At 39.6% G+C, this 57,671-nt stretch carries 62 protein-coding genes and 1 other annotated feature (2 of these 63 only partly in view); of the genes, 55 read left to right on the top strand and 7 right to left on the bottom strand.

The features are described from left to right. Window positions 1–271: the 5' portion of a YugN family protein gene (locus tag EV282_RS10645; RefSeq protein WP_077361520.1), read on the bottom strand. 80 nt of this gene lie to the left of the window's left edge; only the first 271 of its 351 coding nucleotides appear in the window; its start codon is at window positions 269–271; its stop codon lies beyond the left edge, outside the window. Between the two features lie 159 nt (window positions 272–430). Between EV282_RS10645 and EV282_RS10640 the strand changes: the two genes are divergently transcribed. Both EV282_RS10640 and EV282_RS10635 read left to right on the top strand, forming a co-directional pair. Beyond that, window positions 431–859 (top strand): CBS domain-containing protein, encoded by a 429-nt coding sequence (locus tag EV282_RS10640; RefSeq protein ID WP_130295796.1) that lies wholly within the window; start codon window positions 431–433, stop codon window positions 857–859. Window positions 860–967: 108 nt separating this feature from the next. Then, window positions 968–1,999: a CAP domain-containing protein gene (locus EV282_RS10635; RefSeq protein ID WP_130295795.1), complete on the top strand. Its 1,032-nt coding sequence runs from the start codon at window positions 968–970 to the stop codon at window positions 1,997–1,999. Between the two features lie 46 nt (window positions 2,000–2,045). Here EV282_RS10635 and EV282_RS10630 read toward each other — a convergent pair whose 3' ends face one another. Next, the gene (locus EV282_RS10630; RefSeq protein WP_130295794.1) at window positions 2,046–2,525 is read right to left on the bottom strand and encodes a PaaI family thioesterase; all 480 of its coding nucleotides are present in this window, start codon (window positions 2,523–2,525) and stop codon (window positions 2,046–2,048) included. Window positions 2,526–2,972: 447 nt separating this feature from the next. Between EV282_RS10630 and ylbD the strand changes: the two genes are divergently transcribed. From ylbD to EV282_RS10610, 4 genes are all read left to right on the top strand, one after another. Next, window positions 2,973–3,374 (top strand): spore coat protein YlbD, encoded by a 402-nt coding sequence (gene ylbD, locus EV282_RS10625; RefSeq protein WP_165389417.1) that lies wholly within the window; start codon window positions 2,973–2,975, stop codon window positions 3,372–3,374. Between the two features lie 14 nt (window positions 3,375–3,388). Then, entirely contained in the window at window positions 3,389–3,676 is a 288-nt protein-coding gene (locus EV282_RS10620; protein ID WP_130295792.1) for a YlbE-like family protein, read from the top strand. A 66-nt stretch (window positions 3,677–3,742) separates the two neighbouring features. After that, window positions 3,743–4,174, top strand: a complete 432-nt coding sequence (locus tag EV282_RS10615; protein WP_130295791.1) for a hypothetical protein — start codon at window positions 3,743–3,745, stop codon at window positions 4,172–4,174. A gap of 409 nt (window positions 4,175–4,583) precedes the next feature. Then, window positions 4,584–5,018 carry a YlbF family regulator gene (locus tag EV282_RS10610; protein ID WP_207224291.1) on the top strand — a complete coding sequence of 145 codons (435 nt, stop codon included), beginning with the start codon at window positions 4,584–4,586 and terminating at the stop codon, window positions 5,016–5,018. 3 nt (window positions 5,019–5,021) lie between these two features. Here EV282_RS10610 and EV282_RS10605 read toward each other — a convergent pair whose 3' ends face one another. Continuing rightward, window positions 5,022–5,345, bottom strand: a complete 324-nt coding sequence (locus EV282_RS10605) for a hypothetical protein (protein WP_130295789.1) — start codon at window positions 5,343–5,345, stop codon at window positions 5,022–5,024. A gap of 110 nt (window positions 5,346–5,455) precedes the next feature. On the opposite strand from EV282_RS10605, the gene EV282_RS10600 reads away from it, so the two are divergent. Beyond that, a complete protein-coding gene (locus EV282_RS10600) occupies window positions 5,456–5,731 on the top strand; it encodes a YlbG family protein (protein ID WP_066289093.1) in 276 nt (91 codons plus the stop codon). A gap of 40 nt (window positions 5,732–5,771) precedes the next feature. Here EV282_RS10600 and EV282_RS10595 read toward each other — a convergent pair whose 3' ends face one another. Next, a complete protein-coding gene (locus EV282_RS10595) occupies window positions 5,772–6,149 on the bottom strand; it encodes a DUF7147 family protein (RefSeq protein WP_130295788.1) in 378 nt (125 codons plus the stop codon). Between the two features lie 342 nt (window positions 6,150–6,491). Between EV282_RS10595 and rsmD the strand changes: the two genes are divergently transcribed. After that, the gene (gene rsmD, locus EV282_RS10590; RefSeq protein WP_130295787.1) at window positions 6,492–7,046 is read left to right on the top strand and encodes a 16S rRNA (guanine(966)-N(2))-methyltransferase RsmD; all 555 of its coding nucleotides are present in this window, start codon (window positions 6,492–6,494) and stop codon (window positions 7,044–7,046) included. A gap of 20 nt (window positions 7,047–7,066) precedes the next feature. Further along, window positions 7,067–7,555: a pantetheine-phosphate adenylyltransferase gene (coaD, locus tag EV282_RS10585; RefSeq protein ID WP_066289099.1), complete on the top strand. Its 489-nt coding sequence runs from the start codon at window positions 7,067–7,069 to the stop codon at window positions 7,553–7,555. On the opposite strand, the gene ylbJ is transcribed toward coaD, so the two are convergent. Beyond that, the gene (ylbJ, locus tag EV282_RS10580; RefSeq protein WP_130295786.1) at window positions 7,552–8,769 is read right to left on the bottom strand and encodes a sporulation integral membrane protein YlbJ; all 1,218 of its coding nucleotides are present in this window, start codon (window positions 8,767–8,769) and stop codon (window positions 7,552–7,554) included. The two genes, coaD and ylbJ, sit on opposite strands and share 4 nt — an antisense overlap. A 127-nt stretch (window positions 8,770–8,896) precedes the next feature. On the opposite strand from ylbJ, the gene EV282_RS10575 reads away from it, so the two are divergent. Both EV282_RS10575 and EV282_RS10570 read left to right on the top strand, forming a co-directional pair. After that, window positions 8,897–9,694, top strand: coding sequence for a patatin-like phospholipase family protein (locus tag EV282_RS10575; RefSeq protein ID WP_130295785.1), 798 nt, complete (start codon window positions 8,897–8,899; stop codon window positions 9,692–9,694). After that, complete coding sequence (locus EV282_RS10570; RefSeq protein ID WP_130295784.1) at window positions 9,681–10,724, top strand: SepM family pheromone-processing serine protease; 1,044 nt, start codon at window positions 9,681–9,683, stop codon at window positions 10,722–10,724. The genes EV282_RS10575 and EV282_RS10570 overlap by 14 nt, the downstream gene beginning before the upstream one ends. A 123-nt stretch (window positions 10,725–10,847) precedes the next feature. Here EV282_RS10570 and EV282_RS10565 read toward each other — a convergent pair whose 3' ends face one another. Further along, on the bottom strand, window positions 10,848–12,062 hold the full coding sequence (locus EV282_RS10565; protein ID WP_242611850.1) for a nucleotidyltransferase: 1,215 nt from the start codon (window positions 12,060–12,062) through the stop codon (window positions 10,848–10,850). 141 nt (window positions 12,063–12,203) lie between these two features. Between EV282_RS10565 and EV282_RS10560 the strand changes: the two genes are divergently transcribed. From EV282_RS10560 to EV282_RS20575, 4 genes are all read left to right on the top strand, one after another. Further along, complete coding sequence (locus EV282_RS10560; protein ID WP_130295782.1) at window positions 12,204–12,722, top strand: YceD family protein; 519 nt, start codon at window positions 12,204–12,206, stop codon at window positions 12,720–12,722. Between the two features lie 51 nt (window positions 12,723–12,773). Next, complete coding sequence (rpmF, locus tag EV282_RS10555) at window positions 12,774–12,947, top strand: 50S ribosomal protein L32 (protein ID WP_066240492.1); 174 nt, start codon at window positions 12,774–12,776, stop codon at window positions 12,945–12,947. Window positions 12,948–13,025: 78 nt separating this feature from the next. Beyond that, a complete protein-coding gene (locus tag EV282_RS10550) occupies window positions 13,026–13,793 on the top strand; it encodes an enoyl-CoA hydratase/isomerase family protein (protein WP_130295781.1) in 768 nt (255 codons plus the stop codon). A gap of 312 nt (window positions 13,794–14,105) precedes the next feature. Next, window positions 14,106–14,675: an RsfA family transcriptional regulator gene (locus EV282_RS20575; protein WP_130295780.1), complete on the top strand. Its 570-nt coding sequence runs from the start codon at window positions 14,106–14,108 to the stop codon at window positions 14,673–14,675. 32 nt (window positions 14,676–14,707) lie between these two features. Here EV282_RS20575 and EV282_RS10540 read toward each other — a convergent pair whose 3' ends face one another. Then, on the bottom strand, window positions 14,708–15,187 hold the full coding sequence (locus EV282_RS10540) for an N-acetyltransferase (protein ID WP_130295779.1): 480 nt from the start codon (window positions 15,185–15,187) through the stop codon (window positions 14,708–14,710). Between the two features lie 166 nt (window positions 15,188–15,353). Between EV282_RS10540 and EV282_RS10535 the strand changes: the two genes are divergently transcribed. From EV282_RS10535 to EV282_RS10335, 40 genes are all read left to right on the top strand, one after another. Continuing rightward, window positions 15,354–16,697 (top strand): acetyl-CoA carboxylase biotin carboxylase subunit, encoded by a 1,344-nt coding sequence (locus tag EV282_RS10535; protein WP_130295778.1) that lies wholly within the window; start codon window positions 15,354–15,356, stop codon window positions 16,695–16,697. 20 nt (window positions 16,698–16,717) lie between these two features. Then, window positions 16,718–16,930, top strand: coding sequence for an acetyl-CoA carboxylase biotin carboxyl carrier protein subunit (locus tag EV282_RS10530; protein WP_130295777.1), 213 nt, complete (start codon window positions 16,718–16,720; stop codon window positions 16,928–16,930). 50 nt (window positions 16,931–16,980) lie between these two features. Then, on the top strand, window positions 16,981–18,522 hold the full coding sequence (locus EV282_RS10525) for an acyl-CoA carboxylase subunit beta (RefSeq protein WP_130295776.1): 1,542 nt from the start codon (window positions 16,981–16,983) through the stop codon (window positions 18,520–18,522). A 247-nt stretch (window positions 18,523–18,769) separates the two neighbouring features. Next, window positions 18,770–19,663 (top strand): ketopantoate reductase family protein, encoded by an 894-nt coding sequence (locus EV282_RS10520; RefSeq protein ID WP_165389416.1) that lies wholly within the window; start codon window positions 18,770–18,772, stop codon window positions 19,661–19,663. Window positions 19,664–19,667: 4 nt separating this feature from the next. Further along, complete coding sequence (locus tag EV282_RS10515) at window positions 19,668–20,051, top strand: DUF3397 domain-containing protein (protein WP_130295774.1); 384 nt, start codon at window positions 19,668–19,670, stop codon at window positions 20,049–20,051. Window positions 20,052–20,131: 80 nt separating this feature from the next. Continuing rightward, window positions 20,132–21,754, top strand: coding sequence for a bacillithiol biosynthesis cysteine-adding enzyme BshC (bshC, locus tag EV282_RS10510; RefSeq protein WP_130295773.1), 1,623 nt, complete (start codon window positions 20,132–20,134; stop codon window positions 21,752–21,754). 128 nt (window positions 21,755–21,882) lie between these two features. Beyond that, the gene (mraZ, locus tag EV282_RS10505) at window positions 21,883–22,314 is read left to right on the top strand and encodes a division/cell wall cluster transcriptional repressor MraZ (protein ID WP_130295772.1); all 432 of its coding nucleotides are present in this window, start codon (window positions 21,883–21,885) and stop codon (window positions 22,312–22,314) included. Between the two features lie 33 nt (window positions 22,315–22,347). After that, a complete protein-coding gene (gene rsmH / locus EV282_RS10500; RefSeq protein ID WP_130295771.1) occupies window positions 22,348–23,280 on the top strand; it encodes a 16S rRNA (cytosine(1402)-N(4))-methyltransferase RsmH in 933 nt (310 codons plus the stop codon). A 15-nt stretch (window positions 23,281–23,295) separates the two neighbouring features. After that, a complete protein-coding gene (gene ftsL / locus EV282_RS10495) occupies window positions 23,296–23,661 on the top strand; it encodes a cell division protein FtsL (protein WP_130295770.1) in 366 nt (121 codons plus the stop codon). Window positions 23,662–23,676: 15 nt separating this feature from the next. Next, entirely contained in the window at window positions 23,677–25,893 is a 2,217-nt protein-coding gene (locus EV282_RS10490; RefSeq protein WP_130295769.1) for a penicillin-binding protein, read from the top strand. A 71-nt stretch (window positions 25,894–25,964) separates the two neighbouring features. Next, complete coding sequence (locus EV282_RS10485) at window positions 25,965–27,899, top strand: stage V sporulation protein D (RefSeq protein ID WP_130295768.1); 1,935 nt, start codon at window positions 25,965–25,967, stop codon at window positions 27,897–27,899. Window positions 27,900–27,999: 100 nt separating this feature from the next. Beyond that, window positions 28,000–29,466 (top strand): UDP-N-acetylmuramoyl-L-alanyl-D-glutamate--2,6-diaminopimelate ligase, encoded by a 1,467-nt coding sequence (locus EV282_RS10480; protein WP_130295767.1) that lies wholly within the window; start codon window positions 28,000–28,002, stop codon window positions 29,464–29,466. Continuing rightward, complete coding sequence (locus tag EV282_RS10475; RefSeq protein ID WP_130295766.1) at window positions 29,463–30,845, top strand: UDP-N-acetylmuramoyl-tripeptide--D-alanyl-D-alanine ligase; 1,383 nt, start codon at window positions 29,463–29,465, stop codon at window positions 30,843–30,845. Before EV282_RS10480 ends, EV282_RS10475 begins: the two co-directional genes overlap by 4 nt. After that, on the top strand, window positions 30,842–31,816 hold the full coding sequence (gene mraY / locus EV282_RS10470) for a phospho-N-acetylmuramoyl-pentapeptide-transferase (protein WP_130295765.1): 975 nt from the start codon (window positions 30,842–30,844) through the stop codon (window positions 31,814–31,816). Before EV282_RS10475 ends, mraY begins: the two co-directional genes overlap by 4 nt. Next, entirely contained in the window at window positions 31,817–33,169 is a 1,353-nt protein-coding gene (gene murD, locus EV282_RS10465) for a UDP-N-acetylmuramoyl-L-alanine--D-glutamate ligase (RefSeq protein WP_130295764.1), read from the top strand. It begins immediately after the preceding gene. Between the two features lie 63 nt (window positions 33,170–33,232). Further along, the gene (gene spoVE, locus EV282_RS10460) at window positions 33,233–34,306 is read left to right on the top strand and encodes a stage V sporulation protein E (protein ID WP_413466113.1); all 1,074 of its coding nucleotides are present in this window, start codon (window positions 33,233–33,235) and stop codon (window positions 34,304–34,306) included. A 435-nt stretch (window positions 34,307–34,741) separates the two neighbouring features. Further along, complete coding sequence (murB, locus tag EV282_RS10455; RefSeq protein WP_130295762.1) at window positions 34,742–35,653, top strand: UDP-N-acetylmuramate dehydrogenase; 912 nt, start codon at window positions 34,742–34,744, stop codon at window positions 35,651–35,653. Between the two features lie 240 nt (window positions 35,654–35,893). Next, window positions 35,894–36,673 (top strand): cell division protein FtsQ/DivIB, encoded by a 780-nt coding sequence (locus EV282_RS10450; protein ID WP_165389415.1) that lies wholly within the window; start codon window positions 35,894–35,896, stop codon window positions 36,671–36,673. Further along, window positions 36,660–37,355: a DUF881 domain-containing protein gene (locus EV282_RS10445; RefSeq protein ID WP_130295760.1), complete on the top strand. Its 696-nt coding sequence runs from the start codon at window positions 36,660–36,662 to the stop codon at window positions 37,353–37,355. Before EV282_RS10450 ends, EV282_RS10445 begins: the two co-directional genes overlap by 14 nt. 5 nt (window positions 37,356–37,360) lie before the next feature. Then, window positions 37,361–38,068, top strand: coding sequence for a DUF881 domain-containing protein (locus EV282_RS10440; RefSeq protein WP_165389414.1), 708 nt, complete (start codon window positions 37,361–37,363; stop codon window positions 38,066–38,068). 1 nt (window position 38,069) lies between these two features. Next, on the top strand, window positions 38,070–38,423 hold the full coding sequence (locus EV282_RS10435) for a small basic family protein (RefSeq protein ID WP_066289181.1): 354 nt from the start codon (window positions 38,070–38,072) through the stop codon (window positions 38,421–38,423). A gap of 142 nt (window positions 38,424–38,565) precedes the next feature. Then, window positions 38,566–39,846, top strand: coding sequence for a cell division protein FtsA (gene ftsA, locus EV282_RS10430; RefSeq protein ID WP_077361438.1), 1,281 nt, complete (start codon window positions 38,566–38,568; stop codon window positions 39,844–39,846). A 31-nt stretch (window positions 39,847–39,877) separates the two neighbouring features. Beyond that, on the top strand, window positions 39,878–41,071 hold the full coding sequence (gene ftsZ / locus EV282_RS10425) for a cell division protein FtsZ (protein WP_130295758.1): 1,194 nt from the start codon (window positions 39,878–39,880) through the stop codon (window positions 41,069–41,071). Window positions 41,072–41,702: 631 nt separating this feature from the next. Next, entirely contained in the window at window positions 41,703–42,614 is a 912-nt protein-coding gene (gene spoIIGA, locus EV282_RS10420; protein WP_130295757.1) for a sigma-E processing peptidase SpoIIGA, read from the top strand. 29 nt (window positions 42,615–42,643) lie between these two features. Next, window positions 42,644–43,366, top strand: a complete 723-nt coding sequence (gene sigE, locus EV282_RS10415) for an RNA polymerase sporulation sigma factor SigE (RefSeq protein WP_130295756.1) — start codon at window positions 42,644–42,646, stop codon at window positions 43,364–43,366. A 121-nt stretch (window positions 43,367–43,487) separates the two neighbouring features. After that, window positions 43,488–44,270 (top strand): RNA polymerase sporulation sigma factor SigG, encoded by a 783-nt coding sequence (sigG, locus tag EV282_RS10410; protein ID WP_066240567.1) that lies wholly within the window; start codon window positions 43,488–43,490, stop codon window positions 44,268–44,270. Window positions 44,271–44,359: 89 nt separating this feature from the next. Beyond that, window positions 44,360–44,644, top strand: a complete 285-nt coding sequence (locus EV282_RS10405) for a YlmC/YmxH family sporulation protein (RefSeq protein ID WP_066289211.1) — start codon at window positions 44,360–44,362, stop codon at window positions 44,642–44,644. 72 nt (window positions 44,645–44,716) lie between these two features. Next, window positions 44,717–45,541: a peptidoglycan editing factor PgeF gene (pgeF, locus tag EV282_RS10400; protein ID WP_130295755.1), complete on the top strand. Its 825-nt coding sequence runs from the start codon at window positions 44,717–44,719 to the stop codon at window positions 45,539–45,541. Window positions 45,542–45,545: 4 nt separating this feature from the next. Then, window positions 45,546–46,232, top strand: coding sequence for a YggS family pyridoxal phosphate-dependent enzyme (locus EV282_RS10395; protein WP_130295754.1), 687 nt, complete (start codon window positions 45,546–45,548; stop codon window positions 46,230–46,232). Window positions 46,233–46,244: 12 nt separating this feature from the next. Further along, window positions 46,245–46,667 carry a cell division protein SepF gene (locus tag EV282_RS10390; protein ID WP_077361428.1) on the top strand — a complete coding sequence of 141 codons (423 nt, stop codon included), beginning with the start codon at window positions 46,245–46,247 and terminating at the stop codon, window positions 46,665–46,667. Between the two features lie 19 nt (window positions 46,668–46,686). Beyond that, a complete protein-coding gene (locus tag EV282_RS10385; RefSeq protein ID WP_066289215.1) occupies window positions 46,687–46,962 on the top strand; it encodes a YggT family protein in 276 nt (91 codons plus the stop codon). Between the two features lie 9 nt (window positions 46,963–46,971). Continuing rightward, complete coding sequence (locus EV282_RS10380) at window positions 46,972–47,745, top strand: RNA-binding protein (protein ID WP_130295753.1); 774 nt, start codon at window positions 46,972–46,974, stop codon at window positions 47,743–47,745. A 76-nt stretch (window positions 47,746–47,821) separates the two neighbouring features. Next, window positions 47,822–48,331, top strand: a complete 510-nt coding sequence (locus tag EV282_RS10375) for a DivIVA domain-containing protein (RefSeq protein ID WP_130295752.1) — start codon at window positions 47,822–47,824, stop codon at window positions 48,329–48,331. Between the two features lie 39 nt (window positions 48,332–48,370). Next, window positions 48,371–48,595 (top strand) — a binding site (T-box leader). A 290-nt stretch (window positions 48,596–48,885) separates the two neighbouring features. Further along, on the top strand, window positions 48,886–51,648 hold the full coding sequence (ileS, locus tag EV282_RS10365) for an isoleucine--tRNA ligase (protein WP_130295750.1): 2,763 nt from the start codon (window positions 48,886–48,888) through the stop codon (window positions 51,646–51,648). A 148-nt stretch (window positions 51,649–51,796) separates the two neighbouring features. Further along, window positions 51,797–52,261 carry a signal peptidase II gene (lspA, locus tag EV282_RS10360; protein ID WP_130295749.1) on the top strand — a complete coding sequence of 155 codons (465 nt, stop codon included), beginning with the start codon at window positions 51,797–51,799 and terminating at the stop codon, window positions 52,259–52,261. Continuing rightward, complete coding sequence (locus tag EV282_RS10355) at window positions 52,254–53,168, top strand: RluA family pseudouridine synthase (RefSeq protein WP_130295748.1); 915 nt, start codon at window positions 52,254–52,256, stop codon at window positions 53,166–53,168. The genes lspA and EV282_RS10355 overlap by 8 nt, the downstream gene beginning before the upstream one ends. A gap of 394 nt (window positions 53,169–53,562) precedes the next feature. Further along, window positions 53,563–54,105, top strand: coding sequence for a bifunctional pyr operon transcriptional regulator/uracil phosphoribosyltransferase PyrR (pyrR, locus tag EV282_RS10350; protein WP_066289231.1), 543 nt, complete (start codon window positions 53,563–53,565; stop codon window positions 54,103–54,105). 160 nt (window positions 54,106–54,265) lie between these two features. Beyond that, window positions 54,266–55,585, top strand: coding sequence for a solute carrier family 23 protein (locus EV282_RS10345; protein ID WP_130295746.1), 1,320 nt, complete (start codon window positions 54,266–54,268; stop codon window positions 55,583–55,585). Window positions 55,586–55,711: 126 nt separating this feature from the next. Then, window positions 55,712–56,632 (top strand): aspartate carbamoyltransferase catalytic subunit, encoded by a 921-nt coding sequence (locus EV282_RS10340; RefSeq protein WP_130295745.1) that lies wholly within the window; start codon window positions 55,712–55,714, stop codon window positions 56,630–56,632. Continuing rightward, window positions 56,607–57,671, top strand: partial view of a dihydroorotase gene (locus tag EV282_RS10335; protein ID WP_130295744.1) — the 5' portion only. 228 nt of this gene lie beyond the right edge of the window; the window shows 1,065 of its 1,293 coding nt (coding positions 1–1,065); it begins with the start codon at window positions 56,607–56,609; its stop codon lies off the right edge, out of view. The genes EV282_RS10340 and EV282_RS10335 overlap by 26 nt, the downstream gene beginning before the upstream one ends.

The following is a 57,671-nucleotide window of genomic DNA, read 5'->3' as shown; positions in this document are numbered from 1 at the left end:
ATTCCACACCGTGAGGATAATAGTGTTTGCCTAAGTATGGAGTGCCAAGTTCAATTTTAGCGTGTGGTGTTTCAGTTTCGCCTTCAACCACATGACAAGGGAAACGGAAATAATAAACATCGCCATTTGTCATGTCTTCAAATTTGTAATCGTATGTAATACGGTCATAGTCCCATTGTCCTGCGCGGATCATTCCGTGGCTGTCCATGACATGTTCTAAAAGTGAGAATTCAATTACCTTCCCGTTTAAGCCGCTTTCTTCAAATTTCATTGTGAAACCTCCTAGGAAAATTCAATAAAAAATAACAATCACTTCTTAATGATATTATGAAAGCGCTAAAGATGCAATCATTGTCAAAAACATGAATATTTGTTCTTATAATGCAAAAGATAAAAGGTATCACTATTAATATAAATGGAGGCCATTTTCATGAAAAAAATAAGCGATATTATGACTAGAGATGTAGACTTTGTAACGCCTTTGGATAATGTTTATGAAGTAGCTGTAAAAATGAAGCAAGATAATGTGGGTGTTATCCCAGTTTGTGAGAATGATCAGGTTATCGGTGTGATAACAGATCGTGATATCGTAGTAAGAGGCGTCGCGGAAAAACGTCCAGGCTCTACTCAAGTTTCAGACATTATGAGTGAAGATTTGTATACGGGGTCACCTGATATGAGTGTGCAAGAAGCTGCTGAACTTATGGCAGACAAACAAATCAGAAGACTTCCTATTGTAGAGAACAATAAAATGGTTGGAATCATTTCTTTAGGTGATCTCTCAGTTAACAAAGAAAGTGATCATTCTGCAGGACACACGCTAAGTGAAGTTTCGGAACAGAGAGATCAACTGCAATAAAAATAAAGACAGTATCATCCATTATTGATGATGCTGTTTTTTTATTAACCCTGTAAATCGCTCTATATGCTAAACTATAAGGAGATGAAAGATACAGGGGGAACCATTATGCGTGGATTGGTTACTTTTTTTCTATCTATAGTGATCTTGATCGGTTTGTTTTTTTATGATGTATTGCCAGACCTTTCACTGGAAAAAGAGCCATCTGAAACAAAATTACAATACATAGAAGAACCATTAAAAATTCCTGAAGGTGCTTTATCAAATTGGCTGGGTAAAGATATAGAAGCTTTTAAAAAGCAATGGGGAGAACCCGATAGGATTGACCCATCTGCTTATGATTATGAATGGCTGATTTATGGCAGCAGAAGTCCCAAAGGATATATGCAGGCTGGAGTTCAAGATGGGAAAGTTGTTACCATTTTTGCTATTGGTTCTGAGTTGAATACAAAACCTTTTACGATTGGTGACTCTTCTAACACCATTATTCAGCAATATCCTATTGAAAGTGATATTACGATAAACGATGGCGCAGATTTTTTCAGATTTGAACTTTCCGAACAGGAAGTAATGCTTAGACCGCTTATTAATGTTGGAAAAGATATGTGGGTACAATTGTACTTTGATAAATTTACAAATAAACTTTCGAGTGTCAGGTACACTACTTCCGATATTTTATTAAAACAAAGACCTTATTCTATCGTTTACAGGGGAGACCTTCCGGTAACTGGTGAAATATCGGAAGAGGAACAAGATAAAATTGATCAATCAGAAGAGCAGCAAATTTTTGAACTGACGAATATTATCCGATTAAAATACAGCATGAACCCGCTGCAATGGGATGAAAGTGCATCAGATGTTTCCTTCTTACATTCTAAGGACATGTTGGACCAGCAATATTTCTCACATCAGAGTAAAGACGGACGTACGCTTTCCGACCGGCTGCAGGAAGGAAATGTAGAGTTTAAGCAAGCGGGGGAAAACATTGCTGCAAACTACACAGATGGTATCGCAGCAGTAGAGGGTTGGATGAATAGTGAGGGGCATCGAAATACAATGCTCAACGATGAATACACCCATTTAGGGGTAGGAGCTTATAAGAAGTACTATACACAAAACTTCCTTGTTCCTGCTAAATAAAAAAGAAGAGCTGACTTGATGAGTCAACTCTTCTTTTTTTAAGGCATTATTCAGGAAGCTTAAAGAATGTTCCCGTAGCAGAAGCGATCAGGTTCCCTTTTTCGTTTCGTACTTTGCCTTCCATTCGCACTAATTGACGGCCATTGTGAACCACTTCAGCTCTGCAGATGAATTTCTCCCCAACACCCGGTGTTAAAAAATCTACTTTAAGCTCTACGGTCACAGCTCCCTTTCTATTTCCAGGAACATGGCTTGCCAAAGTGCCTAACGCGGTATCAAGCAGTGTTGCAGTAAGTCCGCCGTGAACAATTCCAATAGAGTTATCGAGCAGAGGTGAATTTGGCATTTCCATTTCTAAAGTGTCCTCATCTACAAGAGTAGTTTTGAATTGCAATAAAGAAGCGATATGAGTAAGGTTTGTATTTTCTCGTTTTGCTTTCAAGCTATTTAAAAATATTTTCATAGCCGCAATTTCTTGATCGCAGCTTTCATCAATAAAACGGTTTAATTCGTCTTTAATATCCACAGATGCATTCCCTCATTCTTTTTTTTGGCTTTTTTTTAAAAGAAGGTTGCTTTTCTTTTTGCAATTCTTTGATAAGTTGATTGGAGCGCAAGGTGCGAGACTCCTCGAAAATTGAACTTCAAATTTTCTTCGTGCGATGTGTCGCTGCTGCAGCCTTCCTTGTCCTGCGGGATCAGCCGGACAGGTGAGTCTCCTGATGGCGCATTTAGCAAGCTCACCTTACCCCTCGCGGAAAGCGAGCACCTGGAGCGGAAATCAACCTCTTCTAATTGCAACAGAGTTTACAAAAACAGCCTTTTCTTTTTATTGTACCTTTTTAGGCGCTCTAGAATAAAGTAAACAGAATCAACTTAAAAATATTTCAAAAATTGGGCGCACCATTTACTGGGCATTTATGTATCATGTAGTAAACCATGATTCGTCAGTGGACGGCTGGGGGTGGATTCTGTGGTAAAGACTGATATCGAAAGCTTTAAGGAATTTGTGCACAAACATCCTGAATTAATAAAAGAAGTGCAAAAGAATAAACGGCCTTGGAAAGAAGTTTACCAGGATTGGATTGTGTTAGGAGAAGAGCATGAGAGTTGGAATCAATATTCTAAGGAGAAGAAAAAACAGCAAGATAAACGGTCTTCATCTGCACAAAATATGAAAGCAGAGCTGACGATCGGAGACATTATCGCTGGACTGAGCAAACTTCAGATTAACGATGTTCAGAAATACTTATCCCAATTTGGCAGTTTAATGGACGCGGTTCAAGAACTTTTACAGCAATTTAATAATCAGTCTGACAGACCAAGCCAGCTGCCGGATAAAAAGATGAATGATTATCCTTCTTATAAAGATTAAAGGATGTGTGTGGCGTGCGGAGAGAAATCCAGGATTACTTGAATACAAGACCTGACCTTAAATACTATATTAGAGAAAAGCCTGAATGGTATAGAAAGTTAACTCGCAATCCTTTTTCAGTGGCAGAACTAGAAGAAAGCGCAAAAGTATTTTACGGTCGTACATTTGGTCAGAGAGTAGACCGGTTCCACCAGCAGCTTCAAAACTTTGGATTGTTAATGGAATTAATCTCTGTTATGGGGGAGACGTCAAATGATTCAATGCCACCTGAGGGATTTAATCCTTCGATGCCTGAAGCGTAAATAATCATCAGGCGGATAAATTAATAAATTTTGGAAAAAACTATTCCTATAAGGAGTGGTTTTTTTATGAATAAAAGGAAGGCAATGATACTAGCCGCCAGTTTCATATTTATTGTTTCTATAATTATTTTAGGGTTTAACTCTAGAGATTCTATAAAACAAAATGAGTTTGATCATAATCAAGCAGTAGAGGCATCAAGTGTATATCCATTGATGGAAAAAGACTGGGCCATAAACTACCGTGTAAAAAAACAGCATATCTATGTAGAAAATATTATCCCGAGATTTACTTTCCAAGAGAATACTTCAGAAGGTATGAATCGAATGAATGGATATATGGCTGTTTTTGTAGATGGGAAATGGGCGATGAATGCAAATAAATCCATCTTTATCTTGAAAAATATGAGTGTAGGAAAACATAAGATTACCCTTCAATTAAAGAAAAAAGACGGATCAGATTACGGGATTAAAAAAAATATATATGTTCATATTCGCTGACTCTTCAATACGAAGAGTTTTTTTTGCTCTTTTCTAAAAGGTTGTTACTTTTGATTGTCTTCAATGACAAGTTGATTGGAACGTAAGGTGCGTGTCTGCCACATGAGAAACTTCTCGCTAGGCATTCGACGAGGAAGCTTACAGCGTTAGCATTTACTTGTAGACGCAGGAGCAAGAAGACTCCATGAAGCGGGGCAGGTGAGACCACTCGATGTAAGCAGTACGGAGGGGGCTCACCGCACGCCCTGCGGAAAGCGAGCACCTGGAGCGGAAATCAACCACTTCCAAGATCAGTACAGATCTAGAAAACAGTCTTTTATTTACTTCAAATAGACGGCTGTGCTTTTAACTAGAATCATTATCCGCTATAATATAAAAGAAACCTCATACCTAAAGGGAGGTGTGTCGTATGAGTTTAGATCAAGTTGTATTGCTGGAAGAGTCTTTAACATTAGCTGAAATGGTTTCGAGTTCTAGCATTGCATTAGAATATAAAAAATCCAAATACATTTTGGAACAAGATATACTGGCTCAGGAGATGATCTCACGCTTTGCAGACATGAAAGAGAAATATGAAGAAGTGCAAAGGTTTGGTAAATATCATCCTGAATTTCATACAGTTTCTGCACAAGTACGAACGCTTAAAAGGGAACTTGATTTTCATGAGAACATAGCAAACTTTAAGAAGGCTGAGAAAGAGCTTGAAAAGCTTCTTATTGAGTGCAGCAGAATCATTGCCCACAGTGTTTCGGAGCAGATAAAAGTACCGACAGGCAATCCGTTTTTTGATGAGAGTTCTTGCAGCGGTGGCTGTGGATCTGGGGGATCTTGCGGGTGTGCTTAGTTTTTAAGGGTTTCTTAGCCTGATACAATCAAAACATAAGTTGCCGCAGCAGAACATTTTTTCTTGCGGAACCAGGAAACGCATACGGAAAATATATAAGTTTTCTTCTGACCTGACAAAGTTCAGTTCCAATGTTAGACGTTTCCCTTTCATTGATTTTACTGCATGTTTTTTCAAAATGTCTGTTGCGGCTTCAAGTGATGTGTTTGGAACAACTGATACATATACAAAAGGGATACCTGCCATAATTTTTTTTTCAATATTAATAACTTCAGGATCTGGTTTGGTACGCTTTAAAAAATCTTCCCATATGATATTTAAGTCCATACATCATCACATCCTTATCTAGTATTATGGATAAAATATAGTATCTCAGTTTCAACAATGTGTGTGTATTTATAGAGGGTATGAAATTATTAATAAAAGGGGCTTATGTTATGATTGGTAACCGTCGTGGACTCTCTGTCTTTCTCCATTCATTAAAATTCTCTAAACAGCTGCGGCGCTATGGAAATGTTCATTACGTTTCCAGACGACTTAAATACGCTGTGTTATATTGTGATGGAAACAAAGCAGATGAGATTGCAGCTAAGCTGGAATCACTGCACTTCGTGAAAGAAGTTAAAAAATCGCACAAACAAGAAATTAAAACCGAATATGAAAGCAAAATCGCTGATAAAGCAAAAGAATATGATTATAAAATGGGTATTTAAAAAACAGGCAAGCAAAGCTGAATAGCTGCTGCCTGTTTTTTTACGTTAATGGCGGAATTAAATAGTTAAGTCTCAAAATACCGGTCAGATAATGGAAATAGAGCTCAGTCTCAGCAAAATCTGTTGATGGTTTAACGTCAAAAGATATTATTTCCTTATTGATCTCTGCCGCTTTTGCTTCAAACAGGGTATAGCGTTTTGAAGGTACAGGTATTCCTTCTCGGCATATGTATAAAGGCTGAAATTTGCCCTCTGATGCTGGGTTAAGAACAGCAACAACTGAAGCGTATTCTTTGTCTTCTTTTTTTACCTTCAAACATAGAAGCTGTGAAACTCTATCTTGATTTGTTTCCATAATTTCAAAAAGCTCATATAAATCAGAATACCCTTCCCCAAGCTCGATAAATCGTTGAATCATATTAGAATGCTCCTTTCTCCTTCCTCAATGTAGCATATCAAAAAGCTGTTATAAAGGGGTAAATGAATGAAAAAAAACCTGCAGCTTCTGCTGCAGGTTGCCTTTAAAACAAAATCACTTCTGTTCAAAGGCGATGGGAGAGGAGAAACCGGATGAAGAACTTATGGGGAGTAAGTCTTCTCCGCGGTTGGCAACAACATCGTTCGTGATGTTGTTATATGTAGTATGACCTCTTTTATTTTGCTCTATACTTATTAGTAAAAGATTTGATTGTTTGATTACGTGTTTACTTGTGATAGGATAGGTAATGGAAAAAAGGATAAAAGAATCAGGTGAAAAAACGTGAGAGTAATAGCTGGAGAATGCAAAGGAAGACCACTTAAGGCTGTCCCAGGAACAAATACGAGGCCAACTACTGATAAGATTAAGGAATCCATTTTTAATATGATTGGTCCTTTTTTTGAGGGGGGAGCAGGGCTTGATCTCTATGGCGGAAGCGGAGGTCTTGGACTGGAAGCATTAAGTCGAGGTATGAACCATTTTATCTTCATTGATAAAGACCAAAAAGCTATACATACGATTAAAGAAAATATTAAACAATGCAACTATGAAGAAAAAACGGAAGTATTTAGAAATGATTCAAAACGAGCGTTGAAAGCGCTTCATAAAAGAGAAGTTCAATTTGATATGATATTTCTTGACCCTCCTTATGCTAAACAGATGCTTATGAAAGATATGGAAGAGATTGATAAGCTCGGACTGCTTGCAGATGACGGAAGCATCGTAACGGAACATGGGGCAGACGTTTCACTGCCTGAGCAGGTTGGCAGCTTTCATCGCATAAGACAGGAAACCTACGGTAAAACGACGACGATTTCTATTTTTAGACGTATTTAAGAAAATAAGAGGTGAAAATTATGCCAACGACTGCTGTTTGTCCTGGAAGCTTTGATCCCGTTACAAGAGGTCATCTGGACATTATTAAACGCGGAGCAAAAGTATTTGACGAAGTAATTGTAGTAGTAGCCAACAATCAGAGCAAAGATCCTTTGTTTACAGTAGATGAAAGAATAGTTTTGTTAAAAGAAGTTACACAAAAGTTTCCGAATGTGAAAGTAGATTCTTTCAATGGCCTCTTGATCGATTATGTTAAAAGTATTGGTGCGAATGTAATCTTACGAGGACTAAGGGCCGTTTCGGATTTTGAATATGAAATGAAAATAGCTTCTATTAATAAAAAATTGGACGATGAAGTCGAAACATTCTTCATGATGACGAACAATCAATATTCATTCTTAAGTTCAAGCATTGTAAAAGAAGCTGCAAAATATCATGCGAACGTGTCAGACTTGGTTCCAGAAGTTGTAGAAGAAGCTCTAAAAGAAAAATATAACAGCCCCCGTTAGTAACGGAGGCTGTTTTTCTTAATAAGTTTTCGATGCCATATGAATATGGACAACAATAAAAACGCAAGCGTAACATAGTGGCTATGAGCCAATGCAGTCATACCGATATTTCCAAAATCCGCACTTTTATCGGTAATAAAGGCAAATGCTGGAGCAGCTCCGCTTTTAACGTGGTACAAATAAGGGAATACTAAAACACAAATAATGGCAGATAAAAATCCGTGCATGATTCTGGCAAGAAAGAAAGGTTTAAACTTTATATCTGTATCTGCAAGTATACTCGCAACTTGTGCCTGTACAGAAAAACCGCTGAATGCCAAAATAAAACTAGTGATCGTTGCCTGATGTAAAAGAGAGGATTGGGCTAAGCTTGTTAAGTTGCTGCCAAGTGTTATTTCAAAAATTCCCTTTATTAAAGGAAGACTTAGTGTTTCTGAAAGGGAGAACAGAAGGAATATATAACTCATGAGCTTCGAGAAAAGATCTGCAACATGCAGTAAGTCCATCATGCGGCTTAACACCGAAAACAGAATAATAAAACCGCCTATCATTAAAAGAGTTTTAGTGGACTGCTGAACGGCATCACCAAGCAACTGACCTATTGGACGGTTATCAGCCAGCCTTGCCTCATGCATGTGTTTAAAAGCATTTTTAATTCCTTTCCCGCGATAGGTATCGGTTTGAGCTCTTTCTTCTTTTTTTCGGCCATGAAATCTCATGATCAAACCAACAACGAAATTGCCTAAATAATGACTGACGGCTAGAACGATTCCAAGAGCAGCATTATGGAAAAAGCCAACAGCTATTGCACTGAACATAAAGAGAGGGTTTGAACAGTTTGTAAAAGAAACGAGGCGTTCTGCTTCTACGGTAGTAATTTGTTTTTGATGCCAAAGACGGGCTGTTAATTTCGCTCCTGCAGGAAAGCCCGACGAGATTCCCATCGCCCAGACGAATCCTCCAGAACCAGGTACACGAAAGAGCGGCCGCATGAGTGGTTCAAATAAGACACCAATAAGATGTACGACACCAAAACCCATCAAGACCTCTGATAAAATAAAAAAAGGCATAAGAGAAGGAAAGACAACATCCCACCACATTTTAAGGCCGGTTACGGATGCCATATAGGTGTCTTTTGGGTATATAATAATAGAGAAAGCAATAATGATCGCCGATGAAGCCAGTATTAATGTTTTGAGATGTGCTTTATTCATCAGGGAGTACTCCTCTCACCAAGAAAATACGCAATTCTTACTTGTCCTCATCCTTATTTATACGTATAGCGAATCTCTTTAGACCATATGTTAAAAAAAGACGATGCTTCCAAAGGAGGAGCAAAGGATGACTGAACCCAAAATCGGACTTGCTCTAGGATCTGGCGGTGCCAGAGGCTTTGCGCATCTTGGAGTTGTAAAAGCATTAAGAGAAGCCGGAATTCCAATTGATATGGTAGCCGGAAGCAGTATGGGAGCACTTGTGGGTGCAATGGTCTGCATCGGACAAAGTGACGAAAATCTATATAAAATGGCAAATCTTTTTAAGCGGAAATATTATATGGATTATACGGTTCCTAAGATGGGTTTCATAACAGGCAAAAAAATAAAAGAATTGATAAAACTTCTTACAAAGCAAAAACATATCGAGCAAACAGAAATTCCTTTAGCAATCGTGGCAACAGACTTACTTCATGGTGAAAAAATAGTGTTCAGATCAGGTTCAATAGCTGACGCTGTAAGAGCAAGCATATCAATTCCTGGAATAATGGTTCCTGAAAAGATCGATGGCAAGCTGTTAGTGGATGGCGGCGTAATTGATCGTGTACCTGTATCTGTCGTCCGAGAGATGGGAGCAGACTTGGTCATTGCAGTGGATATATCTCACTTTAAAGCCGAGCATGAGGTAACATCTATTTTCGATGTGATCATCCAAAGTATAGATATCATGCAGCGTGAGATGGTCAGGTGGCATGAAGTATCTGCCGACATTATGATTCGTCCGATGGTAGAACAATTCAGCTCTACTGCATTTAAAGATGTTAATGACATTATTGCTATAGGAGAGGAAGCTGGCAGAAAACAGGTTCCGAAGATATTAGAAAAGATTAAGACGTGGAAGGAGTCATCGAATGACCACCAATAGAGAAGAGAAGAAGAAAAATTTTTTCTCACAAAATAAGTTTGTTATCTTGTTTTTAATCGCATTTGCATTCATCGCCTTTTATCCCCTTCCTTACTACATTACTTCTCCTGGAGATGCAAGAGTGCTCGATCCGATCATCCATGTAGAAGATGGTGATGAAGATGAAGGGGTCTTTATGCTTACAACCGTATCGATCGGAACAGCAAACATTCCTCAGTACATATGGGCAAAATTGAGCGATTATCGAGAAGTGATACCTGCAGATCAAATCAGAAGTGAAGATGAAACAGATGAGGAATATAACCAGCGCCAGCTGCAGATGATGGAAGATTCTCAGCATGCGGCAACTATCGTTGCCTATCAAGAAGCGGGAAAGAAAGTCGACATAGAATATCACGGTGTTTATGTGACCGGAATCATGTCTGGCATGCCGGCAGAAGAAAAATTAAAAGTTGGGGATAAGATAGTAGCAGTTGACCATAAACCTGTTATGGAAACTAAAAAACTTCTAGAAGCATTAAGTCCAAAAAAAGCAGGGGATAAAGTAGATCTGACAATTTTACGCGGTGACAAAAAGATGAATGTCGCCTTAAACATTGAAGAGTTCCCCAAAAAGTATGTGCAAGATGAAGGTCCAAAAGCAGGACTTGGAATCACTTCACCTGTAGCAGATGTTTCAATCGTAACGAATCCTAAAGTTAAGATTGACACTTCTCAAATCGGTGGTCCCTCTGCTGGTCTTATGTTTACACTCGAGATCTTAGATCAGCTTACTAAAGAAGATCTAACACATGGCAAAAAAATTGCCGGAACCGGAACGATGGATCTTCAGAAAAACGTAGGTCCTATCGGAGGGATTCAGCAGAAGATAGTAGCCGCTGACGATGCAGGAGCAGAAATATTCTTTGCACCGGTTGAAGCCAATAACTATCGTGATGCTGTTAAAGCGCAAAAGGACATTGGTTCAAAGATGAAGATCGTACCGGTAAAGACTTTAGATGATGCTTTGGATTATTTAAAGAAGCTATAATTAAAAAAGGATGCAGGATCCGTTTGGATGGGACCTGCATCCTTTTTCTTTATTGCTATTGGGTTTTTTAATCGTAAAAAGAATAGTAGCTCGTTTAACAGGATTTAGCCATTTATGAGCTTCTTACTTCACCATCACCGGCGGAGTATTATACTCTTCTTTCTCGGCATCTAGTCTGTTTAAAGATGCTCCTTGAGCATAAATAAGTGACGTTTTCGCCTCCATTTTCAAACCTTCAAAATCATGCTTTGAGACGGTTGTTACTAAAGGCAGTTCTAAAGATTTTTTCACTGAACTGAGATATTCCCGTCCTGTTTCTGTCATCCCTAAAACACGCAAATAAGCTGGAGGAGACTCTAATAACCTGTACATATCATCTTTATGAATCTTGTTCAGAACGTGGAGACAGGCACGCTGCAGTCTTGTCCACGTATATCGCTTCGTTTTTAACCGGTTCATAAACGAATGAAAGCTGTCAGATGCTTTCATTGCCTCGATCATTCTATTTTCCAATCCCTCTTCTATTTCATAAAACCTGTTTAATTCAGAAGGACTTGAAGATAATAGTTGATAACGAAGCAGCGGATAAAAACGTTCCCAGTTCATCAAAGCACCCTTATTCTGTTTTTCTTCTTTAACTATGTCAAAGGTGAAAGAAGGCATATAGTTAACTGCTTGTTCAATATCATGCGAGAATATTGCTTCCCGGATAGCGGTTGCACTTGCAATGTCTCCTTTTCCAAGAACAATATCATGATAATCTGCATTTTTTCGTTTTATCGTAAAAGGCTGAATGGCTGAACCAAGTTCTCGGCTTGCACGTATGTACTCAAACCCCAAAATATTATTTGGTTTGCTGAGGTCAAGGGTCAGTGGGATGTTAAGTTGTCCATAAGCCTTAGCAGCAGCAGAGGGATAAGAAAGCCCCTGTGACATAAATTCGCTAACATTTGTTTGGAAGTCTTGATCTTGGGAATTTACTGAATCCAGCGTTTCTTGGAAATCCGAGACATTACCAGATTCACTACCAAAGCAGAAGGACTCTGCACCTGCTGCCTGAAGCAGATAGATGCTTCCGAAAGCGAACCGTGGTGCATGGCTTGTGGCATAAGCATAAGGAAGTTCAATCACAAGATCAGCGCCTCCCAATAGAGCCATTTTCGTTCTTCTCCATTTAGAAAGCAGGGCAGGTTCTCCGCGCTGAAGAAAATTTCCGCTCATAACAGCGATAATACAGTCAGCTTGTGTTACATTCCTGGATTCCTGTAAATGATAATAATGACCATTGTGAAAAGGGTTATATTCTACAACAACACCGGTAGCTCTCAATATTTCCACTCCCTTAACAAACCTTAAATCTTTTACGTTTACATTGTACTAAAAACAGTTTAAAATCAAAAGCATACTGTAAAGATATAATATTGACATTTTATATTTTGACCGATATAATTACTACTGTTGCCTTGAGGTGATAAAGACATGAAATGGTCACTACAGGAATTAAAGAATTTTTACCGTAAACCGTTAACGTTTGAACAAAATGTTGATGCGAGCGGTGTGATGGAAAAAGACCCGGAGATCAGAAGCATTGATCCTGTTTACGTAGAAGGATATGCAGATGTTACTCAACAAAAAGCCACTTTTTATTTGACCATAAAAGGAAAAATGGTGCTGCCTTGTGCAAGCACATTGGTGGATGTGGAATTTCCATTTTCGGTAAAAACGACGGAAATTTTCATTTTCGACCCGAATTATACGGTATTTGAAGATGAAGAAAGCCTTCATAAAGTCGAAGGACATTACGTTGATCTTCTCCCTGTCATCGAAGAGCATATTTTGCTTGAAAAGCCGCTAAAAATAACGGCCAAAGATGTCACAGATGGTCCTGCTCCCAAAGAGGGAAAAGGATGGCAAAGGATAACGGATGAAGATCGTCAAAACCGGGTTGACCCGAGATTGGCTGGTCTGGCTAAATTTTTTGACAAAGACAATGAATGAAAGAATAGGTTATAATGATTCTTTCAAGACCTTTAAGGAGGTGGATACAAAATGGCAGTACCTTTTCGCAGAACATCACAAACTCGCCAAGCGAAGCGTCGTACACACTATAAGCTTTCCATGCCTGGTATGGTAAAGTGTCCACAGTGCGGAGAATACAAGTTATCTCACCGTGTTTGTCGTGAGTGTGGATCTTACAAAGGAAAAGAAGTAGTTAGCAAGTAATGAAAAACAGGAAGCCTTATGCTTCCTGTTTTTTCATATACATAAAAAGAAGCGCTTTCTTTTATTGGAGGTGTAAAAATGGAGCAGGCTGTACTTTGGCATAAAGAAAATAATATTGGATGGATAACGCTAAACCGCCCATCAGTAAGAAATGCCATTAATTTTGAAGTGATGGAAAAATTATTATCACTTTTGAATACAGCAAAAATGGATAATGATGTAAAAGTGCTGATTATTACGGGAGCAGGAACAAGAGCTTTTTGTTCTGGCGGAGATTTAAGTGCTTTTCACTCATTAAAAACAGAAGAAGAAGCATTTGGGATGCTCTCTAAAATGGGAGAAGTGCTAGATGAGATCTTTTTCTTTCCGAAACCAACTGCAGCACTAATAAATGGTTCAGCGGTTGGCGGAGGCTGTGAGATAGCTTCTGCTTGTGATATCAGACTTGCAAGAGCTGAAGCAAAGGTTGGATTCATACAAGGTAAACTCGGAATCACAACAGGCTGGGGTGGAGGCAGTTATCTTTTAGAGAGAATTGGTCAGACGGAAGCGATGGATCTTCTCTATAGTTCCTCTCCAGTTACAGCTAAACAGGGAATGGACCACGGTTTTATACAATATGTAATTAAAGGGAACAGTAAAAAAGAAACAGAACGTTATTTAGAAAGATACACGGCTCAGCCTCTTGGTGTCATCACTTCATATAAAACCCTGCAGCTAAGTAGGTTTGATCAACAGAAAATTAAGCAAAATGTACAGCAAGAAATAAGAAGATGTGCAAAACTCTGGGCTTCTGATGAACATCATAGAAGAGTAGAGGCTTTCTTAAAGAAGGCTCAAATATAAAAGATTGTTACTTTTAAATTCTTGATATTGATTAAACATCTTTGGAAAATTGATTGGAGCGTAAGGTGTGAGACTCCTAAGGGATTAGCGGGACAGGTGAGACCACGACAGGCTTGAATAGCCTAGGGGGCTCACCGCACGCCCCGTGGAAAACGAGCATCCTGGAGCGGAAATCAACATCATCGGCAGCAACAAATTATAAGAATCAGCCCTTTTAAAAATAAACTTCCCCCCATTTTAGTAGAATAAAAAGTCTATCTTTTCTAGCACTAGCATATTCATATTACAAACCACTAAAATGGGGGGATCATAATGACCAATTTGCGCCAGGATGCCTGGACAAAAGACGAAGATGCGATACTTGCAGAAGTTACACTAAGGCACATACGTGAGGGCAGTACACAGCTTGTTGCGTTTGAAGAAGTGGGAGAGAAATTAACAAGAACTCCTGCTGCTTGCGGGTTTAGATGGAACTCGCTAATTCGTAAACAATATGAAAAGGCTATCGCAGAAGCAAAAAAAGTTCGCAAAGAACGCAATAAAAGAAAAGGTAAGCAGCTGGTTTCACAATCCAGTGATCACTCATTTTCTTTTAATGCAGATGTCTATAGCAGAAATGAAGAAGAGAAAAGTCTCTCATTGAATGAAATCATTTTATTCTTACAGCAGCTTCAATCAGAAGGGCCATCTGCAAAAAATCTAGAATCAGAAAACAAAGCCCTGCTATCAAGGCTGCAGCATATGAAAAAAGAAAACGGCAATCTAAAAAACAAGCTGGATAAAATCAATAAAGAATATGAATCTGTTTGCCGTGATTATAAAGAAATTTTGCAGCTCATGGAAAGAGCTAGAAAACTTACGGAAGTACCTGTAAGAAATTAAAAAAAGATGGCATCTGCCATCTTTTTTTCGCTTTATGCAAGCCTCTGTTCACTTACTCCGGATGGATACCAAACATAAGGGTTTTGTCCGCGGTCCCGGTCTTGATTATAGGTTACTGCCTCAAATCCCATCTTCTCCCAAAAGCTGCCTGATTGCTGTCTTCCGTTAGTCTTAATAGGCAAATTAAACGTTTTGGCAAATTCCACCAGAGCTCTTCCGAGTCCTTTTGTCTGGTGATGCGGCAGCACTTCCAGTTTCCATAGTTCCAAATAATCCTGCGGAGGGTCAAAATACTGATCATATGCCGCTTCAATTCTATATAAACTCATTCGTGCGACTAACTTATCTCCGTAATAAATTCCATAGAAAGGAGACTCGCTGTCGTTTTCGATCATATTTTCTTGAAGGTCCTCGAGCATTGACAGTTCTTGTACACCATATTCTTTGAACTGCTTAAACTCTTCCAATGTTTTATAGTTAACTAATAATTTCTTAACTTCATATTGAAACATCTTCTCTCCCCCAGTCATTCTGTACTTTTCTCTATAGTTATAGTATATACTAATTATGCTAAAAATTCTTTAAAAATAAAATATTCGTTTAGTTTACGCTTTCAAAAAAGGAAAAAGAGCCTTTTTGTCGAAAAAGGTAATGTTGACAACTGGAAGGAGGATTAACATGAAGAAAATCTTAATCGCCAATCGTGGAGAAATTGCACTACGAATTATTCAAACGTGTAAAGAAATGAATATTGAAACAGTTGCCGTTTATTCTGACGCAGACAAAGACCTCCCTTTTGTAAAGGCTGCTGATGAGGCAATACATATTGGGGAATCCCCGGTTGCCAAATCTTATCTGCAAAGTGATTCCATTTTAAAAGCCGCTATCGAGCAAAAAGTGGATGCGATTCATCCTGGGTATGGCCTTTTATCTGAAAATGACGAGTTTGCTAAAAAAATAGAAGAAGCAGGTATTAAGTTTATTGGACCATCACCTCAAACGATCGAGTGGATGGGTGATAAGATTATGGCCCGCAAAACCATGCAGCAAGCAGGCGTTCCTATCGTTCCCGGTACTATCGAACCGATCGAGGATGTAGAAGAAGGCGTGAAGCTTGCCGAACAGATCGGCTATCCTGTAATGCTTAAAGCAAGCAGCGGTGGCGGCGGAATCGGTATGGTAAAATGTGAAAACAAGGAAGATCTTCATAAGCATTTCGTTTCCTCGCAACAGCGGGCAAAGAACTATTTTGGCTCCGGAAGAATGTTTATTGAGAAATGCATCGAAAACGCAAGACATATCGAAGTGCAGGTAATGGGTGATACACAAGGAAATATCGTTCACTTGTACGAACGGGACTGCAGCATCCAACGTAGAAATCAGAAAGTGGTAGAAGAATCTCCTTCACCTTTTCTAACCGAAAGTCTTCGCTCAAAAATTACAGAAGCTGCAGTTGAAGCAGCAAAAGCTGTAGATTATGTGAATGCAGGAACAGTTGAATTTGTAGTGAGTGAGAATGGAGATTTCTACTTCCTTGAAATGAATACCCGTCTTCAAGTTGAGCATCCCGTGACAGAATGTATTACGGGGCTGGATTTAGTCAGATGGCAGATTCAGATCGCACAAGGGGAAGCTTTGCCACTTGCACAAAATGAAATCGTGAGTAAAGGGCATGCGATGGAATTTAGACTGTATGCTGAGGACCCAGTTACGTTCTTCCCAGCGCCTGGAAAGATCGAAGAATTGGTATGGCCTAAAATGGATAACGTGAGAATTGATGCAGGGTATGAAAGTGGAAATCAGGTTACACCTTTTTATGATCCGATGATCGCGAAAATTATTGTAAGCGATTCCAATCGTGCTGAATGTCTAAAAAGTGCAAAGCAATTCTTTGATTGCATTCAGATTAAAGGGCTCAAAACAAACTTGCCCCTCTTTCAGCAGCTTTTAGAAGAAGAAGGATTTAGAAAAGGGAACTACACAACAGACTTCCTTAGTAAAAGATCAGTAAGCAAACCGTAAACAAAAAAGGAGAGAGACACATGAAAGAAATTACAGCATCAATGGCAGGTACAGTATGGCAAGTATTAGTAAGTGAAGGTGATGAAGTAACCGCAGGACAAACTGTTATTATTTTGGAATCTATGAAAATGGAAATTCCGGTTGATGCTGCAGATGCAGGAACAGTAGAAAGCATCAAGTTTACATCTGGAGATTTTGTAAATGAGGGAGACGTACTCGTTACGTTGAAATAAAAGGGTATGCCTACATTCTGAGCGAGCGCTCACTCTCTTGAAGGAGGTACATGATGGTAGCAAAATTAGAAAATCAGCTAAAAGAGAAAATTGAACAGATAGAAGCTGGAGGAGCACAAAAGTATCATGAAAAAAACAGTGCTCAAAACAAAATGTTCGTGCGTGACCGTCTTAAGCAGTTATTCGATAATGGCGAATATACAGTAGAAGATGCTAAATTTGCTAACAACCAAGCAGGTGATCTGCCAGCGGATGGTGTTGTTACTGCGATCGGAAAAATGGGTGGTAAAACAGTTTGTGTTATGGCAAATGATTCAACGGTAAAAGCTGGATCTTGGGGAGCGCGAACTGTAGAAAAAATAATCCGTATTCAAGAAACGGCTCAAAAACTTAAAGTGCCAATGCTGTATCTTGTTGATTCAGCTGGAGCAAGAATAACAGATCAGATCGACATGTTTCCAAATCGCCGCGGAGCAGGGAAAATCTTTTATAACCAAGTAAAGATGTCAGGGATGATTCCTCAGATCTGTATTTTATTTGGACCGTCTGCTGCGGGGGGAGCGTATATCCCAGCATTCTGTGATGTTGTAATCATGGTTGATCAAAATGCTTCCATGTATTTAGGAAGTCCGCGTATGGCTGAAAAAGTTATTGGCGAAAAAGTGACGCTCGAAGAAATGGGCGGAGCAAGAATGCATTGTTCAATAAGCGGATGCGGTGATGTTCTGGCTCTCGATGAGACAGAAGCAATTGATGAAGCTCGACGTTACCTTTCTTATTTCCCTAGCAATTATAAAGAGAAAGCACCGGTTTCTGAATCTCTTTCTCCAAAAGCAGGGAGAGAACTTGAGGAGATTGTTCCAGAAAATCAAAACGTTCCTTTTGATATGTACGAGTTTATCGATGGATTGATTGATGAGAGCAGCTTCTTTGAGATGAAAAAGCTGTTCGCGCAAGAAATCGTTACAGGGTTTGGACGTATTGACGGAAAGCCGGTTGGTATTATTGCCAATCAGCCGAAGGTAAAAGGCGGAGTATTATTTGTAGATTCAGCAGATAAAGCAGCACGTTTTATTACTCTCTGTGATGCTTTCTCAATCCCGCTTCTTTTCTTATCAGATGTTCCTGGCTTTATGATTGGGACAAAAGTTGAACGAGCAGGAATTATCAGACACGGTGCAAAACTGATAGCAGCTATGAGCGATGTGACTGTTCCGAAAATCTCTGTAATCGTGCGTAAAGCCTACGGTGCTGGTCTTTATGCAATGGCAGGCCCTGCCTTTGAACCGGATTGCTGTTTGGCGCTTCCTACAGCACAGATTGCTGTTATGGGACCAGAAGCGGCAGTAAATGCTGTTTATTCTAATAAAATAAACGAGATTGAAGACGTGAAAGAGCGTATCCAATTCGTCCAGCAAAAACAACAGGAATATAAAGAGCATATTGATATTTATAAGCTTGCATCTGAGATGATTATTGATGATATCGTTTCACCTGCATCCCTTAGAGATGAACTTAAGAATCGATTTAGGTTCTATGAAAACAAAGAAATGATTTTCAGTGAACGCAAGCACCCGGTATATCCTGTATAAAATGCACCCCTCCTTTTGAAGGAGGGGTGTTTTCAGTAAACTTCGAAGTTCTTAGAAGTGGTTGCTTTCCGCGAAGGGTAAGATGAATCTCCTTATGCCTTACGCGTTAAGGAGTCTCATATTCAAAGATGTATGTGCTCCCACTTCACATGCGAATCCTGACGAGGTTTCTTCCTCGTCTATATTGCAATTTCTTTTATATGGTAATATCATACTAAGAAAAATAAAGCAGTTTGGGAGGCATGCTATGAAAGTCGGTGTGATCGGTGGGGGCGCAATAGGATTGTTAGTCTCTTATTTTCTCAAAATAAACGGGCATGATCCTGTTATATATACTCGAACCCGTGAACAAGCTGAATTTTTAAATCAAAATGGAATTACATATAGAAAGCAATCAAGCTATGAAAATAACGTCAATGTTCAAGCATTCCACGTGAAGGAATATTCAGGTGAAGAAACTCACTGCATCATTTCGGTGAAACAAACATCAATCTCGGAAATATTCTTTTTAAAAGCTGAAAAATTTCAAGATGTTTCTTATTTGTTTTTGCAGAACGGAATTGGCCATCTGAAATTCTTAGAAGACCTTCCGCAAAAGAATCTTTCAGTGGGAGTCGTGGAGCACGGAGCACTTAAAGATGGATATTCATCTGTTAATCACTTGGGAGAAGGCAGGGTTAAAGTTTCTTCTTTTAAAGGTGATTCATCATCTGAATGGGTTGAAATCATTCATGATACAAATTTTCCTGTCACTCCAGAGAGTGATTGGGAAGAAATGCTTTACATAAAATTAATAATGAATGCCTCCATAAATCCATTAACTGCCATCCTTAGAATACCGAACGGAAAATTGATAGAAAATGAATATGCTCTTTCTATCATGAAGGAACTTTTTGAAGAATCAATCTTAGTTTTAAATATGAATCATAAACGAGAAGAATTATGGAAGGAATTGTTAGTCCTTTGCAGAAATACATCTTTTAACCGTTCTTCTATGTTAAAGAGCATCGAAAGCGGCCAGCAAACCGAAATAGACAGCATAACAGGTGAAATTATAGAGCGTGCAAAAAATAGAAACATACAGGTTCCTTGTTCTAGGCATGTGTTTAAAGCTGTTAAAGCAATGGATTGGAGAGGATGAGTAATTGTCTAGTGTTTTAGGTGCGGTTATAGCTACATTCATAACAGTGCCGTATCTGGTCTTTTTTATTGTTAAAAAGAGCATCCATAAAGTAACCAAGAAAAAAAGAAAAGCTTTTAAAGTCAGTACGGATATAACAACTTTTTTCTTATTTCTTTCTGTTGAAAGAATGACAGTTGAAATTTGGGGCCAATCTTATTATTGGGTATTGATCTTATTGTTTATATCCGGATGTGTCATGTTCACGTTATTGATCTGGAAAAACGATCTGGATCTGTCGCTGGGGAAAATCTTCAGGTTGAACTGGCGGCTGCAGTTTTTAATTCTTACATGTGGCTATTTTTCACTAATGACATATGGAATAATCGACCGCATTCTTGAGGCTTAGAGCATATCTTTTATAACCATAGCTATTTCTTTGCTATACTCGTTAAGGATGTAATTGATATGCAGAAAGGAAGTACATGAATGAGACTGGAGGAAATAAAACTTCAGACATCGCCATTTCTAGAGAAGTACTTGAATGGAGATGAGGATGCTGCCAGTTTTTTTGATTATAAAGAGCCCTTTAACAACAGAGAGTTTTTAACTAGACAGCTGGAGTTAAAGCATCATACTTTTCCAAGAAATGAACTGACTGAATACTTGTATTCTTACAACCAAAAGATTGGTACTTCTGTCAAAACACTGAATAATATTAAAAAACTAAAAAACAGTGATGGATTAGCAGTTGTCGGGGGGCAGCAAGCAGGTCTTTTATCTGGTCCGCTACTCGTAATCTATAAGTGTATCAGCACCATTCAGTTAGCCAATCAGGCAGAGAAAGCGCTTGGTGTTCCTGTGGCTCCTGTTTTCTGGATAGCTGGTGAAGATCATGATATGGATGAGATCAATCACGTTATGGTTCCAAAGAATGATACGTCTAAGAAAATTTCATTAAAAGCAGCGACATCAGTAAAATCATCTGCCTCACAATGGCAATGGAATACCGATGATGTAAAACCTTGGCTTCAAGATGTTTTTCGTTCGTTTGGAGAAACTGCTTACACGAATGATTTCCTTGCACAAACTGAACGTATTCTTAACGAATCAGACTCTATCGTCACCTTTTTTGCAAAACTTCTCTCATACTGGTTTTCAGAAGAAGGATTAATATTACTGGATTCTGGTGATGCCGAATTCAAGAAGCTTCAATCAAATTTTCTTGAAAAGATGATTCGCAACAATCTTGATATCGACCAGGCTTTTAGAACACAGACAAGAAATCTGAACGACAAGGGATTCAATGATCCGATTGAAGTTCAAGAAAATAATGCTCATCTGTTTTACACCAAAAACGGCGAACGTATTCTGTTGTTTAGAAATGAATATGGATTCACTTCTAAAGACAAGGACTTTACTATTTCTGAAGATGAATTATTAAAAGAAGCTAAACTTTATCCGGGAAAATTTAGTAATAATGTAGTGACTCGTCCTTTAATGCAGGAATTCTTGCTGCCGACATTATCTTTTATCGCTGGTCCAGGAGAGATTTCTTATTGGGCTGCGCTTGGGAAGGTATTCCGCCATTTCGATCGTAAGATGCCGGTGTTGGTGCCAAGGCTCTCTATAACTCTTGTTTCACAAAGGATTGAGGGGCTGTTATCTTCTAAAAAGCTTAAAGCGGAACAGGTGTTATCGGAAGGAACCGAAAAGTACAAAAGAGATTGGTTTCATGAAAACAGACCTGTTGAGACGAACGATTCAATTGAGACAGTGAAATCCGATATCATAAAATCATATTCGCAGCTGGTAAAGCTTGCTGAAGAAATAGATCCGAAACTGCTTCCCGTCACGGAACAAAACTTGAATCGCATCTTATCTGAAGTAAGTTATATTGAACAAAAGATGGAACAACGTGTTAGAAGAAAAGTGAAGGTTCCACTCGCTGAATTTGATGAAATAATGCTGGAGTTAAAACCAGGTGGAGTATTGCAAGAAAGAGTGTGGAACATTTATCAATATTTAAACAAAGAAGGCTCAGATTTAATAAAAGACCTCATAGAGTTCCCTTATCGTTTCAATGAAAAACATAAAATTGTCTTCTTATGAAATATAAAAAATATTTACGAAAAAATCCTGTGAGACAGCAGGATTTTTTTTTTTGTAAACGAATAATACTTGTAGTGGTGAAAAGTGGAGCGTTGTGGTAGATTTAGGGGAGAAAGTGGGGTGATCATATGTTCATGGGAGAGTATCAGCACAGCATCGATGAAAAAGGACGTATGATCATCCCCTCCAAGTTTCGTGAAGAACTTGGCACAGAGTTTATTTTGACTCGCGGATTGGATCAATGTGTATTCGGCTATCCTTTAAATGAGTGGAAAGTCATTGAGGAAAAATTAAAAGCTCTTCCGTTCACTAAAAAGGATGCACGGGCATTTACCCGTTTTTTCTTTTCTGGAGCAGCTGAATGCCAGCTCGATAAACAGGGAAGAGTGAACATTGCATCACCGCTCAGAGATTATGCAAAACTAGAAAAGGATTGCGTAGTCATAGGTGTGTCGAATAGAATTGAGATTTGGAGCAAATCCGTTTGGGAAGAATATTTCTCAAAATCTGAAGACTCTTTCGGAGAAATTGCAGAGAGTCTTATGGACTTTGATCTATAAACCCTTAAGTTTACAGCAGAAAGGAATTTTCCATTGTTTGACCATATAACCGTATTAAAACAAGAATCAGTAGATGCATTAAACATTAAACCAGATGGAATTTATGTTGATTGTACGTTGGGAGGAGCAGGCCATAGTGCACTCATTCTGTCCCAGTTAGAAACAGGGCATTTATATGCTTTTGATCAAGATGACAAAGCGATCGAAAATGCACGGCAGGTGTTGAAGGAATATGAAGGAAAGTTCACGATCGTCCGCAGTAATTTCCGATACATAAAAGATGAGCTGAACCGCCTAGGGATACTTGAAGTGGATGGGATTCTTTTCGATCTTGGGGTTTCATCACCGCAGCTTGACGAAGCAGATAGGGGATTCAGTTATCAGCATGATTCTGAATTAGATATGCGAATGGATCAGACTAGTGAACTTACAGCGAAACAAATTGTGAATGAATGGTCTTTTAACGAGTTGATGAAGATTATTTCTCGATATGGCGAAGAAAAGTTCGCTAAGCAGATCGCCCGAAAAATTGAAGCGGCCAGAGAGAAAAAAGAGATTCAAACAACCGGTGAACTTGTCGAAATAATAAAGGACGCTATACCTGCACCTGCTAGACGGACAGGCGGACATCCTGCAAAAAGGACATTTCAAGCCATTCGCATTGCAGTTAATGATGAACTGAACGCCTTTGAAGATGCACTGAAAGACTCCATTGAACTATTGAATATCGGTGGACGTATTGCAGTCATCACGTTTCATTCACTTGAAGATCGTGCGTGTAAAAATATACTTAAAAAAGCGAGTACAGGCCCGGAACTCCCTCCAGGGCTGCCTGTCATACCAGAAGAATACAAACCAACATTAAAACTGATCACACGCAAACCAATAGTGCCAACGGAAAACGAGCTTGAAGAAAACAGAAGATCTCGATCGGCGAAACTTAGAATTGCCGAAAAACAGAAATAGAGAGGAGAAATTGTATTGAGTAATTTAGCATACCAAGTTCAAAAACAACAAATACAAACACAAACACAGCCGCAAAGAAATCCTAGACCGGTCGAACAGCCATCGCGAAAGCTTTTTACTAAAGGTGAAGTGATCCTGTGGGGATTGATGGGAGTCGTTCTGATAGCAGGTCTTGTATGGCTTATTTCACTATATGCATCTGTATATCAAACAACTGCTAAGGTTGAAACCATTCAAAGAGATATTACTGCTGAAACTAAGATCGTTGAAGATTATCACCTACAGGTAACAGAATTAAGCAACCCTGAGCGCATCATGAAAATCGCGAAGGAACAAGGTTTTATTTTTGATGATAAAAACGTAAAAGTTGTTCAGGACTAAAAAGCAGGTGTTGTTATGAAACTAAAAAGAAAAAATGTGGGAGCAGGTATTCTTATGGTTTTGTTTACCGTGCTCTTTTTTGTATTAACAAGCAAGTTCTTTCTCGTGGCATCTTCCCAAACCGCTGAAGGTGTAGATTTAATCGAGTATGGTAAACGAAAATGGATGAAGAGTGATGTTCTTGATGCGAAGCGTGGTACGATGTTTGACAGGAATGGTGAGGTGATAGCGCAAGACATTCCTTCCTATAGTGTTATTGCAATCTTGGACAAAAACTACCCTAATCATATTAAGGACCCGGATGAAGCAGCGAATAAGCTGGCGAAAATACTTGATACTGATGAAGGGAATCTAGAAGAGCTTCTTAGCAAGGAAGGCAGGTTCCAAGTAGAGATCCCTGCAGGGAGGAAGATCTCCTACCGTAAAAAAGAACAGATCGAAAAGTTGAAAATTCCCGGAATAGATTTTCTTAGAGAATCAAGACGTTATTACCCTAATCAGACATTTGCATCCCACGTGATCGGTTACACGGGGAATGGGGAAAATGGAGTACAAGCCGGTTTAATGGGACTTGAGAAACAACTCAATAAATATTTGCAGGAAAAGGACGGGAAGGTCACATTCCTTGGTGATGCATTCAGCCGTGCGATCCCAGCAAATAAAGAGTCTATTGAAAAACCAAAACACGGCCAGGATGTTTATCTGACTCTAGATGAAAAAATTCAGCTCTATCTGGATGAAGCTGTTCAGGAAGCTGCTAAGGAATATGAACCGGAAAAAATTACGGGTATTGTAGCAGATCCAAAAACAGGCAGAATACTGGCCATGACCAATTACCCATCATTCAATCCGAATGAAAAGGATATTGAGAATTATACGAATTTCGCCATCTCAGATGCTTTTGAACCGGGATCGACAATGAAAATATTCACTCTTGCTGCAGCCATTGAAGAAGGTAAGTATAACGGGAATGAATCATTTCAATCCGGATCGTATAAAATTCCGGGGAACAGACCGATCAGCGACCATAACCGAAAAGGCTGGGGAACGATCACCTATAATGAAGGGGTACAAAATTCATCTAACGTAGCCTTTTCAAAAATTGTCCGTGAAAAATTAGGATATGAGAAATTCAGAAGCTACATCTCAAAATTTGGTTTAGATCAAAAAACCAATATTGATCTGCCGAACGAAAAGAACGGTTCAATTCTATATAACTATGAGATTGAGAAGGTAACCACTGCATTTGGACAAGGCTCCACAATTACGCCGATTCAACAGATTCAGGCAGCAACTGCTATCGCAAACGGCGGTAAGATGATGCAGCCGTATGTCGTTGACAAGATTTTGAACCCTGAAACGAAAAAAACGGTATTGGATAATGAACCTAAAGTCAAGGGCCGGCCAATATCCGAAGATACAGCAAAGCAAGTGAGAGATATATTAGAGACGGTTGTTACAGAAGGTACGGGGAAACCGTATATGATCGACGGATACAGTGTAGCCGGCAAGACGGGTACAGCCCAGATTCCTGGAAAAGACGGCAGATACATTTCTGGATGGGGAGAAAATATATTCTCTTTCATCGGAATGGCACCGAAAGATGACCCGAAACTACTAGTCTATGTTGCTGTTGAACGACCAAAGGTTGAATTTCCAGAAATGGGTTCTACACCAACAGCGAATATTTTTACAAGTGTCATGAAAAGCAGCCTCCAATATTTAAATATCCAGCCGGAAGCGAAAGAAAAACAGAATAAATCCAAAGCGAAAAAATCATACGGTAAGGAATTGGATAATTACACTGGACAATCTGCTAAGGAAGCTAAATCCGAACTTGAAAAGTTAGGCATGAATGTATCAGTTGTTGGCTCTGGAGATGAAGTCATGAAGCAAGAGCCTTATGAAGGAGCTTATGTCATCAAAGGTGAACGTGTTATTTTGCGGACCTCTGGAGATGCAAAAATGCCAGATTTAACAAACTGGTCCTATATGGACATACTTCGACTGAGTAAGCTATTAGAACTGAAAGAAACAATTACAGGCAGTGGTTTTGCTGTCAAACAAAACGTTAAGGCAGGCAGCCCGGTAAAAGCGGGAGATTACTTAGTGGTTCAACTCGAAGCACCAAAGGAAACTGAACCTGTAACAGAAGAAAATAGTGAAGAGACAGAACAGAACGGTGAAGAAGCAGAACAAAACAGTGAAGAGGAAACTATAGTAACTGATTAAGTGACAATATGTTCTATGCGCTTGTGTACAAGCATATATTTGAAACGAACCATACAGAGGAGGTATTGTATGTGCGAGTTTCAAATGTAACGGTACGCAGGCGCTTAATTTTTGTTCTTGTATTTGGACTAGCATTCTTTTTTGTAATATCAGTCCGTCTTGGATATGTCCAGTTCGTTCTAGGGAATATGCTGACAGATCAAGCGCTGGATTCTTGGAGCCGGAATATTCCTTTTGAACCTAAGAGAGGTAAGATTCTTGATAGAAATGATGTAGTACTCGCTACAAATATCAGTGCACCCACAGTTTTTGTTGTCCCGAGACAGGTAAAGGAACCGGAAGAAACAGCAGAAAAGCTAGCAGCGGTCCTGAATATATCAAAAACAGAAGTTTTTAAGAGAATTACTAAGAAAGAATCGATTGTAAGAATTGATAATGGTGGAAGAAAGATCAGCAACAACAAAGCCAAAGAAGTAGAAGCATTAAATCTTTCAGGCGTGTTCGTGGCAGAAGACAGTAAGCGTCATTATCCTTATGGTGCGTATCTTTCTCATGTACTAGGTTTTGCAGGTATTGACAGTCAGGGCTTAACAGGCCTGGAATTATATTATGACGATCAATTAAACGGTAAAAAAGGACATGTTTCGTTTTTCTCTGATGCTCGCGGCAGAAGAATGCCTTCTTTATCCGATAAATATGAAAAGCCTAAAGACGGATACGATCTTCGTCTCACTACTGATTCAAGAGTTCAGACGATCATAGAGCGGGAATTGGATATTGCACAAGCCACATACAATGCAGATGGAGCGATTGCAATCGCTATGAATCCTAACACGGGTGAGATCTTAGGCATGAGTTCAAGACCGGATTTTGACCCGGAAGAATACAAACGTGTAGCCCCTGAAGTTTATAACCGTAACTTGCCTGTTTGGGCTCAGTATGAACCTGGTTCCACTTTTAAGATTATTACATTGGCCGCTGCATTAGAAGAAGGCAAAGTGGACCTTGAGAATGACCACTTTCATGATCCTGGATCCATTGAAGTTGCAGGGCGAAAGTTAAAATGCTGGAAGGCAGGAGGTCATGGCAGCCAGAGCTTTTTAGAAGGTGTACAAAACTCTTGTAACCCTGGTTTTGTTATTTTAGGTCAGCGATTAGGAAAAGATAAACTGTTCTCGTATATAAAAGACTTTGGGTTTGGTGAAAAAACAGGGGTTGACCTTGCAGGTGAAGGGAAAGGAATCCTATTTTCTCTTGATAGGGTAGGTCCGTTAGAACTAGCAACAACTGCTTTCGGCCAGGGGGTTTCCGTAACCCCGATCCAGCAAGTTGCAGCTGTTTCTGCGGCCGTAAATGGGGGATACTTGTACGAACCATATATAGCTAAAGAATTAGTAGACCCTGTAACGGGTAAAGTAGTCAGTAAGCAAACACCAAAACTTAAAAGAAAAGTCATTTCAGAAGAAACGTCCAAAGAAGTCAGACACGCTTTAGAAAGTGTAGTTGCCCAAGGAACAGGGAAAAATGCATTTGTAGATGGTTATCGTGTTGGCGGTAAAACAGGTACTGCACAAAAAGCGGAAGGCGGCGTCTATTTAAAAAATAATCATATCGTTTCATTTATTGGAATGGCACCGGCGAACAAACCTGAAATCGTCGTATACGTTGCGATCGATAACCCGAAAGAAACCCTGCAGTTCGGGGGGATTGTAGCAGCTCCAATCGTTGGAAACATAATTGAAGACAGTCTTTCTGCCATGGGCGTGGCTAAACAAAAAGGTCAGATCGAGAAAGAAAAGACATGGCTGGATGCTCCTGAAGTGGTCGTGCCAAATCTAGTAGGAAAGAAAACAAAAGAGCTGACAAATCTATTATACAATTTAAAAATTGAAACATCCGGCAAAGGGAATTATATCGTTCAGCAAGCTCCGCAAGCAGGAGTGAAGCTTCAAGCAGGAAAAACGATCCGTTTATTTTTGGGTGACAAAAAAGATGTAGAAGATTAAAATGGAAGATGTACACATAGCCAAGCGCGTAATCTTGCCTTGGCTTATTTTTCTTAATATGTTGAATTTCTAAGGATGATTAGAGGAGAGGTCAGGATTAATGGAATTAAGAGAATTGCTTACATATTTAGTGAACTATGAAATGGATATTGAAGCCAATCCTGAAATTACCTCTGTTGAAATGGACTCGAGGAAAGCGGGAAAGGGCTGTCTGTTTGTTTGTATTGAAGGAGTAATATTTGACGGCCATGATTTTGCTGAGACTGCTGCAAGAAATGGTGCAGCAGCTATATTAGCTGAGAAAGATATAGATGTTAACATTCCTGTAATTAAAGTTAAGAATTCTAAAAAGGCACTGGCTGTTTTGGCAGATGCCTTTTATGGGCATCCTTCTCAAAAATTGCACTTGATCGGGATCACGGGAACAAACGGCAAGACAACTACATCTCATCTCATTGAAAAAGTTTTTCGTGATGCAGGCAGAAGTACCGGAATGATCGGTACGATCGAGATGAAAATTAAAGATCAAAGTTTTAAAGTGGCAAATACTACACCTGATTCATTATTTCTTCAAAATGCTTTCTATAGAATGACTCAGGAAAAAGTTGATGCAGCAGTAATGGAAGTATCTTCACATGCTCTTGATCAGGGACGTGTCTGGGGCTGCGACTTTGATATTGCGGTCTTTACGAATCTTACACAAGATCACCTGGACTACCATAAGAATATGGAAGAATATCAGTTTGCTAAAAGTCTTTTGTTCTCTCAAATGGGAAATACTTATCATAAAGCAGATCGAAAGGTAGCTGTTCTCAACAATGATGATCCAGCTTCTAAAATATTTGAGAGAGTTACATCTGCCCAAGTAATTTCTTACGGGATCGACAATGATAGTGATGTTCGTGCATCGAACATAACAATCGGTTCACATGGCACTTCGTTTACGTTATCTACTCCAAGGGGTACTAAGGAAGTTACACTTAAGCTTATCGGAAAGTTTTCCGTTTATAATGTACTTGCAGCTATTACAGCTTGTTTGTTATCTGGCTTGGAACTTGATCAAATTATTTCATCTCTTGAAGAAGTAACCGGTGTTTCAGGCAGGTTCGAACCAGTGATAGCAGGGCAGGATTTTACGGTGATTGTTGACTATGCACATACACCTGACAGTTTAGAGAATGTTCTAAGAACGATCAAAGAATTTGCTAAAGGAAGTATTACCGCAATTGTGGGCTGCGGAGGCGACCGGGATAAAACAAAGCGTCCATTAATGGCAGGTATTGCAGCAGACTTAGCTGATTTGGCTATCTTCACAAGTGATAACCCTCGCACGGAGGATCCGCTTCAGATTCTAAAAGATATGGAAGAGGGAGCAGATGAAGGAAGCTATGTGACGATTCCTGACCGAAAAAAAGCAATCGAATATGCAGTTGAGCGTGCAAAAACAAATGATGTTATACTTATTGCCGGCAAAGGCCACGAGACTTATCAAATAATTGGAAAAGACGTGTTTGATTTCGATGATAGAATCGTTGCACGTGAAGCGATTAAGGCGGTGAAAAAATGAAACTGGATATAAAGGAACTGGTCTCATTAGCAGACCGCTCATCCGGTAAAAAAGAAAATATTGTACTAGAATGTGTTTCAAAAGATACGAGACAAAAAACGGAGAACGCTCTTTACCTGCCAATAGCAGGGGAACGATTTGATGGACACGACTTTTTATTGGATGCAATTAAACAAGGGTGCATCGCTACAGTCTGGGAAGAAGGCAAAGAACTGCCTGCGGGTCTTCCAGAGGAGTTCCCTGTACTTTATACCAAAGATACAGTAGAGTATTTGCAAAAAATATCTAAGCATTTCCTTAAGAAAGTTAATCCTGTTGTAGTGGCAGTAACGGGCAGCAATGGGAAAACTACTACAAAGGACATGATAGAAAGTGTGTCTTCAACGAATTTTAATACATTTAAGACACAAGGAAACTATAACAATCATATCGGCCTTCCTTTAACCATCCTCGCTATGGAGGAAACTACGGAGGTTTTAATTCTTGAAATGGGAATGAGCAACTTTAATGAGATTTCCCTGTTAAGCAAAATTGCTGAACCAGATGCTGCCGTTATTACAAATATCGGTGAGAGCCATATGGAACAGCTTGGCAGTCGTGAAGGTATTGCAAAAGCAAAACTTGAAATTGCTGATGGGTTAAAGCAAGGCGGTCTGCTCATCATTGATGGCGATGAACCGCTTCTTTCACATGTAAAGGGTGAAAATGTGCTTAAAGTCGGTTTTGGAGATTCTTGTACGCTTAAATTATCCAACTTGCATACTGACGCACAAGGTGTTTCTTTTACTTTGGAAGAGGGGACATCCGTGTATCGAATCCCAATGCTTGGGCGGCATAATATTAAAAATGCAGCATATGCCATTGCAATTGGGCATTACTTAAATATAGAAGAAAATAAAATCCAAGAAGGTCTAGAAAACCTGAAAGTAACTGCAATGAGGCTAGAGATGAAAAAGGGCAGAAATAATACACTTCTGATCAACGATGCGTATAATGCGAGTCCTACTAGTATGATAGCTGCACTTTCAACACTAGCAGAGCTACATGATATCCCTAACAAGGTTGCTGTACTTGGAGATATGTATGAGCTTGGCTCTGCTGAAGAGGAAATGCACAGAAAAGTAGCCGGTCATGTTGCCCCTTCAATTAACCATGTGATTACAGTTGGAGAAAAAGGAGCATGGATTGCAGACGAGTTAAAGAAACAAAACCGGGAAGACCTTGAAGTTATTCAATGTCTGACAAAAGAAGAAGCGCAGGAACCGATTGAAAAGCTCTTATCGAAAGACACTGCTATTCTTTTTAAAGCATCAAGAGGGATGGTTTTAGAAAACCTAATCTCTACATTTATAGAGGAAGAACAGGAGTCGAAAAAATGATTGAGCAAGTCTTACTTTTTACATTAGTTGCATCTTTCTTAATAGCAGTATTAAGTTCACCTTTTTTTATTCCTTTTTTAAGAAGGCTGAAATTCGGACAGAGCATTCGCGATGAAGGACCCAAATCTCATCAGAAGAAACAAGGAACACCAACAATGGGTGGAATTGTTATCGTATTTGCTCTTATCGTTGCTACATATGCGATGACTGCAAAGTTTTTCACGATTACCACTGAAACCCATCTTCTTTTGCTTGTTACATTTGGCTATGCACTCATAGGATTTTTAGATGATTTTATTAAAGTTGTAAAGAAAAGAAATCTGGGATTGACTTCCAAACAGAAGCTTATCGGACAGCTGATGATTGCAGCTCTCTTCTATTTAGGATTAAAATTAATTGATTTTTCTACGAAAGTTGAAATACCAGGCACAGATATTTCGTTCGACCTTGGATGGTTTTATCCAATCTTTGTATTATTTATGCTGATCGGTGCTTCAAATGCAGTAAATCTTACAGACGGTCTTGATGGTCTTCTTGCTGGAACAGCTGCTATCGCATTCGGAGCATTTGCAGTATTAGCTTCAACGATGCTTCAATTTGAAGCTGCAATCTTCTGTGTAGCAGTTGTTGGTGCGGTTTTAGGATTCCTGGTGTTTAATGCGCATCCTGCAAAAGTGTTTATGGGTGACACAGGCTCACTTGCACTAGGTGGTGCTATAAGCGCTGTCGCAATTTTAACCAAGATGGAAATTTTGCTTGTGATCATTGGTGGAGTTTTTGTCATTGAAACGCTTTCCGTAATGATTCAAGTCACTTCTTTTAAGCTAACAGGAAGACGAGTCTTTAAAATGAGCCCGCTTCACCATCATTATGAACTATCCGGTTGGAGTGAATGGCGCATCGTTGTAACTTTCTGGCTTGTAGGACTTGTTTTTGCTGCTTTAGGAATTTATTTAGAGGTGTGGGTTTAAATGAAGAAAAATGAGTTTTTCAAAGGTAAAAACATATTAATCGTTGGATTGGCCAAAAGCGGTTTTGCTGCAGCAAAACTGCTTCATTCTTTTGGAGCAAATGTTGCAGTAAACGACAAACAGCCCAGAGAAGGAAATGCGGAAGCTGAAATGCTTGAACAGATCGGAATTTCTGTAGAATGCGGCGGACATCCATTAAGCCTTCTTGATGGTGAAATTGATTTTTTAGTAAAGAATCCTGGTATTCCTTACGAAAACCCTTTAATTGCTGAAGCTGTAAAACGCAATATACCTGTGTATACAGAGGTAGAGGTCGCAGGTCTAGTTGCTGAAGCGTCTATCATTGCCATTACAGGCTCTAATGGGAAAACAACTACTACGACACTCATTGGAGAGATGCTGCAGAACAGCGGTAAGATTCCAGTAGTCGCGGGCAATATCGGGACAGTATTCTCAGAAGTTGCTGCAAAATCAACTTCACAAGAAATCCTTGTAGCTGAACTATCCAGCTTTCAGTTGATGGGTACAGAAAAATTCAAACCACGAATCTCTGTCTTTTTAAACTTATTTGAAGCGCATTTGGACTATCATGGGTCTTTGGATGAATACGGTAAAGCAAAAGCGAAGATTACTGAGAACCAAGATGAGAACGATTTTGTTATCTATAATGCAGATGACGAACACGTATCAGATCTTATGAAGAATTCAAACGCAAAGCATATCCCGTTCTCTGTTAAAAAGCAGTTTAAAGAAGGAGCATATATTCAAGAAGGCGCTCTGTATTTCCAGAAAAGGAAGATCATTGAGCTAAAAGACATCGTACTTCCTGGTGAACATAACTTGTCAAATATTATGGCGGCAGTTGCAGCGTCAATACTTGCAGGTGCATCAACAGAACAAATAGGCAAGGTGTTAACGACATTTGCTGGAGTGACTCACCGCCTTCAATATGTGGGCGAGGTTGAAGGAAGACGTTTTTATAATGATTCTAAAGCTACGAATATATTAGCTACAAAAGCTGCCCTTTCAGCATTTGAAAAGGATGTAATACTCCTGGCTGGAGGGCTGGACAGAGGAAATTCATTTGATGACCTTATTCCATCATTAAAACATGTAAAAGTACTTGTGACATTTGGTCAGACAGCAGAAAAAATGGCTGACGCTGGAAGACAAGCAGGAATAGAAACGATAAAACGTGCTGATAATGTGGAAGAAGCTGTTCCCGTGGCATACAGCCATTCAAAAGATGGTGACGTAATATTGCTTTCACCTGCTTGTGCAAGCTGGGACCAATATAAGACTTTTGAACAAAGAGGGGACATGTTTATCAACTCCGTGCATAAACTTAAATAAGGTTTGTACAAAAAACAAGAGTTGAGGTGTTTCCCTTTGCCTGCAACGAGATCAACCCCTGATATGATCATGATTGTTGTTACACTTATGCTGTTATCCGTAGGAATCATAATGGTCTATAGCGCTAGCGCAGACTTGGGACAGTATAAGATGGATGATTCATTCTTTTTTGTGAAACGGCAAATGTTATTTGCTGGAGTAGGAATTGCAGCGATGTTCTTTATTATGAATATCAACTATATGACTTGGAGAGTTTGGTCAAAAATTCTTCTTATCATTTGTTTTTTTCTTTTGATCGCTGTATTGATTCCGGGTGTAGGAATGGTTCGCGGAGGTGCTAGAAGCTGGATCGGTGTCGGAGCTTTTTCTATTCAGCCCTCAGAATTTATGAAGTTAGCCATGATTGTCTTTTTGGCAAAATATTTATCGGAACATCAAAAGAAGATTACATCCCTGAAAAAAGGTTTACTTCCTACTCTTTCTTTAGTGATGGTTGCCTTCGGAATGATTATGCTTCAGCCTGATCTCGGTACAGGTGCAGTTATGGTTGGAACGAGTATTGTAATGCTTTTTGTTGCTGGTGCTCGAATCTCTCATTTCGTTGGAATGGGCTTAATCGGATTGATCGGGTTTGCGGGATTGATCATTTCCGCGCCATATCGAATTAAACGGATAACTTCATTTTTAGATCCCTGGAGTGATCCGTTAGGCAGCGGTTTTCAAATCATACAGTCACTGTACGCTTTGGGACCAGGTGGACTGTTAGGACTAGGGCTGGGACAGAGCCGGCAAAAGTTTGGATATCTGCCAGAGCCGCAAACAGATTTTATTTTCGCGATTATATCAGAGGAACTAGGATTTATCGGTGCTGTATTCGTATTAATCCTGTTCAGCTTACTCTTATGGAGAGGTATCAGGATCGCCCTTGGAGCACCTGACCTATTTGGATCATTCTTAGCAATCGGCATTATAGGTATGGTCGCTATTCAAGTAATGATCAACATTGGAGTTGTGACCGGACTTATGCCGGTAACCGGAATTACCCTGCCATTTTTAAGCTATGGAGGTTCTTCTCTGACACTGATGCTTGCCTCGATCGGAGTAATATTGAATATTAGCCGCTACGCGCGGTATTAATACTTGAGTTTCAAAGGAAATTCTCTTATTCTAAACATAGTGAAGATTCAATGGCTACCCTGTCGCATATGACAGGGTATCTTCTTTTTCTAAGTGTCATTTTAAAAGATTGTTGTATTTGGATATTTTGTGAGATGCTTCATTGATAAGTTGGTTGGAGCGGAAGGTGCGAGACTCCTGCGGGATTAGCGGGACAGGTGAGACTCCTAACGGCGCAAAGCGCAGAGGAGGCTCACCGCACGCCCCGCGGAAAGCGAGCATCCTGCAGCGGAAATCAACTACTTCCAATTTTATTTTCTTAAGACAACATAGCAATAAACATAATTGTTTTTTCGAATACTACTTTGTTGATGTTTATCAATCGTTTAAACATGGAAAAGAATAGTGCATAACATATAAATAGAGTTATGCGTGATGAATGTAGGGGGTTTTAGAATGTTAAACCAATTAGCCGATAAGTTAAAAAATGAAGATTTAGGAACTGTTTTATTAAATGAACCGTTAAAGAACCACACAACATTAAAAATCGGCGGGCCAGCCGATCTTTATTTTGAACCAAAGAACATAGACGCTCTTAAACAAGCGGTTGTTTACTTGAAAGAAGCAAATGTTCCAATCCGTGCTATCGGAAGAGGTTCCAATCTCCTTGTTGCAGATGGGGGTATTGAAGGCGCCCTTATCAAAGTAGGGGAGGGGCTGAACCATTTAAAACAAGATGATAACAAGATTACTGTTGGCGGGGGATACTCTTTAATTCCGCTTGCAACTTTAATGTCACGAGAAGCATTTACTGGCCTTGAATTTGCTGCAGGAATTCCCGGCTCTGTGGGCGGTGCGGTATTCATGAACGCGGGAGCACACGGTTCTGATATGTCTCAAATCGTTGAAAAAGCACTTGTTCTTTTTCCTGACGGTGAACTGAAATGGCTGTCAAACGAAGAACTGGGTTTTTCATATCGTACATCTGTACTTCAGGAAACAGGCGGAATCTGTGTTGAAGCTGTCTTGGTGTTAGAAAAAGGCGATAAGGAAACAATTATGGCCGAACTTAAAAAGAACAAAGATTATAGAAGAAATACCCAACCTTGGAATTTTCCATGCTGCGGAAGTGTTTTTCGGAATCCGCTGCCTAATTACGCTGGTCAGCTGATTGAGTCGTCAGGTCTTAAAGGTACGAGGATCGGGGGAGCTCAGGTATCTGAAATGCATGCGAACTTCATCGTAAATACCGGTGATGCTAAGGCACAAGATGTTCTGGATCTTATTCGTTATATCCAAAAAACGATTAAAGAAAAGCATGGAATTGACATTGAAACAGAGGTTGAAATCATCGGGCGAAATGAATAACAAAAAATTGGATAAATAGTGCTAAATTGGGACTTATCCGTGCTATAATACAGAGAACAAGAGAAAAATGACCAACGACGTTGTAAAGCGAAGAATCAGTTTCGTTTATTCCTGATAAATCGGCTGTTTATAAAGCCTTTATATGTAGGGCTTGGCGTCTTTAGCCAAGTTCTTTTATTTGATTATGATTGTTGGGCATTTTGGTTTTTCTTGTACTATATGATTAAACGGAGGAAGAGGATGGACAAGGTTAAGGTTGTCAAGATTGAGGACCGAATTCCGAAGCTGAAAGAACATCGTAAACAAAAAGCGAATCGCCGCCTGATATATTACTTGTCCTTTTTCTTCCTGTTATTAGTGGTCGTTGTATATTTTCAATCTGATTTGAGCCATGTTAAAAAAATATCGGTTTCAGGAAATTACTTTGTAACTGATGATGAGATTTTAAAAAAGAGCCAAATTTCATCGAATACAAAGTACTTAAATATATCGGAAGAAAACATACAAAAAAGACTCGATTCAATTTCTGAGATAAGCTCTGTTTCTATTGAAAAGCAATTCTTTAATCATGTCGTGATCAACGTTAAAGAATATCAGCGGGTCGGTTATTTTAAAAAAGACAATACATATTATCCGATGCTGCAAAATGGAAAGATGCTTGAACCTCTTAATAAAAATGAGCGGCCGGTAAATGCTCCTGTAATTGTAAGCTGGAAAGATCCCGAGCAACTGGAGACGATGGCACAGGAACTTCAAAAGCTGCCAGAGGGAATCATTCACCGTATTTCAGAAATTACTCATACGCCTGAATCGGACAACCCTAGTAAACTGACATTATTTATGACAGATGGCAATAAAGTAGTTACTTCAATTTCTAAGTTTTCTGAAAGACTTTCTGCTTATCCTTCTTTAATAAGCGAAATAAAGCCAGATGAAAAAGGTACATTCTACTTAGGAATTAGTACGCGATTTGAACGTTACAACCGAGAAGTTACGGAGGAAAAAAATGAGGAAAATTAAAGGGATGCATCTCTTTTTGTCTCTTATCCTTCTAGTTACCGGTTTCATTTTATCCTTCTCCTACCAGAGAGCCCAAGAGGGACAGAAGGAAGCCGTTCAAACTGACGAGTGGAGAAAAGAAGATTCTTTACGCAGCCAAATATTAAATCTTCAAAAAACAAACCGTGAACTGGCAAATGAACTTAAAGGTTTGCAGCAGAGTGTCGAAAAGAAAGAAAACAAATTTGCTGACCAGGAAGAGATCTCTTCTAAACTCGTAGAAGAATTAAAAGAACTGCGAATGGTAGTAGGGAATGTAAAAGTGAAAGGGGAGGGAGTAGAAGTTACACTTCAAGACTCCTCTTATATTCCAGAAGGTGAGAACCCGAATAACTATATTGTCCATGAAGAACATATTAGAAGTGTCATAGATGAACTTCATGTATCAGGAGCAGAAGCAATTGCTGTCAATGGGCAGAGGATTTCACATGACACTTATATTGCTTGCATTGGACCTGTTGTAAGTGTTGATGGCAATCAATACCCCGCACCATTTGTAATTACAGCCATTGGAAACTCATCAGCACTGGAAAAATCTCTGAATCTATATATTGTAGATAAAATTGTAAATGATGGTGTGGAAGTAAGAGTGGAACAGGAAAGTGCGATTGAGATGGAGCCATTTATAACAGAAGAGGGATGAGTAAGTTGAAAGATAAACAATTTATGTTTGCAACTATTGCCCTCATTATAGGCGGAATGCTGGCGATCCAGTTTGAGACCACAAATAATCCGATCACCAGAGACACACGAGACCTTTGGGAACTAAGAGCTGATCTGGAGAAAGAAAAACAGCGTCAGCAGGAGCTTAATGAGGAACTACAGCGTTATAGCGAGCTGTTAAATAAGTATAAGACTGAAGGAAAAGACGAAAAAATCGAAGCGATGGAAAAAGCTTTGGCAGATTTAAAAAAACAGGCAGGATTAACTACAGTGAGCGGTCAAGGAATCGTAATGACTATCGAACCTTTTAATGACGAGCTAATCGGAGTAGATCGCCCTCAGCCACAGATCGATCCTGATATGCTTAGAAGACTTGTTAATGAATTGAATAGATATGATGCGAGAGAAATCAGCATTGATGGTCAGCGCATTGTATCGAAAACACCGATCCGGGAAGTAAATGGCAACATTTACATAAACAACGAGCCTGTTTCAACTTTTCCTATAGAAATTAAAGTGCTGGCTAAAAACAATGAAAAACTGCATCAGAAAATTATTGCTTCGCTTGCTGTTGAGGAGTTCATAAGGGAAGACTTCCTTGTAGAATCAGCTCCGGCAGAAAAGGTAATACTGCCAGCTTTTGATGAAGAAGTTAAGGTGAAGTTTATGAAACCGGCAAAGGAGGAAACATAAGATGTGGTTACCGGTACTTGGACTTTTACTAGGTCTATTATTAGGTTTCATGTCTGATATCCGGGTCCCTCCTGAATACTCAAACTATTTATCAATAGCTGTATTGGCTGCATTGGATACTTTATTTGGAGGTATCCGTGCTCATCTCCAGGGCAGTTTTGAAGATAAAGTGTTCATTACAGGTTTTTTCTTCAATATTTTATTGGCTGCCGGTCTGGCTTACCTAGGTGTACACCTGGGTATTGACCTATATTTAGCTGCGATTTTTGCGTTTGGGGTAAGGCTGTTTAACAATATCGCTGTAATCAGACGACTATTAATCTCTAAATGGTCAGACTCACGTAAAAAGGCCTAAAAAATTTGAAAAAACGGTAAAAAAAAAGAGGGATAACCCGTTGTTTGTGGAATTTATTCCATAAATAAGCGAAAATGAAGGAATTTTGTTCATCTTTAATAGATGAAGATTTATTGGATGAAAGGTTAGGAGGTGCCACAGAATGAACAGCAATGAAATTTATGTAAGTTTAGACATCGGTACATCCAATATTAAAGTGATCATTGGAGAAATGACCAGTGAATCCTTTAATGTTATTGGTGTTGGCCATGCGAAATCAGCTGGAATCCGAAAAGGTTCCATTGTAGATATTGACGAAACTGTTCGTTCCATAAGAAAAGCCGTTGAACAGGCAGAAAGAATGTTAGGTATCCCGATCAATGCCGTTATCGTTGGTGTGAAAGGAAACCATATTCAGTTACAGCCTTGTCACGGAGTTGTAGCAGTATCGAGAGAAGATCGTGAAATAGGCGATGAGGATATTGCTAGAGTTATAGAGGCAGCTCAGGTCATGTCAGTGCCTCCAGAAAGAGAGATCATCGATGTTATTCCACGGCAGTTCATTGTTGATGGAACAGATGAAATCATTGATCCAAGAGGAATGCTTGGGGTACGATTGGAAATGGAAGGAACGGTAATTACCGGTTCTAAAACCATCTTACATAACTTACTTCGATGTGTGGAACGAGCAGGTCTGACAGTAGCTGATATTTGTTTAGAACCGTTAGCTACTTCATCAATCGCTCTTTCACGCGATGAAATGGAGCTTGGTGTGGCACTGATTGATATTGGCGGTGGTTCAACTACACTTTCTGTTTTCGATCAGGGGACGATGCAATTAACTTCTGTTCTTCCGATTGGCGGAGACTTTATTACAAAGGATATTTCAATCGGTTTAAGAACTTCTGCAGAAGATGCAGAAAAAATCAAATTAAAACACGGTCATTCCTTTGTCGATTATGCTTCTAAGGATGAAACATTTACCGTGTCGCAGATTGGTTCTTCACAAGAACAGGAAATTTCACAATATGAGCTATCATTAATCATCGAGGCGCGTATGGCTGAAATTTTTGAAATGATTGATGATGAATTGCATCAGCGCGGATATTCTGAACTCCCAGGCGGTTTTGTCATCACTGGTGGAGTTGCAGCTATTCCAGGAGTATTGGAATTGGCTCAGGATATCTTCCAGCAGAATGTAAGGGTTTCTTTGCCTGATTACATCGGTGTAAGAGAACCGAAGTTTACAGCAGGAGTTGGGCTGATACAATTTACCCACAAAAATATCAAAGTACAAGGAAAAGAAGTTGCTTCTGCATTAGCTGAAGATGCAGGAGAGCCTCTGCCTAAGAAAAAACAGTCCAGCCAGAAGCCGGCCCAAGAGAAACAACCCGGCGGAATGAAATCAAAAGTGAAAGACTGGTTTGGTTTATTTTTTGAATAACTCAAGGAACTAGTCATTAGGAGGAACGCTCATGTTAGAGTTTGATATGAATATGGATCAATTGGCAACGATTAAAGTTATTGGTGTTGGCGGCGGCGGAAGCAATGCTGTTAACCGAATGATTGAACACGGAGTACAAGGTGTAGAATTTATTTGTGTGAATACAGATGCACAAGCCTTGAACCTTTCAAAGGCACCTGTAAAAATGCAGATTGGCACGAAATTAACAAGAGGACTTGGCGCAGGTGCAAATCCTGATATCGGTAAAAAAGCTGCTGAAGAAAGCCGCGAACAGATCGAAGAAGCTCTTGCTGGAGCTGATATGGTTTTCGTAACGGCTGGAATGGGCGGAGGAACCGGAACAGGTGCAGCTCCAGTAGTTGCTGAAATCGCTAAAGATCTTGGTGCACTTACTGTAGGTGTAGTAACAAGACCTTTCACTTTCGAAGGCCGTAAACGTTCTACGCAGGCTGTTGGCGGAATTTCTGTATTAAAAGAAAAAGTGGATACACTTATCGTTATCCCGAACGACCGCTTATTAGAAATCGTTGATAAAAACACACCAATGCTTGAAGCATTCCGTGAAGCAGATAACGTACTTCGTCAAGGTGTACAAGGTATCTCTGACTTAATCGCTGTACCAGGTTTGATTAACTTGGACTTTGCAGACGTTAAGACAATTATGACTGAACGCGGATCTGCACTAATGGGTATCGGTGTTGGTACAGGTGAAAACCGTGCAGCAGAAGCAGCGAAAAAAGCTATTTCATCTCCACTTCTTGAAACGTCAATCGATGGAGCAAAAGGTGTATTGATGAACATTACGGGTGGAGCTAACTTAAGTCTCTACGAAGTAAACGAAGCTGCTGATATTGTTTCATCAGCATCTGATCCAGAAGTAAACATGATCTTTGGTTCTGTAATTAACGAAGAATTAAAAGATGAAATCCTTGTTACGGTAATCGCGACTGGTTTTGATGAGAACGAAAAGCTTGTGAACAATCAGCAAAGAGCTGAGCGTCCAAGAATGCAGCAATCTCCTGCATCTTCTAACCAATCTCATTCAAGCCAAAGTCAACCGCAATCACAAGGACAGTCTCAATCGCAGTCACGTGAGGAAAGCCAGTCTGAATCAAGAAGCAACAACTCTTATTCCAATGCTGATTCAGATACTCTTGATATCCCGACGTTCTTGCGTAACCGCAGCCGTAACAGAAGAAGATAATAAGTGAACATTCAGCATGCTTTCCTCATATGGGAAGCATGCTTTTTTATTTTCCTCTCTTTTATTAGGTTTTTTTATTTAAAGTTATTTGATTTCGTTTTATTTTCTTACTTTGCTCCAAGCCGAAGTCTCACAACTTGGATTTGGTCTGCAATTCTTCATGAGAAATACAAAAATTTTAAAACCGAACAAAAATGATAGATGACCGAACAAAAATTATAGCTGACCGAACAAAAAAATGGCTCCACCGAACAATTTTTCTTCCTAACCGTACAAAAAATTATTCCCTTCAAAAAATGTCCGTCTGAAATAGGCATATCCCTTCTAGAATGTCAGTCCATTCTCCTTTTGGTTACATATCCCCTAGTCTACATGATCAGTTGAAGAAGTTTACAACACTATCATGTGAACGTTGAGAATCCTGCGGTAGTCGATACTCTCGTAATAACGGAAAAGTTTAAGGAATAAGCTGATTTTTTAGGCATATTCTTGTCCCAAAAACGTATATCTAACATATAAGCTTTTTTGACAAAAAAAGAGAAAATAAGAACAATACTTCTCTCATAAACTGACAGACTTTCAAACAACCTATACGTTATACTAATTTCAAAATTAAGAAAGGAGAAAACCAATGACCCTATATTTGGATGTCATTTGGTTTCTTAATTTCTGCATTGATTATGTTTTGATTTCGTTAACAGCCTATGTTTTAAAACGCAATGCATCGAAAAAGAGAATCCTTCTAGCTTCTCTACTTGCATCCAGTTATGTCATTTTAATTGTCTATCCAGAACTGATGGTTTTCTCACAGCCTTTAGTAAAGTTTATCCTGTCAATAGCGATCATGATTACAGCTTTTGGCTTTAAACGCATTCGATTTGTGGTGAAAAATGTAGCGATGTTTTATTTTGTTTCTTTTGTAACGGGTGGCGGAATATTTGCACTTCATTATTTTATGCAGAGTGATGCCGTGATTATGAATGGTGTAATTACAACAAAAAGTACAGGGATGGGTGACCCGGTAAGCTGGTTATTTGTAGCGGCAGGTGTACCTGCATTATGGTATTTTTCAAAGAAAAGAGTTGATGACATCACTGTGGAAAAAATGGATTCCAACAGTCTTGTCAAAGTTAAAATCTCTATTGGAGAGAAAATTATTTATGCAAATGGACTTATTGATACAGGTAATAAATTATACGATCCCATTTCTAAAATGCCCGTTATGGTTTTAGACATGAACATTCACAGTTCGGAATTTCCGGAAGCCATTCAATCGGCTGCAAAAGATGTGATGTCCATCGGTACTGAAGAGAATGATCATCCTTGGATCAGCAGATTACGAATCGTACCATACCGTTCTGTAGGACATCAGCAATTTCTTGCGTGTTTAAAGCCAGATCGAATTGAAATTGAGAAAGATGAAATTGCCGTTTGTTCACCGCCAGGCCTTGTTGGATTAAGCTGGACTTCATTATCAAGCGAAGGACAGTTCGATGCTATTGTGCACCCGAAAATGTATCTTCAACATGTACAAGCGTCATAGAGATCACAGAATGTGAAAGGGGAGTAAAAATGTTCAGCAAATTGCGACTAAGGGTAACGATGTTTTGGTATAAGCTTTTATTCAAACTTGGCTTAAAATCAGATGAAATTTATTACATTGGCGGCAATGAAGCGCTGCCTCCTCCATTAAGCAAAGAAGAAGAAGCCGTTTTGCTCGAAAAACTGCCTTCTGGTGATCAAGCTGCCAAGTCTCTATTGATCGAACGAAACTTACGTCTTGTTGTCTATATTGCCCGGAAGTTTGAAAATACAGGTATCAATATTGAAGACTTAATAAGCATTGGTACGATAGGACTCATTAAGGCTGTAAATACGTTTAATCCCGAAAAAAAGATAAAGCTTGCTACGTATGCTTCCAGATGTATAGAGAATGAAATATTGATGTACCTGCGCCGTAATAACAAAACTCGTTCAGAAGTATCCTTTGATGAACCATTAAATGTGGATTGGGATGGCAATGAACTGCTGCTATCAGATGTTCTTGGGACAGAAGACGATATAATTACAAGAAGAATTGAAGCAAATGTTGACCGGAAACTGCTATTAAAAGCTCTTTTTACACTTAATGACAGAGAGAAACAGATCATGGAACTCCGTTTCGGCCTCTCTGGTGGAGAAGAAAAAACACAAAAAGATGTAGCAGATATGCTGGGTATTTCTCAATCGTATATTTCAAGGTTAGAGAAGAGAATAATTAAAAGGCTTCAAAAAGAATTTAATAAAATGGTCTAGACATTATTCTATATAGGATAGTGAATCATTAACCACTTTAATCAAAATTTACAATTGCATAAATTTCCCTCCGTTCGGTGATACTTAATTTGAAATTAGCTCCCGGCAGGAGGGAAAAGACTTGACAAGAAATAAAGTTGAGATTTGCGGAGTTGACACATCAAAGCTTCCTGTTTTAAAAAATCCAGAGATGCGTATCTTGTTTGATAAAATGCATAAGGGTGATCCCGATGCGAGAGAAACTCTGGTGAATGGAAACCTCAGACTCGTACTGAGTGTGATTCAGCGATTCAACAACCGCGGAGAGCATGTTGATGATTTATTTCAAGTAGGGTGTATCGGACTCATGAAATCGATTGACAATTTTGATCTTGGTCAAAATGTTAAGTTTTCTACCTATGCTGTACCGATGATTATTGGTGAAATCCGGCGTTATCTTCGGGACAATAATCCGATACGCGTTTCTAGAAGCCTAAGAGATATTGCTTATAAAGCATTGCAAGTTCGTGACCAGCTCATGAATAAATTATCCCGGGAGCCAACAGCACAGCAGATTGCAGAAGCATTGGATGTACCAAAAGAAGAAGTTGTCTTTGCACTTGATGCCATCCAAGATCCTGTTTCATTGTTTGAACCCATCTACAATGATGGAGGAGATCCTATTTTTGTAATGGATCAAATCAGTGATGATAAAGCGAAAGACATGCAGTGGATCGAAGAAATCGCATTAAAAGAAGGTATGAGACGCCTAAACGACAGAGAGAAAATGATATTGACCATGCGTTTCTTTCAAGGCAAGACACAGATGGAAGTGGCAGATGAAATCGGAATTTCACAGGCGCAAGTCTCTAGACTCGAGAAAGCAGCGATCTCTCAGATGAACAAGAATATACAAAGCAGCTAAAACCCGTAGATTTACGGGTTTTTTTTATTACCTTGAACATGAAACTGCTTGTTCCTTCATATAATGAAAACAGAAAGGCGGGTTGTGACATGAACAAAATATCAGACTTCCAAGTTAAAGACGTTGTTAACGTAGCAAACGGAAAAAAACTTGGCCATATTGCTGATCTTGAAATCAATTTAAATACTGGAAAGATCGACGCGATCATCATTCCGGGTGCAGGAAAAATGCTTGGTTTTTTTGCAAGAGAAAATGATATTGTCATCCCATGGCGCAACATCGTTAAAATAGGTGCAGACGTTATCCTCGTCAGGCATATGGAAGCCAGTGAATTAAATGAATACGTAAAAGAGCCGTTTGATCAATTGAAATAAACGGTTCTTTTTTCTTTCTTCCTCAAAAATGTGGTAAAATAAAGATAAAACTTTCCAGGAGGAATACATAGAATGAAGACTTTTAAACAAACTGGAAAGCACCTTGTAATAGAAGATTGGCAAAAAGAAGATTCCTTCATTACCGCTGGTTTTACGATGCGTGCTGGAGGGTATAGTCCAATGCCTTTTAACTCATTAAACATGGGATTTCATGTTAAAGATAATCCTCGCTATGTACAAGATAACCGTAAAACGTTTGCCGATGAAATTAATTTCCCGATTCAAAATTGGGTAGGGTCGAAGCAGGTTCATGGAACAAAAATTGTAGAAGTTACAGAAGAAAACCGCGGCAGAGGCTCGTTGGATTTTGAAACGGCTATCCCAGATGCTGACGGTTTGTACACAAAGGTTGAGAACGTGCTTTTGACTTCTCTCTATGCTGATTGTGTGCCACTGTACTTTTATTCACCAAAGAATAACTTGATCGGACTTGCGCATGCCGGATGGCGTGGAACAGTAGGGAAGATAGGTCCTAAAATGGTCGAGCTCTGGTGTGAAAAAGAGAACGAAGACATTCATGAAATCAAGGCAGCAATCGGACCAGCCATAGGGGAATGCTGTTATGAGGTGGACGAAAAGGTTATTCGCGAAGTAAAAGCAGCTTTAAATAAAAAAGAAGATCCTGATGTATTCACTGCAAACAAAAATGACAGATATCAATTAAATCTACAAAGATTAAATGAGATTCTACTCTTGCAAGCCGGAGTACTTCCAGAAAACATCATAGTTTCCCAGCAATGTACGAGCTGTGAAAATTCTTTGTTCTTTTCACACAGGAAAGATAATGGCAAGACGGGCAGAATGATGAGTTTTATAGGCAGGAAAGGAGTTAAGTGAGCGTTTGAACATATTAGAAAATAAAGAAAAGATATTAGATAAGATTCAAGATGCATGCACGAAAAAAAACAGATCTTCAAAGGGCGTTAATCTGGTTGCTGTAACGAAATATGTTAGTAACGAAACGACGAAGAATGCTGTTTTAGCAGGCGTGGAACACATTGGTGAAAACCGCATTGAAGGATTGCTTGAAAAAAAAGAGTATCTAAAAGAGATGAATGAAAATGTTAAGTGGCATTTTATCGGTACACTTCAGTCTCGTAAAGTAAAAGATATTATTAACCAGGTTGATTATATTCATTCCTTAGATCGGCTCAGTTTGGCAAAGGAAATCCAAAAAAGAGCTGACAAGACGATTTCCTGTTTTGTACAAGTTAATGTAGCTGAAGAAGATTCAAAACATGGTCTGGCAGTAAAAGAAGTGATTAGTTTTGTCGATAAACTAAAAGACTACGATAAAATTAAAGTTGTAGGTCTTATGACAATGGCACCTTTTACAGAAGATGAATCGGTCGTAAGAAATGTATTCTCAACGTTAAAACAATTGCAAATAGACATTCAAAGAAAAGATTTTCCTCATGCACCATGTGAGGAGCTTTCTATGGGAATGTCAAACGACTATGTGATAGCAGTTGAAGAAGGAGCAACCTTTGTTCGAATTGGAACAGACTTAGTAGGAAAAGAATTTTAGGAGGTGGAATCGATGGGAATCAAAACAAAGTTTAAGCGTTTTTTTGATCTAGAAGATGATTATGAGTATGAAAATGAATATGAAGAAGAGTCTTTGGCTGAAGAGGAAGAGATTACACCATCTCATACGAAAAAGGGTAAGCCCAATGTTGTGAGCTTGCAAAGTATTCAGCAGCAGGTTAAGGTTGTTCTTGTTGAACCGCGCGTTTATGCGGAAGCTCAAGATATTGCGGATCAGCTTAAAAATCGAAGAGCGGTAGTTATGAATTTGCAAAGAATTCCGCATGATCAGGCAAAACGAATCGTAGACTTCTTATCAGGGACTGTTTATGCGATCGGCGGCGATATTCAAAAGCTCGGACCAAATACATTTTTGTGCACGCCTGAAAACGTAGATGTTTCCGGTACGATCTCAGAAATGATGGACGAAGACTAAATCAGGCAGGTGAAATTTATTGGTATACGAAATTGCAAATGTAGTACAGACACTTATACAGATCTACTATTACATGATAATAGGGTACATACTTTTATCTTGGTTTCCTAACGCTAGAGAATCTTCAATCGGCCAGGTTATCGGAAGGCTTGTTGAACCATATCTCTCACCTTTCCGTAAAATCATCCCGCCTTTAGGCATGATTGACCTTTCGCCGATCGTGGCGTTAATGTCTCTTCACTTTGCACAATATGGTGTGAGTGCAGTAGCTAGAATGCTCGCAGGCTCATTTTAAGGCTTCTTTATGAGTATTTATCAGCACTACCGGCCAGAGGAACATGAGTTTGTTGATCGTGTAATGAGATGGAAATCGGAAACAGTGGAACGATACAGCCCGAAGCTCACTGATTTTCTTGATCCGCGTGAACAAGAGATTGTTAAAACAATCGTAGGAAACGATACAGATGTACGCCTCTCTTTATGGGGAGGCTCTTCTTTTTCAGAGCGAAAAAGAGCACTTCTATTCCCGGAGTATTATGAAGCAGCTGAAGATGATTTTCAGCTCGTCCTCTATGATATTGGCTATCCATCAAAGTTTACAACAATCGAGCATCGTGACGTGCTTGGCGCTTTGATGAATATAGGAGTGAAAAGAGGCAAGTATGGCGATATCCTTATATCTGGAGATAAAGTACAATTCGTTTGTGCAGCTGAAATATCAAATTTTATAGAACTGAACCTTACGAAAATAGGTAAATCAGGAGTAAAGCTGCATCATATAAAAAATAATGACTTGATGGAAATGAAAACTGATTACGATGAAAGAAATGGAACAGTTTCTTCTCTTAGGTTAGATGTTATTGTTGCTGAAATCTATAATCTCTCACGTTCTAAAGCTTCACCTTTAATACAGCAGGGCCGTGTTAAATTAAATCATAAAATTACAGACCAGGCTGCGGCAGAAGTAATGGAAGGTGATGAACTTTCAGTAAGAGGCTTTGGAAGAAGCAAACTATTCGCTATTGAAGGTATGACGAAGAAAGAAAAATGGCGTATACGGTACGGACTTTTAAAATAATTTCTGGGAATAGAAGGAATGACCGACATTTTGTCGAAATTAGGTAGAAAATAATGCATCTATGGAGGTGGCTGTTTTGCCTTTAACGCCGTTGGATATTCATAATAAGGAATTTACAAGAGGTTTCAGAGGGTATAGTGAAGATGAAGTCAATGACTTTTTAGATCAAGTCATTAAAGATTACGAAGCGGTTATTCGTGAAAAGAAAGATTTAGAGGAAACAGTTTCCAAGCTTGAAGAAAAGATTTCATACTTTAAAAACATTGAAGAAACGCTGAATAAATCCATTCTAATCGCACAAGAAACTGGTGAAGAAGTGAAGCGTACAGCTACAAAAGAAGCGCGCTTGATCGTTAAAGAAGCTGAAAAGAACGCCGACAGAATCATCAATGAATCGTTATCGAAGTCCAGAAAGATTTCGATGGAGATCGATGAGTTGAAGAAGCAATCATCTGTATATCGCACAAGATTTAGAATGTTGATTGAAGCACAGTTAGAGATGCTAAAGAATGATGACTGGGATTCTCTAAACGCTCCTGAAAATCTTGAAGGCTATGAACTTCAAGAAGTAAAGACGGAAGCTTGACATTCATTTAAAAAATCGCATATACTTTTGTAAGATTAATATGTGACGAAGACGGGGACAGTAAGATACTTTTCTCTATTATAGCGAACCAGGAAATGGTGCAAGCCTGGTATAGAGCAGTATTTGAAGATCACCCCTGAGTTCCTGTACTGAAAATTTTAGTAAGTTCAGGCGCATCATCCACGCTACGGATGACTAAGAGGGTTTTGTGATGAACCAGAACCTATTAGGGTGGTACCGCGGGTTAACCTTCTCGTCCCTACTGTAACAGTAGTGGGCGAGAAGGTTTTTTTGTGGCTCTTTTTTAAAAGATGGTTGCTAAGTATCTTGTCACTTTTCGTCATAGGCAAGTTGATTGGAGCAGAAGGATGCGAGACTCCTGCGGGACGAGTGGGACAGGTGAGACTCCTAATGGCGCAAGGCGCAAGGAGGCTCACCGCCCGCCCCGCGGAAAGCGAGCATCCTGGAGCGGGAATCAACCACTTACAAGGACAACATAGATTGAGGAAAACAACCTTTTATTTTTACGGTAACGATATTAAGGAGGAAAAGCAATGAACTATAAAGACACTCTTTTGATGCCAAAAACGGAGTTCCCGATGCGCGGAAATCTTCCGCAGCGTGAACCTGTTGTTCAGGAGAAATGGAACGAGTTAAATATCTACGAAAAAGTTATGGAAAAGACGAAGGATCTGCCGCCTTTTATCCTTCATGACGGACCTCCTTATGCAAATGGTGATATTCATATCGGCCATGCTGAGAATAAGATCTTAAAAGATATCATCGTACGTTTTAAATCGATGACAGGTCACTATTCTCCATATGTTCCAGGATGGGATACACATGGTCTGCCGATTGAAACGGCTCTGACAAAGAGCGGAAAAGTTAAAAGAAAAGAGCTCACAGTGGCTGAGTTTCGTAAGCTTTGTGAAGAGTATGCGTTAAAGCAAGTAGATCATCAGCGTGAACAATTTAAACGTCTAGGTGTTCGCGGTGATTGGGAGAATCCTTATATTACGCTTGATAAAGGGTATGAAGCTAGACAGATTGAAGTGTTTGGCGAAATGGCAAAAAGAGACCTTATCTATAAAGGGTTGAAGCCTGTATACTGGTCTCCTTCATCAGAATCCGCATTAGCTGAGGCTGAGATCGAGTATCAAGATAAGCGTTCTGCTTCTATCTATGTAGCATTTGATGTGAAAGATGGAAAGGGAGTTTTGGATGCAGATGAAAAACTAGTGATCTGGACAACAACTCCTTGGACGATTCCTGCAAACCTTGGTATTTCAGTTCACCCTGAACTAGATTATGTTTCTGTTCAAACAGAGAACGGCAAATATGTTGTAGCAGAAGCTCTAGTAGAATCTCTTAAGAAAGAGTTTGAATGGGAACAAGCTGAAATTGTTAAGCGATTTAAAGGTGCAGAAATTGAACACGCGGTTGCAAGCCATCCCCTATATGGACGTGATTCACTTGTTATGCTTGGTGACCACGTAACAACAGATGCAGGTACAGGATGTGTTCATACAGCTCCTGGTCATGGGGAAGATGACTTCCTTGTTGGAAAGCGATACGGATTAGACGTTTTATGTCCTGTTGACGACCGTGGTGTAATGACAAAAGACGCTCCTGGTTTTGAAGGTCTGTTCTATGATGAAGCAAATAAACCGATTACAGAACAGTTGCAGGAAAAAGGTGCATTGTTAAAGCTTTCGTTTATCACTCACTCCTATCCTCATGACTGGAGAACGAAGAAACCTGTTATCTTCCGAGCGACAGCTCAATGGTTCGCTTCTATTAAAGGAATTCGTGATGATATGCTTCGTGCGATTGAAGAAGTGAACTGGGTTCCTTCATGGGGAGAGACACGCCTTCACAACATGATCAAAGACCGTGAAGACTGGTGTATCTCTCGTCAGCGTGCATGGGGTGTGCCGATTCCGGTATTCTATGGTGAAGACGGCGAAGCGATCCTTACTGAAGAAACGATCGCTCATGTTGTAGAACTGTTCAGAGAGCATGGTTCTAACGTATGGTTCGAAAGAGAAGCGAAAGAACTTCTTCCGGAAGGATTCACTTCTCCGCATAGTCCAAACGGACGTTTTTCAAAGGAAACTGATATCATGGATGTATGGTTTGATTCTGGAACATCGCATTGGGGTGTTCTTGAAGAAAGAGAAAACTTAGTTCGCCCAGCAGACCTCTACCTTGAAGGTTCTGACCAATATCGCGGCTGGTTTAACTCTTCACTTTCTACATCTGTTGCGATCACTGGAAAAGCTCCTTATAAAGCAGTACTCAGCCATGGATTTGTTCTTGATGGTGAAGGTCGCAAGATGAGTAAATCAATCGGTAACACACTAGATCCGATCAAGGTGATGAAGCAGCTAGGTGCTGACATCATCAGATTATGGGTTTCATCAGTAGATTATCAGTCAGATGTGCGTGTATCAGATGATATCTTAAAGCAGGTAGCTGAAGTTTACCGAAAGATTAGAAATACACTTCGTTTCTTATTAGGAAACTTGCACGGATTTGATCCGAAACAGCACGCAGTTGCATTTGAAGATATGCCTGACCTTGAAAAATATATGATGGTTAAGCTGGATCAAGTTGTTGCAAAAGTTAAAAAAGCGTACGAAGAGTATCAGTTCATTACTGTTTATAATACGATCCACAACTTCTGTACGATCGAGTTAAGTTCTTTCTATCTGGATATGGCAAAAGACACACTTTATATCCAAGCTGAAGATGACCATAAACGCAGAAGCATCCAGACTGTGTTATATGAGTCACTCATGGCTTTAACAAAACTTTCTGCACCTGTTTTATCTCACACGGCAGATGAAGTTTGGGAATACATTCCTGGAGTTGAAGAAGTAAGTGTTCAGCTGACTTCTATGCCAGAAGAGAAGAACTACAAAGGTACTGAGCAGCTTGAAAAAGATTGGGATCTGTTTATGGATGTTCGTGATGAAGTGCTAAAAGCACTTGAAGAAGCGAGAAGCCAGAAGACGATCGGTAAGTCACTTACTGCATCAATTACGCTTTATCCAACTGAGTCGCTTAAGCCTTGGTTAGAGAACGTTGAAGATCTAAATAAACTCTTTATCGTTTCAAAAGCGGAAGTTGGCGGCGTGAAATCAGAAGCACCTGAAAATGCGTCTGTCTTTGAACATGTGGCTGTATCAGTAACTTCAGCTGAGGGTGAAACATGTGAACGCTGTTGGGTTGTTTCAGAAGAAGTTGGCAAAAATGACAATCATCCAACACTTTGTGCAAGCTGTGCAGAAATCGTTGAAAAGAATTATGCATAATTGTAAAAGGAATCCCGCGCTAGCGCGGGATTTTTCTTTTTTTAGTCCGTGCAGAAATAATCTGTTGAATGGGTAAATTAAATTGTAGAACATCCGATGGCTGTGCTACAATTCATAAAGACATATTTTATATATCGGAGGAGTTCTATTGTTTTATTATCTATTGGCCTTGTTAATGTTCGCGGCTGATCAAGCGACAAAATGGATGATTGTGAAAAAAATGGACCTCGGCCAGTCTATCCCTGTCATTGATCAAGTATTATACATAACCTCACATCGAAACAGAGGGGCTGCATTCGGTATTCTGCAAGATCAGCGCTACTTTTTTATAATCATAACTGTTATTGTAGTTGGAGCTGTCGTCTATTATTTACAGAAGCATGCTACAGACAGATTGCTTAAAATAGCGCTGGCACTAGTTCTTGGGGGCGCTTTAGGAAACTTTATCGATCGTCTTCTTCGCGGAGAAGTAGTTGATTTTGTTGATGTTTATATCGGAAGTTACGATTTCCCGATTTTTAATGTCGCAGACAGTGCGTTAGTCATCGGTGTAGGTTTGATTTTTATTCAAAGTTTTATGGAAAGCAAACAGAAGGAGACAGAAAATGAGTAAATTTGAATATACGGTAACCACAGAACAAGAAGGGAACCGTATTGATAAAGTTTTATCTGATGTCCAGGATGAATGGTCAAGATCACAGATTCAAAATTGGATTAAAGATAAAATTGTATTGCTGAACGATAAACCGGTTAAATCAAATTATAAATGTGTAACAGGTGATATCGTTGAAATTGAAATTCCTGAACCGCAGGAACTGGACGTTGTTCCTGAGGAGATGGATCTTGATATTGTTTATGAAGATTCAGATGTTCTTGTTGTAAATAAACCAAGAGGAATGGTGGTACACCCAGCACCAGGACACTATAATGGTACACTTGTTAATGGTCTGATGGCACATTGCAAGGATTTATCTGGAATTAATGGTGTTCTGCGCCCAGGGATCGTTCATCGGATCGATAAGGATACATCGGGTTTATTAATGGTTGCCAAAAATGATATGGCTCACGAATCACTCGTAAGCCAGCTTAAAGACAAAACAACAACTAGAATCTACAAAGCGATCGTTCATGGTGTGATGCCGCATGACCAAGGAACAATTGATGCTCCGATCGGCAGGGATAAAAGTGATCGTCAAAAAATGACGGTTACCGATGAAAATAGCCGAAACGCAGTTACTCATTTTAATGTCATTAAAAGATTTACCAACTATACATTTGTTGAATGCCAGCTTGAGACGGGTAGAACGCATCAGATTCGTGTTCATATGAAATATATTGGTTTCCCGTTGGCTGGAGATCCAAAATACGGTCCATCTAAAACACTTCCAATTGAAGGACAGGCACTTCATGCTCAAACTTTGGGCTTTAATCACCCTAGAACTGGTGAGTACATGGAGTTTGAAAGAGAAATTCCTTCTGAAATGAGCGAGCTATTGGATTTGTTAGAGAAAAGAAGTTGACAAAGAGATCACAGTTTGTCATAATCAATGTAACTTAAATAGTCCTTTAACTTTAGTCCCGTGAGGCTGAGAAGGAAACGTTATTAATGAGAATCCAACAGGGATTACTCTATCCTCTCGTCATGCGTGACGGGAGGATTTTTTTTGCGAAGGTTACCTTTAAGAGAGTGTGCTTCATTGAAAAGTTGATTGAAGCGCAAGGTGCGAGACTCCTGCGGGATCAGCGGGACAGGTGAGACCCTGTCAGTGCGAAGCGATAGGGAGGCTCACCGCACGCCCCGCGGAAAGCGAGCATCTGAAGCGGAAATCAACTTCTTCTTATAGCAACACGGTTTACAAAAACCTTTGCAAACGATGACGGTTAAAGGAAACTTGGAAAAAGGGAGGGTGCATTATGTCAAAGACAGTTTTAATGGATGACCAGGCAATTAGAAGAGCGTTGACTCGAATTGCTCATGAAATTATCGAGCGAAATAAAGGAGTCAAGAACATCGTATTAGCCGGCATAAAAACCCGAGGTGAGTTTCTTGCAAAAAGACTTGCTGAAAGAATCGAACAAATTGAAGGTAATGCAGTTTCAGTAGGAGTGATTGATATTACGCTCTACAGGGACGATCTGAGAATCAAGACGGAAAATCAGGAGCCTGAGCTAAAAGGAACTGACATTCCTGTAGAAGTATCAGACAAAAAAATCATCTTAGTAGATGATGTTCTTTATACAGGAAGAACGGTGAGAGCTGCAATGGATGCCATTATGGATCTTGGACGAGCTTCCAGCATTCAGCTTGCAGTGTTAATTGACAGAGGACATCGGGAACTGCCGATCAGAGCAGACTATGTTGGTAAAAACGTTCCAACTTCAAGTGAAGAAGTAATTTCAGCTTCACTGATCGAAGTGGATGGACTTGATGAAGTAGCTATCTCAACAAATAAATAATTGTCCCTTTAAATTCAGTCCAGAGAGGCTGGCAAGGGAGGTGTTAAGCGCGTGCAATACAGGGAACCTGTGTGTGCGTGTGCCTCCACGGCCTCTTTTGCTAAAGCAAGAGAGGTTTTTTTATGAAAAGAAAGCTTTTTAAAATGGGAGGTCATTCAAAATGGAAAACAATACGAAAGCAGTTTTAGATGTACATGAAAAACCATCACCGGTTCAATGGCTTACATTAAGCCTGCAGCACTTATTCGCAATGTTCGGTGCAACAGTGCTGGTACCGTTCTTAGTAGGACTTCATCCTGGTGTAGCACTTGTATCGAGCGGACTTGCAACGCTCGCGTATCTTTTAGTAACAAGAGGACAGATTCCAGCTTACTTAGGATCGAGCTTTGCTTTTATAACACCGATCTTAACTGTAAAAGCGTTTGGCGGTCCTGAGGCAGCAATGCTCGGAAGCTTCCTTGCAGGTCTCGTATACGGAGTAGTCGCACTGCTCATTAAAGGCTTTGGGTTTAAATGGCTGATGCGCATTCTGCCTCCAGTAGTAGTCGGACCTGTTATTATCGTAATCGGGCTTGGACTTGCAAATGTTGCTGTAGGAATGGCAATGAATGTACCCGGAACTGAAAACTACAGCTTAACTCACTTTACAGTTGCCCTGTTCACACTGGCAGTGACAATCATTTGCTCCATCTTTTTTAGAGGAATTTTAGGAATCATCCCGATCTTAATCGGAATAATCGCTGGTTATACGTTCGCCTACTTTAGAGGCCTTGTAGACTTTACAAAAGTGGCAGAAGCAAAATGGATACAAGCTCCTGATTTCATCATACCGTTTGTAACATATACACCTGATTTTTCTTGGAGTATTGCGATGATCATGATGCCTGTTGCAGCAGTAACGATTGCTGAACATATCGGACACCAGCTTGTACTATCAAAAGTAGTAGGACGTAACTTTATTGAAAAGCCTGGTCTTCATCGCTCCATCTTAGGAGATGGAATCGGAGTAATGATCGGATCCATGATCGGTGGACCGCCAGTAACAACTTACGGTGAAAACATTGGAGTATTAGCAATCACTCGAGTTTACTCGGTTTTCGTAATAGGTGGTGCTGCAGTGACAGCCATCCTGTTCGGATTCTCGGGGAAAGTAACAGCCTTAATCAGCACGATTCCCACTGCTGTAATGGGAGGAGTATCGATCCTCTTGTTTGGAATCATCGCTTCTTCTGGATTAAGAATGCTTGTCGATAACAACATCGACTTTGGTAATAAAAGAAACTTGATCATCTCATCTGTCATTCTTGTAACTGGAATCGGAGGAGCGGCACTTAAGATTAATGCAAACTTTGAGATTGCTGGAATGGCACTCGCAACATTGATCGGAATCTTCTTGAACCTGGTACTGCCAGGCAAAGAAGATGATAAAGAATTAATGAAAAAGATGTTTAAAACGAACGGAAACGACACAGCTGCATAATACACCTTTTAATTAAGTACGAGAGACTTAAAAGGGTGAACATTAATAAGAGAACGATGATTCTTTTGTTAAGAGCACCCTGAAAAACTTTCAGGGTGCTATTTTTATGTAAAAGGAGAGTTTTGGATGAATCATCTGCTATCAATGAATGAATTGTCTATCGAAGACATCCAGTACATTTTAAATCTTGCTGAAGAATTTAAAGGCGGTAAAAAAGAAACAGCCTTTGATCAGAAGCTGATCGCAAATTTATTTTTTGAGCCAAGTACGAGAACTAGGTTTAGTTTTGAAGCTGCTGAACACAGGCTTGGTATGAAGCCGATGAATGTTGAAGTAAGCGGATCAAGTGTTCAAAAAGGAGAAACACTTTATGACACCTTACGAACACTTGAAGAAATCGGGGTTTCAGGTTTTGTGATCAGGCATCCTGAAGACCGCTACTTTGATGGCTTAGCTGAAAAAATAAACGTGCCGATTATCAATGCAGGTGATGGATGCGGCAATCATCCGACACAATCACTTTTAGATCTATTAACGATTCAACAAGAATTTATCGTCATACAGGGGTTAACGGTGGTCATTGTTGGAGATATTCTTCACAGCCGAGTTGCCCGCTCGAATGCGGAAGTTCTGCGGAAAATGGGTGCAAGAGTGCTATTTTCTGGACCTGAAGAATGGTTTGTTGATGAATGGAAAGATGATTTCATTCCGATGGATGAAGCAGTGGAAGTGGCTGATGTAGTAATGATGCTAAGAATTCAGCATGAAAGGCACAGCGCGAGTATGCTGCTGACAAAGGAAGAATATCACCAGCATTATGGCTTAACAATCGAACGCGAAAGAAGAATGAAAGAACACAGCATTATCATGCATCCGGCTCCAGTAAACCGTGGAGTTGAAATAGCGGATGAACTTGTGGAATGTGATCGTTCCAGAATATTTAAGCAGGTTCAAAATGGAGTATACATCCGAATGGCCGTGCTTAATTGGACACTAAAAACAAACCAGGAGGCGGAGAACAATGGGTTATTTATTGAAAAACGCTAGCATTTTAGACGGGAATAACAATTTGATCAAAACAGATATCCTGATTGAAAAAGATGTGATTAAGAAGATTGAAAAGAACATTTCCAATGATCAGCATGAAGTTTTCGAAGCAGAAGGAAGACTTGTTACACCTGGTTTTGTAGATCTGCATGTTCATTTAAGAGAGCCAGGCGGTGAACATAAAGAAACGATTGAGACTGGAACAAAAGCGGCTGTAAAAGGAGGCTATACAACTCTTGCGGCAATGCCGAATACACGCCCTGTTCCGGATACGATAGAAACGATGGAATTTGTTCAGAAAAGAATTAAAGAAACGGCGTCCTGCAGAGTCTTGCCATATGCATCAATCACTACTCGCCAGATAGGAAAAGAATTAACCGATTTTAGCGGGCTATTAGAAAAAGGAGCCTTTGCATTTACTGATGATGGAGTAGGTGTTCAGTCTGCAGGTATGATGCTAAAGGCCATGAAAGAAGCAAGCAAGTACAATACAGTAATTGTTGCTCATTGTGAAGACAACACACTCCTTCCTAAAGGAGGGGCATTCCATGAAGGGCAATTCACTGAAAAGGAAGGCTTGCCTGGCATACCGTCTGTAAGTGAATCTGTGCATATTGCACGTGATGTACTGCTCGCTGAAGCAGCAAACGCTAGGTATCATGTGTGCCATGTAAGTACAAAAGAATCCGTTAGAGTCATAAAAGACGCAAAACGTGCAGGAATTAAAGTAACAGCAGAAGTTACACCTCATCATTTGATCTTAAGTGATAAAGACATTAAGAGTAATGACACTCATTATAAGATGAATCCGCCTTTAAGAAGCGAAAGTGACCGGGAGGCATTGATACAAGGTTTAAAAGAAGGGACGATTGACTTTATCGCAACTGACCATGCTCCCCACAGTGCTGAAGAGAAAAAACAGGATGTTGAACTTGCACCGTTTGGCATTGTTGGACTGGAAACAGCTTTTCCGCTTCTCTACACTGAACTTGTTTTAAATAAGGAAGTTCTTACATTGCAAGAGCTAGTGGACATGATG

The sequence above is a fragment of the Fictibacillus sp. BK138 genome, assembly GCF_004216955.1.
GTDB lineage: Bacteria > Bacillota > Bacilli > Bacillales > Fictibacillaceae > Fictibacillus.
This window is presented reverse-complemented; position numbering and strand designations above follow the sequence as displayed.

What these genes read in the sequence shown, in the direction of transcription:
- EV282_RS10640 (WP_130295796.1), top strand. Translation starts at nt 431, where the DNA reads ATGAAAAAAATAAGCGATATTATGACTAGAGATGTAGACTTTGTAACG.
- EV282_RS10635 (WP_130295795.1), top strand. Translation starts at nt 968, where the DNA reads ATGCGTGGATTGGTTACTTTTTTTCTATCTATAGTGATCTTGATCGGT.
- EV282_RS10615 (WP_130295791.1), top strand. Translation starts at nt 3,743, where the DNA reads ATGAATAAAAGGAAGGCAATGATACTAGCCGCCAGTTTCATATTTATT.
- EV282_RS10610 (WP_207224291.1), top strand. Translation starts at nt 4,584, where the DNA reads ATGAGTTTAGATCAAGTTGTATTGCTGGAAGAGTCTTTAACATTAGCT.
- EV282_RS10605 (WP_130295789.1), bottom strand. Translation starts at nt 5,345, where the DNA reads ATGGACTTAAATATCATATGGGAAGATTTTTTAAAGCGTACCAAACCA.
- EV282_RS10600 (WP_066289093.1), top strand. Translation starts at nt 5,456, where the DNA reads ATGATTGGTAACCGTCGTGGACTCTCTGTCTTTCTCCATTCATTAAAA.
- EV282_RS10595 (WP_130295788.1), bottom strand. Translation starts at nt 6,149, where the DNA reads ATGATTCAACGATTTATCGAGCTTGGGGAAGGGTATTCTGATTTATAT.
- coaD (WP_066289099.1), top strand. Translation starts at nt 7,067, where the DNA reads ATGCCAACGACTGCTGTTTGTCCTGGAAGCTTTGATCCCGTTACAAGA.
- ylbJ (WP_130295786.1), bottom strand. Translation starts at nt 8,769, where the DNA reads ATGAATAAAGCACATCTCAAAACATTAATACTGGCTTCATCGGCGATC.
- EV282_RS10575 (WP_130295785.1), top strand. Translation starts at nt 8,897, where the DNA reads ATGACTGAACCCAAAATCGGACTTGCTCTAGGATCTGGCGGTGCCAGA.
- EV282_RS10570 (WP_130295784.1), top strand. Translation starts at nt 9,681, where the DNA reads ATGACCACCAATAGAGAAGAGAAGAAGAAAAATTTTTTCTCACAAAAT.
- EV282_RS10560 (WP_130295782.1), top strand. Translation starts at nt 12,204, where the DNA reads ATGAAATGGTCACTACAGGAATTAAAGAATTTTTACCGTAAACCGTTA.
- rpmF (WP_066240492.1), top strand. Translation starts at nt 12,774, where the DNA reads ATGGCAGTACCTTTTCGCAGAACATCACAAACTCGCCAAGCGAAGCGT.
- EV282_RS10550 (WP_130295781.1), top strand. Translation starts at nt 13,026, where the DNA reads ATGGAGCAGGCTGTACTTTGGCATAAAGAAAATAATATTGGATGGATA.
- EV282_RS20575 (WP_130295780.1), top strand. Translation starts at nt 14,106, where the DNA reads ATGACCAATTTGCGCCAGGATGCCTGGACAAAAGACGAAGATGCGATA.
- EV282_RS10540 (WP_130295779.1), bottom strand. Translation starts at nt 15,187, where the DNA reads ATGTTTCAATATGAAGTTAAGAAATTATTAGTTAACTATAAAACATTG.
- EV282_RS10535 (WP_130295778.1), top strand. Translation starts at nt 15,354, where the DNA reads ATGAAGAAAATCTTAATCGCCAATCGTGGAGAAATTGCACTACGAATT.
- EV282_RS10530 (WP_130295777.1), top strand. Translation starts at nt 16,718, where the DNA reads ATGAAAGAAATTACAGCATCAATGGCAGGTACAGTATGGCAAGTATTA.
- EV282_RS10525 (WP_130295776.1), top strand. Translation starts at nt 16,981, where the DNA reads ATGATGGTAGCAAAATTAGAAAATCAGCTAAAAGAGAAAATTGAACAG.
- EV282_RS10520 (WP_165389416.1), top strand. Translation starts at nt 18,770, where the DNA reads ATGAAAGTCGGTGTGATCGGTGGGGGCGCAATAGGATTGTTAGTCTCT.
- bshC (WP_130295773.1), top strand. Translation starts at nt 20,132, where the DNA reads ATGAGACTGGAGGAAATAAAACTTCAGACATCGCCATTTCTAGAGAAG.
- mraZ (WP_130295772.1), top strand. Translation starts at nt 21,883, where the DNA reads ATGTTCATGGGAGAGTATCAGCACAGCATCGATGAAAAAGGACGTATG.
- EV282_RS10490 (WP_130295769.1), top strand. Translation starts at nt 23,677, where the DNA reads ATGAAACTAAAAAGAAAAAATGTGGGAGCAGGTATTCTTATGGTTTTG.
- EV282_RS10480 (WP_130295767.1), top strand. Translation starts at nt 28,000, where the DNA reads ATGGAATTAAGAGAATTGCTTACATATTTAGTGAACTATGAAATGGAT.
- EV282_RS10475 (WP_130295766.1), top strand. Translation starts at nt 29,463, where the DNA reads ATGAAACTGGATATAAAGGAACTGGTCTCATTAGCAGACCGCTCATCC.
- mraY (WP_130295765.1), top strand. Translation starts at nt 30,842, where the DNA reads ATGATTGAGCAAGTCTTACTTTTTACATTAGTTGCATCTTTCTTAATA.
- murD (WP_130295764.1), top strand. Translation starts at nt 31,817, where the DNA reads ATGAAGAAAAATGAGTTTTTCAAAGGTAAAAACATATTAATCGTTGGA.
- spoVE (WP_413466113.1), top strand. Translation starts at nt 33,233, where the DNA reads ATGATCATGATTGTTGTTACACTTATGCTGTTATCCGTAGGAATCATA.
- murB (WP_130295762.1), top strand. Translation starts at nt 34,742, where the DNA reads ATGTTAAACCAATTAGCCGATAAGTTAAAAAATGAAGATTTAGGAACT.
- EV282_RS10450 (WP_165389415.1), top strand. Translation starts at nt 35,894, where the DNA reads ATGGACAAGGTTAAGGTTGTCAAGATTGAGGACCGAATTCCGAAGCTG.
- EV282_RS10445 (WP_130295760.1), top strand. Translation starts at nt 36,660, where the DNA reads ATGAGGAAAATTAAAGGGATGCATCTCTTTTTGTCTCTTATCCTTCTA.
- EV282_RS10435 (WP_066289181.1), top strand. Translation starts at nt 38,070, where the DNA reads ATGTGGTTACCGGTACTTGGACTTTTACTAGGTCTATTATTAGGTTTC.
- ftsA (WP_077361438.1), top strand. Translation starts at nt 38,566, where the DNA reads ATGAACAGCAATGAAATTTATGTAAGTTTAGACATCGGTACATCCAAT.
- ftsZ (WP_130295758.1), top strand. Translation starts at nt 39,878, where the DNA reads ATGTTAGAGTTTGATATGAATATGGATCAATTGGCAACGATTAAAGTT.
- spoIIGA (WP_130295757.1), top strand. Translation starts at nt 41,703, where the DNA reads ATGACCCTATATTTGGATGTCATTTGGTTTCTTAATTTCTGCATTGAT.
- sigE (WP_130295756.1), top strand. Translation starts at nt 42,644, where the DNA reads ATGTTCAGCAAATTGCGACTAAGGGTAACGATGTTTTGGTATAAGCTT.
- EV282_RS10405 (WP_066289211.1), top strand. Translation starts at nt 44,360, where the DNA reads ATGAACAAAATATCAGACTTCCAAGTTAAAGACGTTGTTAACGTAGCA.
- pgeF (WP_130295755.1), top strand. Translation starts at nt 44,717, where the DNA reads ATGAAGACTTTTAAACAAACTGGAAAGCACCTTGTAATAGAAGATTGG.
- EV282_RS10390 (WP_077361428.1), top strand. Translation starts at nt 46,245, where the DNA reads ATGGGAATCAAAACAAAGTTTAAGCGTTTTTTTGATCTAGAAGATGAT.
- EV282_RS10380 (WP_130295753.1), top strand. Translation starts at nt 46,972, where the DNA reads ATGAGTATTTATCAGCACTACCGGCCAGAGGAACATGAGTTTGTTGAT.
- ileS (WP_130295750.1), top strand. Translation starts at nt 48,886, where the DNA reads ATGAACTATAAAGACACTCTTTTGATGCCAAAAACGGAGTTCCCGATG.
- EV282_RS10355 (WP_130295748.1), top strand. Translation starts at nt 52,254, where the DNA reads ATGAGTAAATTTGAATATACGGTAACCACAGAACAAGAAGGGAACCGT.
- pyrR (WP_066289231.1), top strand. Translation starts at nt 53,563, where the DNA reads ATGTCAAAGACAGTTTTAATGGATGACCAGGCAATTAGAAGAGCGTTG.
- EV282_RS10345 (WP_130295746.1), top strand. Translation starts at nt 54,266, where the DNA reads ATGGAAAACAATACGAAAGCAGTTTTAGATGTACATGAAAAACCATCA.
- EV282_RS10340 (WP_130295745.1), top strand. Translation starts at nt 55,712, where the DNA reads ATGAATCATCTGCTATCAATGAATGAATTGTCTATCGAAGACATCCAG.